Source organism: Streptomyces sp. NPDC005878, from assembly GCF_040629815.1.
In the GTDB taxonomy this organism is placed as follows: domain Bacteria; phylum Actinomycetota; class Actinomycetes; order Streptomycetales; family Streptomycetaceae; genus Streptomyces.
The window spans coordinates 1-57,671 of sequence record NZ_JBEXWK010000039.1; the positions used below are offsets into that span (position 1 = coordinate 1).

Genomic DNA, 57,671 nt, shown 5'->3' on the forward strand with positions numbered 1-57,671 from the left:
ACGCCCGGTTACATTCCGAACCCGGAAGCTAAGCCTTTCAGCGCCGATGGTACTGCAGGGGGGACCCTGTGGGAGAGTAGGACGCCGCCGAACAATTTTTCACGCGGGTTCCCGAGCTTCGGCTCGGGGACCCGCGTTTTTTTATGCCCGATCACCTGTTGTTCATATGCGGTGAGCACCATGCCCAGCTATGGGGATCATCGGAAAGCTGGAGTCCGCGCGTCTCACCGCCGGGGACGAAGTGATCGTGCCGGCTTACGACGACGGCACCGTGGCCCGGGCCGTCGTGGCGGCCGGTGCCCTGCCGGTGTTCGCCGACATAGACCCGGAGACGTACTGCCTGGGGGTCGGGGGCATCGAGGCCGTAGTGACCTCGCGGACCGTCGGGCTCGTCCTCGTGCACCGCTTCGGGCACCCCGGCGAGGCCGGGCAGTTCAGGCAACTCGCGGAGCGGCTCGGACTGTTGCTGGTGGAGACGGACGAGGACGACGGCCAGGGCGGTGACGTCGTACAACGCCGGGAGCGGGCCGCGTACTTGGACCGGCGGCTCGTGGGCGTACGGACGCCCGTGCCGGCCGTCGGGCACGGGTATCAGCGCTATGTCGTACGGGTGCTGGGGAACGGGCGGCCCGACCGGGACGCGTTCGCGCGGCTGCTGCGGCGGCGCGGGGTCGCGTGTGAGGTGCCCGTGCTCACGCCCGTACACCGGACGCGGGAGTTCAGGCGGATCGGGTGTGTGCTGCCGGAGACCGAGCGGGCCGTGGACGAGACGCTCGCGCTGCCCCGCCTCGACGGGCTTTCCGACGCGGACGTACGGAAGTTGGTGTCGGTCTGCAACGCGCTCGGGGGGTTGCTCCAGCCCGCCTGACGGGGGATGTGGGCCCGGAGCTGGAGGAACGGGCGGGCGTGGTTCGGAACACCGTCTGATTCAGGGTATGCTTTATCTCGTTGGTGAGGGGGAAACCCCGAAACAACAACCGGCCCCTATAGCTCAGTCGGTAGAGCGTCTCCATGGTAAGGAGAAGGTCTGCGGTTCGATTCCGCATGGGGGCTCAGGAGGAAGACGATGAAAGGCCCCGCCCATTGGGCGGGGCCTTTCGCGTTCTCCGGCCACCGGTGGGCGGTGGCCCCTGGTCCTGTCGGGCCCCGGGGCCCCGGCTCCGCTAATGCCGGGGCTGTTCCGGGATACGCATCGACAGAATCGCCATGTCGTCGGACGCGGGCTCGGCGGCGAAGCGTTCCACCGCGCGCAGGACGCGGGCCGCAACGGCGCCGGCGGTCAGGCCCGTACACGTGGCGAGGACGTCGGTCAGACCGTCGTCTCCCAACATGCGGGTACCCTCCCGGCGCTCGGTGATGCCATCCGTCACGCAGAGAAGGACGTCGCCCGGGTCCAGGGTGATCGTCTCCTCGTACAGCTCCAGGTCCTCCATGACGCCGAGCAGCGGCTGGGGTTCGGCCGCGGGCTCCACCGTGCCGTCCTGGCGCAGGCGCAGCGGAAGCGGGTGGCCCGCGCAGACGACCTTCAGGACGGCGCTGCCGTCCTCCTGGGGCCACAGCTCGCCGTAAAGGAGCGTCAGGAAGCGGCTGCGGGCGCCCTCGTCGAGGATCGCGGCGTTGAGACGCTCCAGGACCGCGGGGCCGCCGAAGCCCTCGCGGGCGAGCAGGCGCAGCGCGTGGCGGGCCAGGCCCGTGACGGCCGCCGCCTCGGGGCCGGTGCCGCACACGTCGCCGATGGCGAAGCCGTAGGCGCCGTCGCGGATGGGGAAGAGGTCGTAGAAGTCGCCGCCGACCTCGTTGCCCTCGCCGGCCGCGCGGTAGATGACCTCGACCTCGACGCCGGGGATCTGGGGGAGGCCCGGGGGCAGCAGGCTGCGCTGGAGGGAGCGGCTGATGGCCATGCGCTCCGAGTAGAGGCGGGCGTTGTCGAGGGCGAGCGCGGCCCGGCGGGAGAGGTCCTCGGCCAGTTCCAGGATCTCCTGGCGGAAGTGGTCGTCGGAGGGCTTGCCGAGGGTGAGCATGCCGATGACGCGGTTGCGGGCGACCAGGGGCAGCACGACGGTCTCGCCGCCGACGGCGGCGGCCGTGGACAGTGTGGTGCCGAGGCCGCTGCCCAGGTGCGGGCTGCTGCCGCGGCCGAGGTCGCGCATCGAGGTGCGCAGCGCGGCCTGGTGGGCGGCTTCGCCGGGGGCGCTCCAGACGCGGGCGCCCGGGGTGGGGACCGGCTCCGGCGGGTCGATCTTGGACAGGAGCGCCTTGAGGCCGTCGATGCGCTCCTCGTCCTCGTGCAGGACGTAGGACAGGTACGGGTCGGAGGACTGGTCCGCGATCGTGTAGACGGCGCACCAGGTGGCGAGGGTGGGGACGGTCATCTGTGCCATCAGGGCCAACGTCTGGTCCCGGTCCAGGGTTCCCGCGAGCAGGTCCGAGGCCTCCACGAGGAAGCTCAGGGATCCGCGGCGGAGGCGTTCGAGCTCACCGAGGCGGGCCGACTCGACGGCGAGCGCGATGCGGTCGGCGGCGAACTGGAGGCGCAGCGCCTCCTCGTTGGAGTAGCGCCCGGCGGATTCGGCGGCGACGCCCAGGGAGCCGGTGAGGCGGCCCTCGACCTTGAGGGGGACGGTGACGACCGAGCGCATGCCGGAGCCGCCGAGGATGGGGACGGCGCCGGGAACGGCCGCGAGGTCCTCGTGGACGGCGGGCATCCTGGCCGAGCCGTAGCGGCCGGTGCCCGCTTCGACGGGCACGCGCGCGAAGCGCTGGCGGGCGGAGGGCAGGCCGGTGGTGGCGCGGACCTCCAGCTCGGTCTCGTCGTCGGTGGCCAGCAGCAGGAAGGCGGCGTCGCCGTCGAGCATGTCGCGGGCGCGCTCCACAGTGCGCTGGAGCAGTCCGTCCAGGTCGTCGGGGGCGGGGGAGCCGATGAAGACCTCGAACGGGTCGACGTTGCGGCTCTCGCCCATGGCCGCGGGGTCGCCGGCGGGGGCGCGTACGGGGGTCTGGAGCACGGCGCGCTCGTCGTCGCGGACCAGGAGGCAGACGGTGGACGGTTCGCCGTTGGTGTCCCGTACGCGCAGGTGTGACGCGTACACGGGCAGGACGCGGCCGTCGGCGCCGCGGATGCCGTAGCTGCCCTCCCAGCGCGACAGCTGGAGGGCTTCGACGATCCCGGTGGAGGTGCCGGGGGTGTGCGGCCAGGCCGCGAAGTCGGTGAGCTGCTTGCCGGTGACCTTCTCCGCGGGGTAGCCGAAGAGCTCCTCGGCGTCCTCGTTCCAGGCGCGGACGGCGCCGGTGCTGTCGATCTGGATGACCGCGACGCGGACCCGGCCGTCGGTGACGGGCAGCAGGTCCAGGGGCAGGGCGGGACCGGCCGAGCGGGTGCCCACCCGGCGGGCGGGCAGGTCGAGTTGGAACCAGACGTGCTTGCGGGTGGGGGTGTACTCGACGCCCCAGCGGGAGGCGATGGCGGCGCACAGCAGCAGGCCGCGGCCGTTCTCGCGGTCGGGTCCCGCGACCTCGGCGGGCGAGGCGTGGAGCGGGACCTCACGTTCGGGGTAGTGGTCGGCCACCTCGACGCGGACGCCGTCCTCGGAGCGCAGGCACAGGACGTCGGCGGCGGTGCCGGCGTGGACGACCGCGTTGGTGACCAGCTCGCTGGTGAGGACGACGGCGTCGTCGACGACGTCCGCGTACCCCCAGCCCTGGAGGGTGTCGCGGACGAAGGCGCGGGCGGTCGCCACGGACCGCCCGACGGGTTCGAAGCTGGCTTCCGCCCGCGCGGTGATCACAGAACTCCTCGTACGCGTCTCGACGCCCGGTTTCCCCTGCCGGGGTCCGGGAAGGTGCCCCCCGGGAATCAACACTCCCATGTGTGGCCCGCCCCCTCCGGTGTCCCGTGGTCGTCCTTGTGGCGTCCGCGGCCCCCGGGCTCACTGGAGCAGGGGGCGCCGCCGCCCTCGGACGGACCGGGGCGGTTGGACAGCCGGAAGCCAGGTTACTTACCTTCACTGTCCTGGCGGATGCCGGTCACCAGTGTTTCCGCCCTCCGTGGGCGGGGACGGTATGCGAAGCTGCCGAACTGTTATGGCCGGGTCCGGCCATGGTGAAACACTGGGAAGGCTTCGAGCAAAGCCCGACGAGGGCGGTCGACCCCTGCGGGAGGGACACGGTGGAGTCTGGCGTGGCGGCGCGTGGCAAGAGCACGCGCGCGAAGGGCGGACGGACCCGCGGCAAGGGGACGACCGAGGTGGACACCGCTGCGCTGCAGCGGCTGCTCGCCGCACTGGCGTCGATGCGGGACGGCAATTTCCGCAAGCGGCTGACCGTCTCCGGGGACGGGATGATGGCCGAGATCGCCGCGGTCTTCAACGAGGTCGCCGACCGCAATCTGCATCTGACGGGCGAGATCGCCCGGGTGCGGCGGATGGTGGGCCGGGAGGGGAAGCTCACCGAGCGGCTGGAGACGGGGGCCTGTGAGGGCTCCTGGGCGGCCGCCATCGACGCCTCGAACGCGCTGGTGGACGATCTGGCCCGGCCGGTCTCCGAGGTCGGCAGGGTGCTGTCCGCGGTCGCGGAGGGCGATCTGGAGCAGCGCATGGACCTGCGCTCGCACGGCGTGGACAACGCCGAGCGGCCGCTGCGCGGAGAGTTCCTCAAGGTGGGGCGGACCGTCAACAACCTGGTCGACCAGCTCTCGGCGTTCACCGACGAGGTGACGAGGGTCGCACTGGAGGTCGGTACCGAGGGCAAGCTCGGCGGCCAGGCCCAGGTACGCGGAATGTCCGGTTCGTGGAAGGACCTCACGGATTCGGTGAACACGATGGCGTACCGGCTGACCGCCCAGGTGCGTGACATCGCTCTCGTGACGACGGCGGTCGCCAAGGGCGATCTGTCGCGCAAGGTGACCGTGCACGTCGCCGGTGAGATGCTCCAGCTGAAGAACACCGTGAACACGATGGTCGACCAGCTCTCCTCGTTCTCCTCCGAGGTGACGCGGGTCGCGCGCGAGGTGGGCACCGAGGGCGAGCTCGGCGGCCAGGCGCAGGTGCCCGGCGTCGCGGGTGTGTGGAAGGACCTGACGGACTCCGTCAACCTGATGGCGGGCAACCTGACCGCACAGGTGCGCGGGATCGCGCAGGTGACGACGGCGGTCGCCAACGGTGACCTGTCGCAGAAGGTGACCGTCAACGCGCGCGGGGAGGTCGCCCAGCTCGCCGAGACGATCAACCAGATGACCGAGACGCTGCGCACGTTCGCGGACGAGGTGACCCGGGTCGCCAACGAGGTCGGCGCCGAGGGCCTGCTCGGCGGGCAGGCGCAGGTGCCGGGCGCGGCGGGCACCTGGAAGGACCTGACCGACTCGGTGAACACGGTCTTCCGCAACCTGACGACGCAGGTGCGGGACATCGCGCAGGTGACCACGGCGGTCGCCAACGGTGACATGACCCAGAAGGTCACGGTCGACGTCGCGGGCGAGATGCTGGAGCTGAAGAACACCGTCAACACGATGGTCGACCAGCTCCAGTCGTTCGGTTCCGAGGTGACCCGGGTGGCCCGGGAGGTCGGCGTCGAGGGGCGCCTGGGCGGTCAGGCGGAGGTGCCGGGCGCGGCGGGTACCTGGAAGGACCTGACGGACTCCGTCAACAACGCGTTCCGCAACCTCACCGGCCAGGTGCGCAACATCGCGCAGGTGACGACGGCCGTCGCCAACGGCGACCTGTCGCAGAAGGTCACGGTGGACGTCTCCGGCGAGATGCTGGAGCTGAAGAACACCGTCAACACGATGGTGGACCAGCTGGCCTCGTTCGCCGCCCAGTTGACGCGGATGGCCCAGGACGTCGGTACGGAGGGCCGGCTCGGCGGTCAGGCCCGGGTGGACGGCGTCTCGGGCACCTGGAAGGAGCTCACCGACTCCGTCAACTTCATGGCGGGCAACCTCACGTCCCAGGTGCGCCAGATCGCCCAGGTGACCACGGCGGTGGCGCGCGGCGACCTGTCGCAGAAGATCGACGTGGACGCGCGCGGCGAGATCCTGGAGCTCAAGAACACCATCAACAACATGGTCGACCAGCTGTCCGGCTTCGCCGAGCAGGTGACCAGGGTCGCGCGCGAGGTGGGCACCGACGGACGCCTGGGCGGCCAGGCGCAGGTGCCGGGCGTGGCCGGGGTGTGGCGGGATCTGACGGACTCGGTGAACGGCATGGCCGGCAACCTCACCGCCCAGGTCCGCAATATCGCCCAGGTCGCCACGGCGGTGGCGCGCGGCGACCTGTCGCAGAAGATCGACGTGGACGCGCGTGGCGAGATCCTTGAGCTCAAGAACGTCCTGAACACGATGGTCGACCAGCTCTCGAACTTCGCGGAGCAGGTGACCCGGGTGGCCCGCGAGGTGGGCACCGAGGGCATCCTGGGCGGCCAGGCGGAGGTGCAGGGCGTCTCGGGTACCTGGAAGGACCTGACGCAGTCCGTCAACTTCATGGCGAACAACCTCACCTTCCAGGTGCGCAACATCGCCGAGGTGACGACGGCGGTCGCCAAGGGCGACCTCTCGAAGAAGATCACCGTCGACGCCAAGGGCGAGATCCTGGAGCTGGTGACCACCGTCAACACGATGGTCGACCAGCTGTCGAACTTCGCGGACGAGGTGACCCGGGTCGCGCGCGAGGTGGGCACCGAGGGCATCCTCGGCGGTCAGGCCCGGGTGCGCGGGGTCACCGGCATCTGGAAGGACCTCAGCGACAACGTCAACCTGATGGCCGCGAACCTCACCTACCAGGTGCGCAACATCGCCCGGGTCTCCACCGCCGTCGCCAACGGCGACCTCACCAAGAAGGTGACGGTCGAGGCGCGCGGCGAGGTCGCGGAGCTCGCCGACACCGTCAACACCATGGTGACGACCCTGTCGTCCTTCGCCGACCAGGTCACCCGGGTCGCGCGCGAGGTGGGCACCGACGGCATCCTGGGCGGCCAAGCCCGCGTCCCCGGCGTCTCCGGTACGTGGAAGGACCTCACCGAGTCGGTGAACTCCATGGCCGACAACCTCACCGGGCAGGTGCGCCAGATCGCCACGGTCACCACCGCCATCGCCAAGGGCGACCTCACCAAGAAGATCGACATCGACGCGCGCGGTGAGATCCAGGAGCTGAAGAACACCATCAACACGATGGTCGACCAGCTCTCCTCGTTCGCCGTGGAGGTCACCCGCGTCGCGCGCGAGGTGGGCACCGAGGGCCAGCTCGGCGGCCACGCGCGCGTACGCGACGTGGACGGCACCTGGCGCGACCTGACCGAGTCCGTGAACGAGATGGCCGGGAACCTGACCCGGCAGGTGCGCGCCATCGCGGCCGTTGCCACCGCGGTGACCCGCGGCGACCTCAACCTCAAGATCGACGTGGACGCGGCGGGCGAGATCCAGGCCCTCCAGGACAACATCAACACGATGATCGCCAACCTGCGCGACACCACGGTCGCCAACAAGGAGCAGGACTGGCTCAAGGGCAACCTCGCCCGTATCTCCGGTCTGATGCAGGGCAGGCGCGACCTCGACGACGTCGCCTCCCTGATCATGACCGAGCTGACGCCGGTGGTCTCGGCGCAGCACGGCGCGTTCTTCCTGGCGCTGCCGACCGGCGGCTCCAACGAGGTCGGCGGGGACGAGGACAGCCCGTACGAGCTGAGGATGCGCGGGAGTTACGGGTACTCGGCGGGTTCGATGCCCACGTCGTTCCGGCCCGGTGAGACGCTGATCGGCACGGCGGCGGAGGAGAAGCGCACGATCCTGGTGGAGAACGTGCCGCCGGGCTACCTCAAGATCTCCTCCGGGCTCGGGGACGCGCCGCCCGCGCATGTGATCGTGCTGCCGGTGCTCTTCGAGGGCAAGGTCCTCGGGGTGATCGAACTGGCCTCCTTCCAGCCGTTCACCCAGATCCAGAAGGACTTCCTCAACCAGATCGCGGAGATGATCGCGACCAGCGTCAACACGATCAGCGTCAACTCCAAGACCGAGGTGCTGCTCAAGCAGTCGCAGGAGTTGACCGAGCAGCTGCGCGAGCGGTCGGCGGAGCTGGAGAACCGGCAGAAGGCCCTCCAGGCCTCCAACGCGGAGCTGGAGGAGAAGGCCGAGCTGCTCGCCCAGCAGAACCGCGACATCGAGGTGAAGAACACCGAGATCGAGGAGGCCCGGCAGGTCCTGGAGGAGCGCGCCGAGCAGCTCGCGGTCTCCATGCGCTACAAGTCCGAGTTCCTGGCGAACATGTCGCACGAGCTGCGGACCCCGCTCAACTCCCTGCTGATCCTCGCCAAGTTGCTCGCCGACAACGCGGAGGGCAACCTCTCGCCGAAGCAGGTCGAATTCGCGGAAACGATCCACGGTGCGGGTTCCGACCTGCTCCAGCTGATCAACGACATCCTGGACCTGTCCAAGGTCGAGGCGGGCAAGATGGACGTCAGTCCGACCCGGATCGCCCTGGTGCAGCTCGTCGACTATGTGGAGGCGACCTTCCGGCCGCTCACCGCGGAGAAGGGGCTCGACTTCTCCGTACGGGTGTCGCCGGAGCTCCCGGCGACCCTGCACACCGACGAGCAGCGGCTCCTCCAGGTGCTGCGCAATCTGCTGTCGAACGCGGTGAAGTTCACCGACAGCGGGGCCGTCGAGCTGGTGATCAGGCCCGCCCACGCCGATGTGCCGCACGCGATCCGCGAACAGCTCCTGGAGGCGGGCTCGCTGCGCGACGCGGACGCCGATCTGATCGCGTTCTCGGTGACCGACACCGGCATCGGGATCGCGGCCAGCAAGATGCGGGTGATCTTCGAGGCGTTCAAGCAGGCCGACGGCACGACCAGCCGCAAGTACGGCGGCACGGGCCTCGGGCTGTCGATCAGCCGCGAGATCGCCCGGCTGCTCGGCGGCGAGATCCACGCGGCGAGCGAGCCCGGCCGGGGCTCCACCTTCACGCTGTATCTGCCGCTGCACCCCAGCGAGTTGCCGCCGCAGGGCTACCCGCAGCTGCCGCCCGGCGGCGAGACGGACAGCGAGGCCGGCCGGGCGGACGCGGGCCGGCAGGACCCGATGCCGCACGAGACGGCGACGCTCGCCCCGAGCGAGGCCCAGACGGGGACGGCAGGGCTCTTCCGGCGCCGCCGAAAGGCGCTCGGCGCGGAGCCCGCCGCGACGCTGCCCGGACAGCAGGGAGAGGCGCAGCCGGACGCGTGGGCGGCTCAGGAGCCGGAGCACGCGCCCGCGCGCACCTTCCACTTCGGCGGTGAGAAGGTGCTGATCGTCGACGACGACGTACGGAACGTCTTCGCGCTCACCAGCGTGCTGGAGCAGCACGGCCTTTCGGTGCTGTACGCGGAGAACGGCCGCGAGGGGATCGAGGTCCTGGAGCAGCACGAGGACACGGCCGTCGTGCTGATGGACATCATGATGCCGGAAATGGACGGGTACGCCACGACATCGGCGATTCGCCGGATGCCGCAGTTCGCCGGGCTGCCGATCATCGCGCTCACCGCGAAGGCGATGAAGGGCGACCGGGAGAAGGCCATCGAGTCCGGGGCTTCGGACTACGTGACCAAGCCGGTCGACCCCGACCACCTGCTCTCGGTGATGGAGCAGTGGATGCGGGAGAAGTGATCGCCGGCGGGCGGTCCGCCGCGCGGTGCTGACTGACTGTGGCCGAAGGCGTGTGGGAGGGCGGTATTCGGGGAACCTTCTGGTCTCCCACTACGTTTCTGCTACGTGCACAGTGACATCGCGGTGACAGGGTGTGGCGACAGGCGGGGTGCGGCTACCATGACCGGCACAAGGACGGGCGGCGCAAGGGAGTCGTCCTCAGGGGCGGCGCCCGGTGCTTCCCCAAGTCCTTCGGACAGGGGAGGCCCCAAGCCGGGGCGAGGAGGACGGGCCATGGTGCAGAAGGCCAAGATCCTCCTGGTCGATGACCGGCCGGAGAATCTGCTGGCGCTGGAGGCCATCCTCTCCGCGCTCGATCAGACACTGGTGCGGGCATCGTCAGGGGAGGAAGCGCTCAAAGCGCTGCTGACGGACGATTTCGCGGTGATCCTGCTGGACGTCCAGATGCCGGGCATGGACGGTTTCGAGACCGCCGCGCACATCAAGCGGCGGGAGCGGACCCGGGACATCCCGATCATCTTCCTCACCGCCATCAACCACGGCCCCCACCACACCTTCCGGGGGTACGCGGCGGGAGCCGTCGACTACATCTCCAAGCCCTTCGACCCCTGGGTGCTGCGCGCCAAGGTGTCGGTGTTCGTCGAGCTGTACATGAAGAACTGTCAGCTGCGCGAGCAGGCCGCGCTGCTCCGGCTCCAGTTGGAGGGCGGCGGCCAGACGGCCGGCGACCCCAAGGAGCCCGCGGGGCTGCTCGCCGAGCTGTCCGCGCGGCTCGCGGCGGTCGAGGAGCAGGCCGAGGCGCTCTCCAAACAGCTCGACGACGAGTCGGCGGACGCGGCGGCGGTGGCCACCGCCGCCCATCTGGAGCGCAAACTGACCGGCCTGCGGCGGGCGCTCGACGCCCTGGAGCCGGGCACCGGCAGCGGCACCGCGGCCGTCCCCTCGCAGAACTGACGCACAGAACTGACCCGCAGAACTGAACCCGCACCGACTCGCAGAACTGAACCCAGACCGACTCGCAGAACCGAGCGGAACCGGAGCGAGCCGTTGCGGGGGGCCAGGCGCTGAGGGTGCGTCAGCCCCTTTCGCCCGTACGCCGGTCCTGTCCCCGCGCCTGTGACTATCGTCTTTCGGTACGACACGAACGGGTGAAGCACCGGCCGCCGTGTCGACGGCCGTCCGCACCGGTAACCTCAGCACCATGGCCTCACGTACGTCCGGCAAGGGTTCCCAGGGCACGGCGGGCACCGCGAAGCGCACCGGCCGTACCGCGGCGCCCGCCAAGAAGGCGCCCGCGAAGAAGACCGTCGCGCCCGCGAAGAAGGCACCCGCCAAAAGGGCGCCCGCCAAGAAGGCGATGCCCCCCAAGGCCGCGCCCCAGCGCGCGCCTTCACCCACCGGGGGCGTGTACCGGCTCGCGCGCGCCGTGTGGCTGGGCGCCGCCCATGGCGTCGGCGCGATGTTCCGCAGCGTGGGGCGCGGCGCCAAGGGCCTCGACCCCGCCCACCGCAAGGACGGCGTCGCCCTGCTGCTGCTCGGGATCGCGCTGATAGTGGCCGCGGGCACCTGGTCCCAGCTGCGCGGCCCGGTCGGCGAGCTCGTCGAGATGCTGGTGACCGGCGCCTTCGGCCGGCTCGACCTGCTGGTGCCGCTGCTGCTCGGCGCGATCGCCGTCCGGCTGATCCTCTATCCGGAGAAGCCCGAGGCCAACGGCCGGATCGTGATCGGCCTCTCCGCGCTGGTGCTCGGCGTGCTCGGCCAGGTCCACATCGCCTGCGGCTCGCCCGGCCGCGACGACGGCACCAGCGCGATGCAGGACGCCGGCGGTCTCATCGGCTGGGGCGCGTCCAAGCCGCTGGAATTCCTGATGGGCGATGTGCTCGCGGTGCCGATGCTGGTGCTGCTGACCGTCTTCGGGCTGCTCGTGGTCACCGCGACGCCCGTCAACGCCATCCCGCAGCGCCTGCGGGCCCTGTGCGTCCGGCTCGGCGTCCTGGAGCCGCTGCCGGGGGAACTGGTCGAGGACGAGCTGTACGAGGACGACTGGCGTACCGCCGACGAACCGGAGCCCGCGCCGCGCGCCCGGCGCACGCCCGGGCGCAGGATCGCGCCGGGCGACGGTTACGCCCCGGGCGAGGCCGAGCAGGCGGCGCTCTCGCAGCGCCGCAAGCCCCGGCGCGCCTCGGTGCAACCGGCGTTCGACACCCCCATGGACCCCGTCGACGTGGCCGCCGCCGCGGCCGCGGCGCTCGACGGCGCCGTACTGAACGGCCTGCCGCCCTCCCCGGTCGTCGCGGACCTCACCCAGGGCGTCACCACCGAGCGGGAGCGGGGGAGCACCACACCGGTGCCCACGGCCCGCGGTGAGGCGGCGGGCGCGGCCGGGACACCGACCACCAAGGCCGGCGCGACCGGTCCGGCGCCCAGGGCGACCCCGGGCGCCCCCGCCGTCGTACCGGATCTGACCAAGGCGGCGCCGGAGCACTCGCAGATGCCGGCGCGCGCCGAGCAGCTCCAGCTCGCGGGCGACATCACGTACGCGCTGCCCTCGCTGGACCTGCTGGAGCGCGGCGGGCCCGGCAAGACGCGCAGCGCCGCCAACGACGCCATAGTGGCCTCGCTCCAGAACGTCTTCACGGAGTTCAAGGTCGACGCCGCCGTCACCGGCTTCACCCGGGGCCCGACGGTCACCCGGTACGAGGTGGAGCTGGGGCCGGCCGTCAAGGTCGAGCGGATCACGGCGCTGACCAAGAACATCGCGTACGCGGTGGCCAGCCCGGACGTACGGATCATCTCGCCGATCCCCGGCAAGTCGGCGGTCGGTATCGAGATCCCGAACACCGACCGCGAGATGGTCAACCTCGGTGACGTGCTGCGGCTCGCGGACGCGGCCGAGGACGACCACCCGATGCTCGTCGCGCTCGGCAAGGACGTCGAGGGCGGCTATGTGATGGCCAACCTGGCGAAGATGCCGCACGTCCTGGTGGCGGGCGCGACCGGCTCCGGCAAGTCGTCCTGCATCAACTGCCTGATCACCTCGGTCATGGTGCGCGCCACCCCCGAGGACGTACGGATGGTGCTCGTCGACCCCAAGCGGGTGGAACTCACCGCCTACGAGGGCATTCCGCATCTGATCACACCGATCATCACCAACCCCAAGCGGGCCGCCGAGGCGCTCCAGTGGGTCGTGCGCGAGATGGATCTGCGCTACGACGACCTGGCGGCGTTCGGATTCCGCCATATCGACGACTTCAACGAGGCGATCCGCAACGGCAAGGTCAAGCTGCCCGAGGGCAGCGAGCGGGAACTGACCCCGTACCCGTATCTGCTGGTGATCGTCGACGAGCTCGCGGACCTGATGATGGTGGCGCCGCGTGACGTCGAGGACGCGATCGTGCGCATCACCCAGTTGGCCCGTGCCGCCGGCATCCATCTGGTCCTCGCCACCCAGCGGCCCTCGGTCGACGTCGTGACCGGCCTGATCAAGGCGAACGTGCCCTCCCGGCTCGCCTTCGCGACCTCCTCGCTCGCCGACAGCCGTGTCATCCTCGACCAGCCCGGTGCCGAGAAGCTCATCGGAAAGGGTGACGGACTGTTCCTGCCGATGGGCGCGAACAAGCCGACCCGCCTCCAGGGCGCGTTCGTCACCGAGGAGGAGATCGGGGCGATCGTCCAGCACTGCAAGGACCAGATGGCGCCGGTCTTCCGCGAGGACGTCACGGTCGGCCAGAAGCAGAAGAAGGAGATCGACGAGGAGATCGGCGACGACCTCGACCTGCTCTGCCAGGCCGCCGAGCTGGTGGTCTCCACCCAGTTCGGGTCGACCTCGATGCTCCAGCGCAAGCTGCGGGTCGGCTTCGCCAAGGCCGGCCGGCTGATGGACCTGATGGAGTCGCGCGGGATCGTGGGACCCAGCGAGGGCTCCAAGGCGCGCGACGTCCTGGTCAAACCGGACGAACTCGACGGTGTGCTCGCGGTCATCCGGGGGGAGGCTCCCTGATGGCCCGGGGCGGGCCCGAAGGGGCGATCGGGCGGCCGAATGGAGCACGCGTACGGGAGGGTGGGGCAACCGTTCTCCCCGGTTGTACGTCCAGTTGAGGGAAGAACAGGAACATGCCCCCCTCCTGACCCGTTAGGAGGAAGGGAGGAGGCCATTCCTATGGCGTACAAACTCCACCCTCCCGGTTGCCCCACCCTTTCGTACCCCCCCTAGACTGAACCTCCAGCAGGTGGCTCACGCTCGAAAGGCGCCCCCGTGTCCATCGGCAACTCCCCCGAAGACGACCGGCCTTCCCTCGGCGACGACGACCGGCCCTCCTTTGCTGACGACAACCGGCCGACGATCGGGCACGCGCTCAAGCAGGCCCGTATCGCGGCGGGACTGACCGTCGACGAGGTCAGTTCGATCACGAGAGTGCGCATTCCGATCGTCCACGGCCTGGAGGAGGACGACTTCTCCCGCTGCGGCGGCGATGTGTACGCGCGCGGACACATCCGCACGGTCGCGCGGGCCGTGCACCTGGACCCCGAGCCCCTGGTCGCGCAGTACGACGCCGACCACGGCGGCCGTCCCGAGCCCACACCCGCCGCACCCATGTTCGAGGCCGAGCGGATCCGGCCCGAGCGGCGCCGGCCGAACTGGACCGCGGCCATGGTCGCCGCGATCGTGGTGGTCGTCGGTTTCGTCGGCTTCACGATGTTCAGCGGCGACGGCGACTCCAAGAGCAAGGGCACCCAGGTGGCGGAGGGCCCCACCCAGACGCAGCAGCGCAGCCCGAGCCCCAAGCCGGTCCCGAGCCTGCCGCCGGTGTCCAAGCCCCCCGCCCCCTCGGACAGCGCCATCGCGGCGGCCCCGCAGGACAAGGTCACCGTCAAGCTGAGCGCCATCTCCGACAAGAGCTGGATCTCCGCCAAGGCGCACAACGGCCAGGTGCTCTACGACGGCCTCCTGGAGAAGGGCGAGTCGAAGACCTTCGTGGACGGCGAGAAGATCGACCTGATCCTCGGCAACGCCGGGGCGATCGAGCTCTACGTCAACGGCAAGAAGGTCGAGGACCAGTTCGGAGACGGCCAGGTCGAGCGGCTGACCTACACCAAGGGCGACCCGGTCGTCGGCTGACGGCCGCGCCGCACCCCGGCGCCGCAGGGCCGCCCATTCCTTGATCAGCCCTCGCGGCGGGGACGCGGGCCGGGACAAAGTAGTCTTGAGTCCATGCCCGAACGCCGTACCGTCGCCCTTGTCACTCTCGGCTGCGCCCGTAACGAGGTGGACTCGGAGGAGCTTGCAGGCCGCTTGGCAGCGGACGGCTGGGAGCTCGTCGAGGACGCCGCGGACGCCGATGTCGCCGTCGTCAACACCTGTGGGTTCGTCGAAGCCGCCAAGAAGGACTCCGTCGACGCCCTCCTCGAAGCCAACGATCTCAAGGATCACGGCAGGACCCAGGCCGTCGTCGCGGTCGGCTGTATGGCCGAGCGGTACGGCAAGGAGCTCGCCGACGCGCTCCCCGAGGCCGACGGTGTGCTCGGCTTCGACGACTACGCCGACATCTCCGGCCGCCTCCAGACCATCCTCAGCGGCGGGAGCGTCGAGGCGCACACCCCGCGCGACCGGCGCAAGCTGCTGCCCCTGAGCCCCGTCGAGCGCCAGGGCGCCGCCGTGGCGCTGCCCGGCCACGCCCAGGAGGCCCAGGAGAGCGCCCCCGAGGACCTGCCCGAGGGCGTCGCCCCCGCGTCCGGTCCGCGCGCCCCGCTGCGCCGCCGGCTGGACACCAGCCCGGTCGCCTCGGTGAAGCTGGCCTCCGGCTGCGACCGCCGCTGCTCGTTCTGCGCCATCCCGTCCTTCCGCGGCTCCTTCATCTCGCGCCGCCCCTCGGACGTCCTGGGCGAGACGCGCTGGCTGGCCGAGCAGGGCGTCAAGGAGGTCATGCTGGTCTCCGAGAACAACACCTCGTACGGCAAGGACCTCGGTGACATCCGCCTCCTGGAGACGCTGCTGCCCGAGCTCGCGGCCGTCGAGGGCATCGAGCGTGTACGCGTCAGCTACCTCCAGCCCGCCGAGATGCGCCCGGGCCTGATCGACGTACTGACCTCGACCGACAAGGTCGTCCCGTACTTCGACCTCTCCTTCCAGCACTCCGCCCCCGGTGTGCTGCGGGCCATGCGGCGCTTCGGCGACACCGAGCGCTTCCTGGAGCTGCTGGAGACGATCCGCGCCAAGGCGCCGTTGGCCGGTGTCCGCTCCAACTTCATCGTCGGCTTCCCCGGTGAGACCGAGGCCGACTTCCAGGAGCTGGAACGCTTCCTCACCGCCGCCCGCCTCGACGCCATCGGCGTGTTCGGCTACTCCGACGAGGAGGGCACCGAGGCCGTCACGTACGAGAACAAGCTGGACGCCGAGGTGATCGCGGAGCGGCTCGACCACCTGTCGCGGCTGGCCGAGGAGCTCACCGCCCAGCGCGCCGAGGAGCGCGTCGGCGACACCGTCCGGGTGTTGGTCGAGTCCGTCGACGGCGAGGACGGCGTGATCGGCCGCGCCGAGCACCAGGCGCCGGAGACCGACGGTCAAGTGCGGTTCACGGAGGGCGCGGGACTGACGCCGGGCCGTATCGTCGAGGCGAAGGTCGTCGCCGCCGAGGGCGTCGACCTGGTGGTGACGAGTCTCGACGTCCCTGAGGAGGCGGCCAGATGACCGGAGTCCCGGCATCCGCGGCGGGCGGTACCGGCCGGACGCCGGCGCCCGGCGGCAAGCTGGGCGCGGCGGCCGTCAACCAGGCGAGCCTCTGGAACGTCGCGAACCTCCTCACCATGGTCCGGCTCGTGCTCGTGCCGGGCTTCGTGGTGCTGATGCTCCAGGACGGCGGGTACGACCCGGCCTGGCGGGCCTGGGCATGGGCGGCGTTCGCCGTCGCCATGATCACGGACATCTTCGACGGGCATCTGGCCCGGACGTACAACCTGGTCACCGACTTCGGGAAGATCGCGGACCCCATCGCGGACAAGGCGATCATGGGTGCCGCGCTGGTCTGCCTCTCCTCGCTGGGCGATCTGCCGTGGTGGGTGACCGGGGTGATCCTGTTCCGGGAACTCGGGATCACGCTCATGCGTTTCTGGGTCATCAGGCACGGCGTGATTCCCGCCAGCCGCGGTGGGAAACTGAAGACACTCGCCCAGGGCACGGCGACGGGTATGTATGTACTGGCGCTCACGGGTCCACTGGCGACCCTGCGCTTCTGGGTGATGGCGATCGCCGTGGTGCTGACGGTCGTCACGGGACTGGACTATGTGCGACAGGCGGTCGTACTGAGGCGCCAGGGGCTCGCCGCACAGCGCGCGGCGCGCGCCGCCGAGGCCGCCGTGGAGGGACCGGGCCGGTGAAAGAGGCTGCGCGGATCATGCAACTGCTCACGGACCGTGACCAGACGGTGGCGGCCGCGGAGTCGCTGACCGGTGGGCTGGTGGCCGCGGAGCTGACCGAGGCACCGGGCGCCTCTGCGGGTTTCCTCGGCTCGGTGACGGCCTACGCGACGGACGTCAAGCAGAAGGTCCTGGGCGTCGACGGGACCCTGCTGGCTGAGCGCGGAGCCGTGGACGGCGAGGTCGCGCGGCAGATGGCAGCGGGTGTGCGCCGGCTCATGGGGGCCGACTGGGGTGTGGCGACGACCGGCGTCGCGGGCCCCGAACCCCAGGACGGCAAGCCCGTCGGGACGGTCCACGTGGCGGTCGAGGGACCGGATGGGACCGGGAAATCCGTCGCTTTGCGGTTGAACGGCGGCAGGGAGGAAATCCGTAGGGAGAGTGTACGGAGCGTGCTCGACCTGCTCGCCGGTGAACTCCGCGAAGACGCGCGGGCACAGGATACGGAACAGAACGGGGGGAATTGATGTTTGCAGCCCTGAGTGAACACGACATCGCTCCCCGCACGGCCGCAGCGCGAGGCGGTACGGTGGGGCGTGAAGGATGCGGCTACGCGGTCCGAGGAGGGAGCCACCGATGATTCTGCTCCGTCGCCTGCTGGGTGACGTGCTGCGTCGGCAGCGCCAGCGCCAGGGCCGTACTCTGCGCGAAGTCTCCTCGTCCGCCCGAGTCTCACTCGGCTATCTCTCCGAGGTGGAGCGGGGGCAGAAGGAGGCATCCTCCGAGCTGCTCTCCGCCATCTGCGACGCGCTTGACGTACGGATGTCCGAGCTCATGCGGGAAGTGAGCGACGAGCTGGCACTTGCCGAGCTCGCTGCCTCGGCGGCGGCGAGCGACCCGGTGCCCGCACCGGTACGTCCGATGCTCAATTCGATCTCCGTGACGTCGGTGACCGGCGTCCCGACCGAGCGTGTGACGATCAAGGCGCCCGCGGAAGCGGTGGACGTCGTCGCGGCCTGACGCTGTCGGGCTCTGTCTGTGAGAAGCCCCGGCCGGTCTGTTGACCGGCCGGGGCTTCTCTTTGCCCCGAAACCTTTGACATGCCCCCTTTGGGGCTTCGTGCCAAGGTGGTGGGTGAACGCGGGGAGCCGGCGCACACCGAACGGAGTCCATGCATGTCTGTCGTGAAGAGCTCGCTGTCCGAGACCGATCTGAAGGTGGTCGGTGACGCCCTCCAGGGCGCACTCGTCGACCTCGTGGACCTGGCGCTGGTCGCCAAGCAGGTCCACTGGAACGTCGTCGGGCCGCGCTTCAGGTCCGTGCACCTCCAGCTCGACGAGGTGGTCGACACCGCAAGGCTCCACTCCGACACGGTCGCCGAGCGGGCCGCCGCGCTCGGGGTCACCCCGGACGGCAGGGCGGCGACCGTGTCCTCGACGAGCGCGATCGGCGCGACGCCCACCGGCTGGATCAAGGACGGGGACGCGGTCCGGATCCTGGTCGACGCGCTGGGCGCGGTCGTGACGAGGATGCGCGAGCGGATCGACGCCACCGGCGACCCGGACCCGGTCAGCCAGGACGTGCTCATCGGGCTGACGGCGGACCTGGAGAAGCACGCCTGGATGTTCCAGGCGGAGAGCGGCTGACGGGCCGGGAGCCCGGACCGGCTCGCGGGGCGTACGGGGCGGCATGCGCGCTGGGGTGGTACCCGGTGCGCCCTCCCGATGGACGGGGGGAGCGGTCTAGCGTCGGCCCGAGGAGGCGGCCATGGCAGTGGCGGTGCGATGGGTGCCGGCGCTCGTGGTGGGGGCGCTGTGGTGGTGGGCGGTGGTGCGCCTGCTGGCGGCGCCCGAGGAGGCCGGCGTGCTCGAAGGCACGGTGGCGGCGGGCGGCTGGGGCCTGAGCCTCCTGCCCGTCCACGTCACGGGCCCCACGGTCACCAGGGCATCGCGACGCCGCCGTTCGGACGGAGGATCTGACCCGTCATGAACGAGGACGCGTCCGAGGCGAGGTAGAGCACGGTGTGCGCGATGTCCTCGGGCTCGCCCAGCCGTCCGAGCGGGGAGAGCCGGACCATCGTCGACTCGATCTGCCGCTGGTGCTCGGCCGAGTGCCGCTCGGTCATCGGCGTACGGACCCAGCCCGGGGCTATGGCGTTGACGCGGATGGAGTGCGGGCCGAGCTCCGTGGCGAGGGTCTTGGTCAGCTGGATGACGGCCGCCTTCGAGGCGCTGTAGCAGAACAGCCCGGCCCCGGCGGAGTCGACGGCTCCGGACGCCATGGTGACGATGCTGCCGGGCGTACCGTTCTCGATCATCACGCGGGCCGCCTCCTGGCAGGAGTGCAGCACGCCCTTGAAGTTGACCGCGAGCACGCGGTCGAGGTCGGCGTCGTCGGTGTCGAGGACCGTGCTGGAGTGCATGATCCCGGCGACGGCGGCCAGGACGTCGAGCCGGCCCGCGTCCCGGACGGCCGCGCGCAGCCGGGTGTGATCGGTCACGTCGAGCGCGTGGGTGTACGCGGTGCCGCCCGCCCTGGCGATCAGCTCGCGGGTGCGACGGAGGCCCTGCTCGTCGAGGTCGGCGCAGTGCACGACCGCGCCGGCCTGCGCCAGCAGGACGGCACTGGCCCGCCCGATACCGCCGGCGGCGCCGGTCACGAAGGCGGTCCGATCGGTGAGGTCGTACGCCGAGAGGGGCATGCGGGGACGGTACGGCGGGATCTGACGGGGCGTCAACTGGGGGGTCGCAGTGCCCTTGCGGTTCTTCGCGGTCCTTTCGCGGTCCCTTCGCGGTCCTTTCGCGGCCCCTTCGCGGTCCTTTCGCGGCCCCTTCGTGGCCCCTTCGTGGCCCCTTCGCGGCCCCTTCGTGGACCCTTCGCGGTCCCTTCGCGGCCCCTACCCGTCGTGCCGGGCTTCCGGGTCAGTCGCTGTTCCGTCCGGCCTGGGCGGACACCGGCGGGCTGGGCTGGCACCGGGGGCACCAGTAGGTGGGGCGCTCGCTGCCGGAGGGGTCGCGGAGGGTGGTGACGCGCAGGGCGGTACCGCAGCGGGGGCAGGGGCGCCCGCCGCGCCCGTACACGTAGACCTGCCGGGACGTACGCTCCCGGTTCGCCTCCATGATCTTCTTGGCGGCGACGACGACCCGGACGGGGTCGGTGAGGTCGCCCACCGGCAGCCAGGGCACCGCCCGGACGGCGAAGCAGATCTCGGACTTGTAGATGTTGCCGACGCCCGCGAGGTTGCGCTGGTCGAGCAGGGCCTCGCCGAGGGGCCTTGCGGGGTCCCGAAGCAGGTTGCGCAGGGCGAGTTCGGGGTCCCAGTCCGGGCCGAGCAGATCGGGGCCGAGGTGGCCGACGACGCGGTGCTCGTCGCGGGTGCGGAGGAGTTGGAGGACGGCCAGGCGGTAGCCGACCGCCGTACGCTCCTCGGTGCCCAGGATCGCCCGGATCTGGTCGCTCCGGCCGCCCCGCCAGCGTTCCCCGGGCGAGAAGATCCGCCAGGTGCCCTCCATGCGCAGATGCGAGTGGAGGGTGAGGCCGCCCTCGATACGGGTGAGGAGGTGCTTGCCGCGCGGGGTGACGTCCAGGACGGTCCGCCCCGTCAGGTCCACGGTCGCGAGCCGGGGCACCCGCAGATCGGACCGGATCAGCTCACATCCGCCCAGCGCGGCGTCGAGCCGACGGGCGGCCTGCCAGACGGTGTCTCCTTCGGGCATGAAGCCATTGTGCAGGGTGGGTGGGGGTGAGGGCGGGGGTTGGAGTGGGGGTGGGGTGTCTGCGGGGGCGGGGGGGGGTGATGCGTCTGCGGGTCGGTGGGGGTTGGCCGCGCAGTTCCCCGCGCCCCTGGGGGGACGGTGGTGGCGGGGCATGGGTTGGCTGCGGGGCGGTGGGGCTGGTTGCGGAGTTCCTCGCGCCCCTGGGGGTCGGTGACGGTGGGGCATGTGTTCGTCTGCGGGTTCGTGGGGGCTGGTCGCGCAGTTCCCCGCGCCCCTGGGGGTTGTGGCTGAGGCAAGTGTCCGGGTGCGGGGGACCCCCTCAGGGGCGCGGGGAACTGCGCGAGCAACCCAGCACGGTCCGCAGACGACAGCGGGGGCCGCCCGGGCGCAGCCCGGCAAGAAGGGCCGCCTGGCCCGTGGTGGCCGGGGGGGCTGGGGTCGCAGCGCGATGGGTGGGTGCGGGGCTCGCGCGGCCCGCTCTGAGGGGGCGGGGCGCAGCCCGGTGGGTGGGGGGCCGGGATGCAGCCCGGTGAGTGAATGAGGGGCTTGCGTAGCCCGCTGTGAGGGGGCTTGGGCGCACCCCGGTAAGTGGGGTGCGGGGCTCGCGTGGCCCGCCTTGAGGGGGTCGGGGCGCAGCCCCGGGGGAAGCTCACGCCTCAGGCCGCTCCCGCCCCCGGAGGGTTCAGGGAAGGGGCGGGGTGGGGGGTTCAGGGCCGCAGTCGCAACCCCCTCGGCGTGGGAACGAACCCCGCAGACTCCAGCGCCCGCGCCAGCGGCGACGTGAGCGCGGCCTCGGCGTTGACCCGCTCCACCATCACCGTCCCCAGCCGCCCCGCCCGAGCCGCCCCCGCCAGCGACTCCACCGCCGCCAGCAGCGCCGGATCGTCGGGCTCGGACGGCCAGACGAGCAGGGACTTGCCGCCACGCTCCATGTAGAGCGTGAGCTCGCCGTCGACCAGGACCACCATCGACCCCGCCTTGCGGCCCGGCTTGTGCCCGGCCCCCGACGGCGGCTCGGGCCAGGGAAGCGCCGCCCCGTACGCGTTGGCCGGGTCCGCCGCCGCCAGGACCACCCCCCGGGGCGTCGGCCGCGCCTCCGCGCGGTCGCGCGCGGTGGCCGCCGCCCGCAGCCGGTCCACCGCGCCGTCCATCGCGAACTGCGCCGCGCCCAGCCCCTCGACCACATAGCCGCGCCGCGCCTGCCCGCTGTCCTCGAACGCCGCCAGGATCCGGTACGTGGCCGAGAAACCGCCCTCGACCCCCTCGGCCGCGACCGCGCCCCGCGTCACCACGCCGTGGCGGTCGAGGAGCGTGCGGGCCAGGGCGTGCGCCCGGTGCGTGGGGTCCGGCTCGCGGGCGGGCAGCAGGGACCAGCGCCCCGACACCGTCGGCGGCCCGGTGCGCGAGGCGGACCGGGCCGCCGCCGTCAGCGACCCGTACCGCCCGCGTGGCACCGCCCGCTTGGCCCGGTGCGCGGTGGACCCGGCGGTGCGGCCCGACCCCAGCAGCGCCCGCAGCGGCGCCAGGGTGTCGTTGGTGAGCCGCCCCGACCACGCCAGGTCCCATACGGCGTCGGCCAGCTGGGGGTCGCTCGCCTCCGGGTGCGTGGTGGCGCGGACCTGGTCGGCGATCTGGCGGAAGAACAGCCCGTACCCGGGAGCGAGCGCCGTCAGGACCGACTCGTGCAGGGCGGTCAGCTCCAAGGGGTGCGGCGCCGGCAGCAGCAGGGGCGCCGCGTCCGCGAGATATAGGGAGACCCAGCCGTCCTTGCCCGGCAGGGCACCCGCCCCCGCCCACAGGACCTCGCCGGTGGTGGTGAGCTCGTCCAGCATCCCCGGTCCGTAGTCGGAGACCCGGGAGGGCAGCACCAGCTTCTCCAGGGCGGACGCGGGTACGGCGGCGCCCTGCACCTGTTCGACGGCCCGGGCCAGCCCGTCGATCCCGCGCAGGCTGTTGCTCCCCAGGTGCTGCCACTGGGGCAGGAAGGTGGCCAGCGCCGCGGGCGGCACCGGTTCGAGCTCGTGGCGCAGCGCCGCCAGCGAGCGGCGCCGCAGCCTGCGCAGCACCGTCGCGTCGCACCACTCCTGGCCGAGCCCCGCCGGGTGGAACTCGCCCTGCACCACCCGCCCGCTCGCCGCCAGCCGTTGCAGCGCGCCCTCGGTGACGGCCGTGCCGAGGCCGAACCTGGCCGCGGCCGTGGCCGAGGTGAACGGGCCGTGCGTGCGCGCGTACCGCGAGAGGAGGTCGCCGAGGGGGTCCTTGACCGGCTCCATGAACGCCTCGGGCACACCCACCGGCAGCGCCGTGCCCAGCGCGTCGCGCAGCCGCCCGGCGTCCTCGATCGCCGCCCAGTGCTCGGTGCCGCCGAGCCGGACCCGGATGGCGCGGCGGGCGGACGCGAGCTCCTGCGGCCACGGCGCCTCGGCGCCGCGCGCGAGCAGCTCCTCGTCGGTCAGGGGGCCCAGGACCCGCAGCAGGTCGGCGACGCCCTCCACGTCCTTGATCCGGCGGTCCTCGGTGAGCCACTGGAGTTCCTGCTCCAGCTCGGTGAGGACCTCCGCGTCCAGCAGCTCGCGCAGCTCCGCCTGGCCCAGCAGCTCGGCCAGCAGATGGGAGTCGAGCGAGAGGGCGGCGGCCCGCCGCTCGGCCAGCGGCGAGTCGCCCTCGTACAGGAACTGGGCGACGTAGCCGAAGAGCAGGGACCGCGCGAAGGGGGACGGCTCGGGCGTGGTCACCTCGACCAGCCGGACCCGGCGCGCCTCCAGGTCGCCCATCAGCTCGGTCAGACCCGGTACGTCGAAGACGTCCTGGAGGCACTCGCGGACGGCCTCCAGGACGATCGGGAACGAGCCGAACTCGCTCGCCACCTGGAGCAGTTGGGCCGCGCGCTGGCGCTGCTGCCACAGCGGGGTGCGCTTACCGGGGTTGCGGCGCGGGAGCAGCAACGCGCGCGCGGCGCACTCGCGGAAGCGGGCGGCGAACAGTGCGGAGCCGCCGACCTGTTCGGTGACGATCTGCTCGATCTCGCTCTTGTCGAAAACGGCGTCCGCGGCGCCGACCGGCGCCTGCTCGCTGTCGAACGTCGAGTCCAGGTGGCCCGGGTCCTGGTCGAGCAGGTCCAGGCCCATCAGATCGGCGTCGGGCAGCCGCAGCACGATGCCGTCGTCGGCGTGCATCACCTGGGCGTCCATCCCGTACCGCTCGGCCAGGCGGGCGCCGAGGGCCAGCGCCCAGGGGGCGTGCACCTGGGCGCCGAAGGGGGAGTGGATGACGACCCGCCAGTCGCCCAGCTCGTCGCGGAACCGCTCCACGAGGATCGTGCGGTCGTCGGGCACATGGCCGCAGGCGCGGCGCTGCTCGTCGAGGTAGGCGATCACGTTGTCCGCCGCCCAGGCGTCCAGGCCCGCGCTCAGCAGCCGCAGCCGCGCGTCCTCGGCGCTGAGGGAGCCGACCTCGCGCAGGAACGCGCCCAGCGCGCGCCCCAGTTCGAGCGGGCGGCCCAGCTGGTCGCCCTTCCAGAAGGGCAGCCTACCCGGCACGCCGGGGGCGGGGGAGACCAGGACCCGGTCGCGGGTGATGTCCTCGATCCGCCAGGACGTGGTGCCCAGCGTGAACACATCGCCGACGCGCGACTCGTAGACCATCTCCTCGTCGAGCTCTCCTACCCGGCCGCCGCCCTTCTTGGGGTCGGAGCCCGCGAGGAAGACGCCGAAGAGGCCGCGGTCCGGGATGGTGCCGCCGGACGTCACCGCGAGGCGCTGCGCGCCGGGGCGGCCCGTGACCGTCCCCGCCACGCGGTCCCAGACCACGCGCGGGCGCAGCTCGGCGAAGGCGTCCGAGGGATAGCGGCCCGCCAGCATGTCCAGGACGGCCGTGAACGCCGACTCCGGCAGGGCCGCGAAGGACGCCGCCCGGCGGACCAGGGCCAGCAGGTCGTCCGCCTGCCAGCTGTCCAGCGCCGTCATGGCGACCAGTTGCTGCGCCAGCACGTCCAGCGGGTTGGACGGGATCCGCAGCGACTCGATGGCTCCCGAACGCATCCGCTCGGTCACCACCGCCGCCTGGACCAGATCGCCCCGGTACTTGGGGAAGACCACGCCCGTGGAGACCGCGCCCACCTGGTGGCCCGCGCGGCCCACCCGCTGGAGGCCGGAGGCGACCGAGGGCGGCGACTCGACCTGGACGACCAGGTCCACCGCGCCCATGTCGATGCCCAGTTCCAGGCTGGAGGTGGCGACCACGGCGGGCAGCCGGCCCGCTTTGAGGTCCTCCTCGACCAGGGAGCGCTGCTCCTTGGAGACCGAGCCGTGATGGGCGCGCGCGAGGACGGGCGGCGCGCCCTTGGCCGCCCCCGACTGCGCCATGACCTCGGCGGGGGCATGGGCCTCGTCGAGCGGCACGGCGGACTCGCCCGCCTCCAGCGCGGCCGCCGTGGCCCTCTCGTAAGCGATCTCGTTGAGCCGGTTGCACAGCCGCTCGGCCAGGCGCCGGGAGTTGGCGAAGACGATCGTCGAGCGGTGCGCCTGCACCAGGTCGACGATGCGCTCCTCCACATGCGGCCAGATCGACGGCTTCTCCGCGCCCTCGGCGGCGTCGGCCGCCGGTGCGCCGCCCAGCTCTCCCAGGTCCTCCACCGGCACGACCACCGACAGGTCGAACTCCTTGGTGGAGCGCGGCTGGACGATCTCCACCTTGCGCTGCGGCGACAGGAAGCGCGCCACCTCGTCCACCGGACGGACCGTCGCCGAAAGGCCGATACGGCGGGCGGGCCTGGCCAGCAGCTCGTCCAGCCGCTCCAGGGACAGGGCCAGATGGGCTCCGCGCTTGGTGCCCGCCACCGCGTGCACCTCGTCCAGGATCACCGTCTCCACGCCCGTGAGCGCCTCGCGCGCGGAGGAGGTGAGCATCAGGAACAGCGATTCGGGGGTGGTGATCAGAATGTCCGGCGGCCGGGTCGACATGGCGCGGCGCTCGGCGGGCGGGGTGTCGCCCGAACGGATCCCCACCCGCACCTCCGGCTCCGGCAGCCCCAGACGCACCGTCTCCTGGCGGATACCGGTGAGCGGAGAACGCAGATTGCGCTCGACGTCGACCGCGAGCGCCTTCAGCGGCGACACGTACAGCACCCGGCAGCGCTTCTTCGGCTCGGCGGGCGGCGGGGCGGCGGCCAGCCCGTCCAGCGCGGCCAGGAACGCGGCAAGGGTCTTGCCCGATCCCGTCGGCGCGACCACCAGCACGTCCGACCCCTCGGAGATCGCCCGCCAGGCACCTTCCTGAGCGGCGGTGGGCGCGGTGAAGGCCCCCGTGAACCAGCTCCTGGTCGCGGGAGAGAAGGAGTCCAGCGCTGTCCTTGCCATGGTCCCCATCGTGCACCCACCCACTGACAATGGCCCGGAGCTGCGAGAATACGGATATGAACGCGGCCGAGGAGTGGGCACGGCACTGGCGGTACCCGGGGCTGCCGGGCCTCGAACTGCTGCATGCCCGCTACGTCAGCCACTCCTTCTCCCGCCACAGCCACGAGGGCTTCGTCTTCGGCGCGGTGCGCGGCGGGATCGAGGACGTCGTGCTGCCCGGAGAGACCGTACGGGCGCGCCCCGGCACCGTCGTCATGATCAACCCCGAGGTGCCGCACTCGGCCCGCGCCGGCGTCCCCGAGGGCTGGACGTACGCCACGCTCTACCCGTCCTCGCAGCTGATCGCCGACCTCGCCGCCGAGGTCACCACCCTGCGCGGGAGCGTGGGCTTCGCCGAGACCATCGTCGAGGACCCGGACACCTCGCTGCTCATCCACGAGGTGCACCGGGCGGCCGAGCAGGGCAACGCGCTCGCCGCCGACACGGTGTTCCGTATCGCCGTCGCCCGGCTGCTGCGCCGCCACGGACGCTCCCTGCCCGCGCGCACCACCGGATCGGCGGGCACCCGTACGGCCGCGGCCGCCCGCGCCCTCCTGGAGGAGCGCCTCGCCGACCCGCCGTCCCTGGAGCGGCTCGCCCACGACCTCGGGACCAGCCCGTTCGCCCTGCTGCGGGCCTTCAAGGCCGCGTACGGACTGCCCCCGCACACCTGGCTCACCGGTGAGCGCGTGCGGCGCGCCAGGCTGCTCCTGGAGGCGGGGACCGCGCCCGCGGAGGCCGCCGTGACCGTGGGCTTCACCGACCAGCCGCACCTGAACCGCCACTTCACCCGCATCGTGGGCGTGACGCCGGGCGCGTACCGCAGGGAGCGCGCAAGAACGTACAAGAACGCGGGAGCCCCGCCCACGTAACGTCCGGGGCGTGGCAGCAGAACAGTCAGCACTCCCGGACATACGCCCCGAGGACGCGGGTCCCCCGAGCTCCCCCGGCGGGGGCGCACGGCCGGACCCCGCCGTCGCGGGCGAGCACAAGCCCGACTCCGCCGTGGTCAGGGACGCCCTCGGCGTCGGCATCGCCGTCGGGCTCTCCGGCTTCGCCTTCGGCGTGACCTCGGCGGGCTCCGGGCTCACCCTCCTACAGACGTGCGCGCTCAGCCTGCTCGTCTTCACCGGCGCTTCGCAGTTCGCCCTGGTGGGGGCGCTCGCGGCGGGCGGCAACCCCTTCACGGCGGCGGCCGGCGCCTTCTTCCTGGGCGTACGCAACGCCTTCTACGGGCTGCGGCTGTCGCAGCTGCTCGCACTCCCGCGCGCGGTGCGGCCCTTCGCCGCCCAGTGGGTCATCGACGAGACGACCGCCGTGACCCTCGCCCAGCCCACCCGGCGGGCCGCGCGGATCGGGTTCACCGTCACCGGCCTCACGCTCTACGTCCTGTGGAACCTGACGACCCTGGCCGGGGCGATGGGCGCCGAGGCGATCGGCGACACGGACGCGTGGGGCCTGGACGCGGCGAGCCCCGCCGTCTTCCTCGCGCTGCTCGCCCCGATGCTCACCACCGCCACGGAACGCGTCACCGCCGGGCTCGCGGTCCTGCTGGCCCTCGGCTTCCTGCCGGTGCTGCCCGCCGGGGCGCCGGTCCTGGTGGCCGCGCTCGCGGCACCCGTCGTCCTCCTCCTGAAGGGGCGCGCGGACGCCTCGAAGAGCCGCGGGACCGCCCCGGACTCCGCCTCGGCCGACGGGAACTCCACGAAGGGAGCGGGGCGTTGAACATCTGGCTCGCCATCGCCGCCACCGCCGTCAGCTGCTACCTCGTCAAGCTCCTCGGCCTCCTGGTCCCCGCCGGGGCGCTGGAGCGGCCCCTGGTGCGACGGCTCGCCGCGCTGCTCCCGGTCGCCCTGCTGGCCGCCCTCACCGCCCAGCAGACCTTCAGCAGCGGGCACGCCCTGGTCCTCGACGCCAGGGGCGCGGGTCTCGCGGCGGCAGCCGTGGCCCTGATGCTGCGCGCGCCCTTCCTGGTGATCGTCGCCGCCGCCGTCCTGGTGACGGCCGCGGTGCGCGCCCTGGGCGGCTAAGGGCGCCCCGCGGGTCCGTACGCGGGACATCCGCCCGTCCCGTACCGGGCGCGGACGGATGTCCGGACGCCCTGCCTCAGTCGATCGCGCGGCCGTGCGCGCGCAGGGTCCGCAGCGCCTCGATCGTCACGATCGGCCGCCACTCCAGAGCGGTGCCCGGCGCCCACTCGCGCCAGTGGATCGGCCAGCCGCCGTCCTCCCGCTGCTCGGCCGCGAGGTGGTCGAGCGAGCGCGCCATCTCCTCGTCCGTGAACCAGCGCCGGGCCAGGGATTCCGGTACGCGCGCGTAGTCGTGCGGGAAGTGGTGCTCGGCCGGGGCGTATCCGGGGGCGACCGGGAAGTCTTCGAGCCGGTCCGGATCGAGCACCGCGAGCCGCTGCTCGCGCACCAGACGCCCGAGCCGGTCGGCCGCCGCCTCGGCCCGCGCCCGGTCCGGCACCCCGTCCAGGAAGGCGACCGCCGCCTCGATCTCGTACGGATGCGACTTCTCCAGGGCGTCGACGGCCGCCCAGCAGTAGTCCGTGGCCCGGAAGAGCCAGGCGTGCCACACCTGGTTGCGGTGGAGCAGCCCGACCACCGGGCCGGTGGCCAGCAGCTCGCTGGGCGGGTCGTCGACGATCCGCACGAACGGCGCGACGGGGTAGCCGCGCGCCGACGGGTGCAGCGCGGGCAGGGCGCCGTCCCGCGTGGAGACCGCCGTCAGATAGCCGCAGACCCGTTCCGTCCCCCGGCCGCTCACACGGGCGACGGAGTCCAGGACGCGCAGCGCGTGCGCGGTGTGCAGCGGCTGGCTGACGGGGCCGCGCAGATCGGGCTCCAGCGCGTGCCCGTAGCCCCCGTCGTCGTTCTGGTAGGCGGCGAGTGCGGTCTCCACGGGGTCGGCGCCGCCGCCGAGGAAGTGGTGCGCGAACCGCCGCTGCTCCAGCACGCGGGCCGTCAGCCACACGAAGTGCTCGGCTCGGGCGAGCGGTGTGCGGGGCGCGCGGGACGTGCGGACAGTCGCGGGTGATGTTCCGGATCCGGCCATGGTCCGACCGTAGGGCGCCCGGCGCCGCGGTCGAGCCGGACGGCCTCGGCTGCACTCTCAGGGCGGGATACTGGTGGCATGCGGTTGACGATTTTCTGGGAGCGGATGGCCGAGCACTTCGGCGCCGCCTACGCCGACTCCTTCGCGCGCGACCACGTGATCGCCGAGCTCGGCCATCGCACCGTGCACGAGGCGCTCGACGCGGGCTGGGAGACCAGGGACGTCTGGCGGGCCGTGTGCGCCGCCATGGACGTGCCCGCACACAGGCGGTGACGATCCGGGGCTGACGGCCCGCGCTGTCCGGGCCATGGGCGAGACTGGCCGTGTGGCACCCACTGACGAGAGCGACACCCAGACAGACCACCGGGCCGACCGGCCGGCCGGGAACGACCGCGGAGCCGGGGAAGCAGCGGCCGGTTCCGCGTCCGAGCCGCGTTCCGCGGGCGACGGGCGCCCGCCCGAGGCCGGGGGCGCGGGCGACGGCCCGGCCGCCCCCGGCGCGGCGCCGGGCGGCGGGACCGCCGGGCCGCCGCCGCCCGTGCCCGGGACCGGCGGCGCCGTGCGCATGCCCCGGTGGCTGCCGCGCGCCATGGTGCTCGCGCTCGCCCTCTACGCCTGCTTCCAGCTCGGCAACTGGGCGTTCCACCAGCTCATCGGGCTGCTCATCAATGTGCTGATCTCGTTCTTCCTCGCCCTCGCGGTGGAACCGGCCGTGGGGCGGATGTCGGCGCGCGGGATGCGCCGCGGCCTCGCCACCTTCATCGTCTTCTTCGCGGTCTTCCTCGTGACGGCCGGGTTCATCGTGCTGCTCGGCTCGATGCTGGCGGGCCAGATCGTCGACATGGTCGAGCACTTCCCCAAGTACCTCGACTCCGTGATCAGCTGGGTCAACCAGAACTTCCACACCGACCTCTCCCGGGTCGAGGTCCAGGACAGCCTGCTGCACTCGGACTGGCTCCAGAAGTACGTGCAGAACAGCGCCAGCGGTGTGCTCGACGTCTCGGCCACCGTGCTGGGCGGCCTCTTCCGGCTGCTGACGATCTTCCTCTTCTCGTTCTACTTCGCGGCCGACGGGCCCCGGCTGCGGCGCACGGTCTGCTCCATGCTGCCGCCCTCCCGCCAGGCCGAGGTGCTGCGCGCCTGGGAGCTCGCCGTCGACAAGACCGGCGGCTACCTGTACTCGCGCGGTCTGATGGCGCTCATCTCCGGAGTCGCGCACTACGTCCTGCTGCAGATCCTGGGCGTGCCGTACGCCCCGGTGCTCGCGGTCTGGGTGGGTCTGGTCTCCCAGTTCATCCCCACCATCGGCACGTACCTGGCGGGCGCGCTGCCCATGCTGATCGCCTTCACCGTCGACCCCTGGTACGCGGTGTGGGTGCTCGGCTTCGTGGTGATCTACCAGCAGTTCGAGAACTACATGCTCCAGCCCAAGCTCACCGCCAAGACGGTCGACATCCACCCGGCGGTCGCCTTCGGCTCGGTCATCGCGGGTACCGCCCTGATGGGGGCGGTCGGCGCGCTGATCGCGATCCCCGCGGTGGCGACGCTCCAGGCGTTCCTCGGCGCCTATGTGAAGCGGTACGACGTGATGGACGACCCGCGCGTCCACGGCCGGCGCGAGAGGGTCGGGGACTCCGCCCTGGTGCGCGTCCGGCGGGCGCTGCGCCGGGACCGGGCGGAGTAGCCGCCCGCCCGCCCCCGCCGGGGCGTCACCGCGACGCCCGGGCGGGGCCCGCGTGGTGCGCTTGACACCAAAATCGAACATCCATTCATATGGAAGGCGCGGCCCTGGGTTCACTTGGGTTCCGCCGGGTTTCCGGTGGGGGTTATCCACAGGCGGGAGGGACTCCGGGGCCCATTGTCAGTGGCAGGGGTTAGCGTCTTTGACGTGAAGCGATCGACTCAAGCAAACCGGGTGGAACCCATGGCAGGAACCGACCGCGAGAAGGCGCTCGACGCCGCGCTCGCACAGATTGAACGGCAATTCGGCAAGGGCGCGGTGATGCGCCTGGGCGAGCGGCCGAATGAGCCCATCGAGGTCATCCCCACCGGGTCGACCGCGCTCGACGTGGCGCTCGGCGTGGGCGGCCTCCCGCGCGGCCGCGTGGTGGAGGTCTACGGCCCGGAGTCCTCCGGTAAGACGACCCTGACCCTGCACGCGGTGGCCAACGCGCAGAAGGCCGGCGGCCAGGTGGCCTTCGTGGACGCCGAGCACGCCCTGGACCCCGAGTACGCGAAGAAGCTCGGCGTCGACATCGACAACCTGATCCTGTCCCAGCCGGACAACGGCGAGCAGGCTCTGGAGATCGTCGACATGCTGGTGCGCTCGGGCGCGCTCGACCTGATCGTCATCGACTCCGTCGCGGCCCTGGTGCCGCGCGCGGAGATCGAGGGCGAGATGGGCGACTCCCACGTGGGTCTCCAGGCCCGGCTGATGAGCCAGGCGCTCCGGAAGATCACCAGCGCGCTGAACCAGTCCAAGACCACCGCGATCTTCATCAACCAGCTCCGCGAGAAGATCGGTGTGATGTTCGGCTCGCCGGAGACCACCACCGGTGGCCGCGCCCTGAAGTTCTACGCCTCGGTGCGCCTCGACATCCGCCGTATCGAGACCCTGAAGGACGGCACCGACGCGGTCGGCAACCGCACCCGGGTCAAGGTCGTCAAGAACAAGGTCGCGCCCCCCTTCAAGCAGGCCGAGTTCGACATCCTCTACGGCCAGGGCATCAGCCGTGAGGGCGGCCTGATCGACATGGGCGTCGAGCACGGCTTCGTCCGCAAGGCCGGCGCCTGGTACACGTACGAGGGCGACCAGCTCGGTCAGGGCAAGGAGAACGCCCGCAACTTCCTGAAGGACAACCCCGACCTCGCCAACGAGATCGAGAAGAAGATCAAGGAGAAGCTGGGCGTCGGCGTCCGGCCGGAGGAGCCGAAGGCCGAGTCCGGCGCGGACGCGGCCGGTGCGGCCCCGGAGGCGGAGGCGGCATCCGTGCCCGCCCCGGCCACCAAGGCCAAGACGGCCAAGGCCACCGCTGCCAAGAGCTAGACCATGACACGCAGGACCGAATGGGCCGAGCCGGACGGACCGGGCCCCGAAAGGGCCCGGTCCGCGCGGCCGGGCGCGAAGCGGGTCGGCTCCCGACGGGCCGGCCCGGAAGGATTCGGCGACGGCGACGGCGACGGCGCCGGTTCGCCGGGGGCCGAGAGGGACCCGGCGCCGCAGGACCCGGCCGAGCGGGCGCGGGCGATCTGCCTGCGCCTGCTCACCGGGATCCCCCGGACCCGTAAGCAACTGGCCGACGCCCTCAAGAAGCGCGAGATCCCCGACGAGGTCGCCGAGGAGGTCCTCTCCCGCTTCGAGGAGGTGGGGCTGATCAACGACGCGGCGTTCGCGGACGCCTGGGTCGAGTCCCGCCACCACGGGCGCGGCCTGGCCCGCCGGGCGCTCGCCCGGGAGCTGCGCACCAAGGGCGTGGACTCGGCGGTCGTCGACGAGGCCGTCGGACAGCTCGACTCCGACCAGGAGGAGGAGACCGCGCGGGAGCTGGTGGCCCGCAGGCTCCGCTCCACCCGCGGCCTGGACCGCGACCGCCGCATCCGCCGCCTCGCCGGGATGCTGGCCCGCAAGGGCTACCCCGAGGGCATGGCCCTGCGGGTCGTCCGCCAGGCCCTGGAGGCCGAGGGCGAAACGGCGGACGACCTGTACGAGACGTTCTGACAGGGCGAACGGACAGGCCGGATCGGGCGGGGCGTACGGGCGGGGGCGTGCGGACCAGATGTTCCGGCGGCCGTCCAGCGGCGCAGGGACGCCACGTCGGTCTCGGGGACGGCGCCGATCTCGATGGTGACGGCTTCCGTGTAGCCGGGGGCCCGGGGACGCACGGACGCGGCATGCGGATCAGATGTTCCGGCGGTCGTCCAGCGGCGCAGGGACGCCACGTCGGTCTCGGGGACGGCGTCGTCGAGCCCGATGGTGGCGGCCTCCGGGTAGCCGGGGCGTACGGACAGGGCGTGCGGAGCAGACGTTCCGGACGGTCGCGTCGGTGGGGCGTGCCGGCCGGGTGGAGGGTGCCGGGCTGCCGGTCGTAGGCGTTCACCCGTCGACCGGCAGCGGTCCTCACGCGGGCGCCGTCACCGGCAGCCCCTCCGCGCGCCACGCCTGGAATCCGCCCGCCAGGTCCGTCGCCCGGTGCAGCCCCAGCTCGTGCAGGGAGGCGGCCGCGAGGGACGAGGCGTAGCCCTCGTTGCAGATCACCACGATCCGCAGGTCATGGCTCGTGGCCTCCGGGGCGCGATGGCTGCCCAGCGGGTCCAGCCGCCACTCCAGCTCGTTGCGCTCGACCACCAGCGCCCCCGGGACCAGACCGTCGCGCTCCCTCAGCGCCGCGTACCGGATGTCGACCAGGAGCGCCTCGCCCGCAAGCGCGGCGTCGTGCGCCTCCCGCGGCCCCACCCGGTCCAGGCCCTCGCGGACGCGCTCCAGCAACGCGTCGATCCCCACCGGGTGTTCGCTCACTGCCAGTCCTCCGGACGCTCGACGTGCTCCAGCCGCAGCACCGCGCCCGTACGGCTGAAGCGCCGGATCAGGGGCAGCGGCGGATAGTAGGCGTGGACCGAGATCGTGTGCCGGGTCGTCGACTCGTTCCTGACCTCGTGCACATGGTGGGGGCCGAAAGCCCGCCCCTCCCCGGCCTCCACGCTGCGTGAACGGTCGAGGTCCGCGGCGAGTTCCAGCGTCTTCCACCCCTCCGCCGGAAGCCTGGCCGCCAGGGAGTCCTCCCTGAGCGTTCCGGCGGCCGTGGCGAACGCGCCGTGGGAGCCGCCGTGGTCGTGCCAGCCGGTGCCGGTGCCGGGCGGCCAGCCGATCAGCCAGGCCTCGCTCCCGCCGGGCCCCTCCAGCCGGATCCAGGTCCTGCCCTGCGGGTCGAGCGGCAGGGAGGAGACGAGCGAGGCGTCGGCGGCGGTGCGGCGGACGAAGTCGAGCAGGTCCGCCTCGTTCGGCGCGGCCGACGAGGCGGAGGCGGTGGTACCGGGCGCGGAGACACGGGGGCCGGGCGTGGAGGGGTGTGCGGAAGGTGACATGGGGTGCCGTCCTGGGGGAGTTCGCGGGTGCGCGCGTACGCCGGACAGCGGCCCGGCGGCGCGAGGTGCGGGGAGCGAATCAGCGGGACGGACGACACACGCAGCCCGCATAGCGGACGAGGTCCATATGGACCCTCCGCCACAGGCGCACATCGGTGTCGGTCACGTTCCGGAGTACACCATGTGCGCCTGGACGGGTCAATTGATGTCCGCGGTGCGGTCCTCCGCGCGCGCGTGGACGACGGCCCCGCCGCGCACCGCGTCGGCGGCCGTGTACAGCTCGCCCGGCCACACCCCGCCGAACGCCGCGACCAGATGCCCGTCGGGGCGTACGAGCAGTACCGTGTGGGCCGCGGCTCCCGGGTACGCCTCGGCCACCAGCAACTCGGCCTCGGCGGGCAGGGTGTTGACCGCGGCCGTCAGACGCGGCATCACCCCGGCGGTCAGCCAGTGCCGCCGGTCCCAGACACCGGTACCGGGCGCCACCAGCACCACCAGGAGCCGGCCCCGGCCGAGGCGGTCCCGCAGGGCCACCACCGACCCGTCCGGCGCCGTGACCGGGACGTCGTCGACGGGCGCGCCCACCTCCGTGCCGACCGGTGTGTGCGCCTCGGCGGGTGGGGGTGCGAGGGGGGAGTGCGGGTAGGAGGGGGGCGCGCCGAGCGGGCCGCGCCCCAAGTGGCCGTCGGCGAGGAGCGTGTCGTGGCCGCGCGCGGCGCCCGGGAGGTACGCGCGCAACCCTCCGCCGCCGCGCAGCACCTGCATCGCCTGGTCGGCGGCGCGCAGCCGGGCGGCGACACTCGCGCGCCGCTCCGTCTGGTAGCTGTCGAGCAGTACTTCGGAGGCACCGTGGTGCCAGGCCTGCGCCAGCTTCCAGGCCAGGTTGGAGACGTCCCGCAGCCCCTCGTCGAGGCCCTGGATGCCCACGGCGCCCAGCAGATGGGCGGCGTCCCCGGCGAGGAACGCGCGCCGCACCCGCCAGCGCCGGGCGAGACGGTGGTGCAGCGTGTACACACCGGTGTCCAGCAGCTCGTACGGGGGAGTCGTGCCGCACCACCCGGCCAGGGTGTCGCGCAGCCGGCCCATCAGCGCGTCCGGGGTGACCAGTTCGGAGCGGTCGGGCAGCAGCCAGTCGACGCGCCAGGCCCCCTCCGGCAGCGGTCGGGCGGTGACCTCCTCGCCCGCCGAGCGCCACGGGGGCAGCCGGTGCAGCACCGCCTCGCCGGGCCAGGGGAGTTCGGTGCGCAGGGCCACGACGGCCTGGCGCTCCACCGCCGTACGCCCGGCGAAGCGGACGTCGAGGAGCTTGCGCACGGTGGAGCGCGCGCCGTCGCAGCCCACCAGGTAGCTGCCGCGCCACCAGGTGGCTTCCGGGCCATTGGTGTGGGCGGCGACGCCGTCGTCGTCCTGCTCCAGGGCGTCCAGACGGCCCGCGGGCGCCAGCCGGACGAGCCGGGAGACGGCCGCCGCGTCCCGCAGGGCGCGGGTGAGGGCGTGCTGGGGCAGATGGACCGGGGAGGGGCCGCCGTCGGGGCCGTCGGGGCCCTCGGGGTCGTCGCCGAAGGAGACCTGGCGTTGCAGGGTGGCGCGCCGCATGCCCCGCCAGCCCGTCCAGCGGGCCCCCTCGTCGCGTACCGCGGCGCAGCCCAGCCGTTCCACGAAGGCGGCCGTGTCGGGCCGCAGGACGGCCGTACGGACCGGGCGGGGCTCCTCCCCGCCCGTCTGCTCGTCCAGGACGACGGAGGGGACCTTCTGGGCGGCGAGGGAGAGGGCGAGCGCGAGTCCGACCGGACCGGCGCCGACGACGATCACCGGGTCCACGGCGTGGCTCCCTGGGCCCGGCGGGACGACTGGCAGGTGGCGCTGAGGACCCGGTGCACGATCACAGAACGTATGCAACCCACTGCGGGTGCTTGCGTCAAGTGACGGAGGCAGTGACGCGAGCGCCACTGCCTCATACATCGTCAGATTGTCGTATCGTCGCGCCGGTCGGGTGCTTCGTCGCCGGTTCCCGCGACCGCGCCGACCGGATCGGCGGCGGCCAGCGGCGCGGCCGCCCCGGCCACCGGGATGCCGGTCTTGGCACGCCGGCCGCGCCGCTCGATCCAGGTGGCGAGCCCGGAGAGGGCCAGGCACATCGCCACGTAGATGACGCCGATGACGACGATCGTCGACACGTACGGGTACTGGCCGTTGACCTGCGTGTTGCTCGCGATCAGACGGGCCGTCTGGAGCAGCTCGGGGTACAGGATGATGAAGCCGAGCGAGGTGTCCTTCAGGGTCACCACCAGCTGGCTGATGATCGTCGGCAGCATCGCCCGGACCGCCTGCGGCATGAGCACGCTGGTCATGACCTGGGTCTTGCTCATACCGAGCGCGTACGCCGCCTCGCGCTGGCCCCGGGGTACGGAGTTGACGCCCGCGCGCAGCACCTCGGCCTGGACGCAGCCGTTGTAGATCGACAGGCCGAGCGCCAGCGCCCACATCGAGTAGTCGGTGAGGAAACCGACCCAGACGGCGTAGATGGTGATCAGGAGCGGGATCGACCGGAACAGCTCGACGAAGCCGGTCGCGGCCCAGCGGACCGGCTTGTGGTCGGAGAGGCGCGCGACCGCGAGCAGTACGCCGAGGACCAGCGAGCCGACCGCCGCGAGGCCGAAGGCCTTCAGGGTGGCGACGACGCCGTCGGCGATGTTCTGCCGGATGCCCGAGTAGTTGAAGATGTCCCACATCTCGGGGGCGAGATGGCCCTTGTCCGACAGCCGCACGATGCTCAGGGCGAGCAGCGCGAGGATGGCGAGCGAGCCGAGGACGGCGTAGATCCGGTTGCGTACGACGGCCTTGGGGCCCGGGGCGTCGTAGAGAACGCTGGCGCTCATCGGGCGACCTCCATACGGCTCTCCAGCAGACGGAAGACGCCGCTGATGAAGAAGGTGACGACCAGGTAGCCCAGGGCGACCCAGACGAAGACGGGGACGATGTCGTAGCCCTGGTCGCTCATCAGCTTCTGCCAGCCGAAGAGCTCGGTGACGCTGAAGGCGCCGGCGATCGCCGAGTTCTTGGTGAGGGCGATGAAGATCGAGCTCAGCGGCGGGATCACGGTCCGGGTGGCCTGCGGCAGCACGATCAGGCGGAGGGTCTGGGTGAACGACATCCCGATCGAGCGCGCGGCCTCGGCCTGGCCCAGCGGGACGGTGTTGATGCCGGACCTGACCGTCTCGCAGACGAAGGAGGCGGTGTAGAAGCCGAGGGCGAGCGAGCCCAGCAGGAAGGGGCTCATCCCGGGGAAGAAGATCTCCGGGACGACGAAGAAGAAGACGAGGAAGAGCAGGGTCAGCGGGGTGTTGCGCAGCAGCGTCACCCAGGCGGTGCCGAAGAAGCGCAGCGGCGGCACCGGCGAGACCCGGAATCCGGCCAGCAGCAGCCCGAGGACCAGGGCGATGACCGAACTGACGGCGGTGATCTCCACGGTTCCTATGAAGCCGTCACGGAATTCCGAGAAGTTGTCGAGCAGTACGTTCATGAGGTCTCCGCGTCGGCGGGCGGCTGGCGGGCAGGGCCGGGAGCGCCCTCCACGCGCGCGTGGAGGGCGGCTCGGCCGGCGGGGTCGGCGGCGGCGCGGTCAACCGCGCCGACTCGGTGTCACCCGGACGGGTGGCACCGGATCAGTAGCGCTGGACGGCCGGCGGCTCGACGTAGCCGGCGCCGGACAGGCCGAGCGTCGCCTCGTAGATCTTCTTGTAGGTGCCGTCCTTGACGTGCTTCTCGATCGCGTCGTTGACGAAGTCGCGCAGCGCCTTGTCGTCCTTGTTCATGCCGACGCCGTACGGCTCCTGCGTGAAGGGGTGGCCGGCGACCTTGAGCTTGCCGGAGTTGGCGGCGGCGTAGCCCTTGAGGATCGAGTCGTCGGTGGTCACCGCGTCGACCTGCTTGGTCAGCAGCTGCTGGACGCAGTCCGAGTACTTGGCCAGCTCGACGACCTTGGCGCCGTACTCGGGCTTCTTGATCTCCTGGAGCGGCGTGGAGCCGACGATCGAGCAGACCTTCTTGCCCTTGACCGTGCTCTTGTCGGTGATCGCCGTCTCGTCCTTGCGGACCAGCAGGTCGGCGCCGGCCTTGTAGTACGGGCCCGCGAAGCCGACGAGCTTCTTGCGCTTGTCGTTGATCGTGTAGGTGCCCACGTAGTAGTCGACCTGGCCCTTGGAGATGGCCGTCTCACGGACGCCGGAGTCGACGGTCTTCCACTCGATCTGGTCCTTGCCGAAGCCCAGGTCGGCGGCGATCATCTTGGCGAGCTCGATGTCGAAGCCGGAGCGCTCGTTGGTCGCCTGGTCCTGGAAGCCCAGGTAGGGCTGGTCTGCCTTGGCGCCGATGATCAGCTTGCCGCGGGCCTTGGCGGACTTGAACGTCGGGGAGTCGAGGGCGACGTCCTTGGCGACGGTGTACGTGGGCAGCTGCGGGGCGCCCGACTGGCCGGGCTTGGCGGCCTGCTTGTCGCCCGCGGAACCCGACTTGCCGCCACAGGCGGTCGCGGTCAGCGCGAGCACGGCGATCGCCGCGAAGGCGGCGGACTGGCGGAGCTTCATGTGAACATCCCTCGTATCGCTTGAATCGCTCAGATGGGGGCCGTCGGCCCGTCGGGGAGGAGCGGCGCGTGCGGCCGCTCCGGGTCCTCGGCAGCCTCAGTGGTGAAGGATCTTCGACAGGAAGTCCTTGGCCCGGTCGCTGCGCGGGTTGCTGAAGAACTGCTCGGGCACGGCCTCTTCGACGATCCTGCCGTCGGCCATGAAGACGACGCGGTTGGCGGCGGAGCGGGCGAAGCCCATCTCGTGGGTGACGACGACCATCGTCATGCCGTCGCGCGCCAGCTGCTGCATGACCTCCAGGACCTCGTTGATCATCTCCGGGTCGAGCGCGGAGGTGGGCTCGTCGAAGAGCATGACCTTCGGGTCCATCGCCAACGCGCGCGCGATGGCGACACGTTGCTGCTGTCCGCCGGACAGCTGCGCCGGGTACTTGTCGGCCTGGGTGCCCACGCCGACCCGGTCGAGCAGGGCGCGGCCCTTCTCCTCGGCCTGCTTCTTGTCCGTGCCGCGGACCTTGGTCTGGCCCAGCATGACGTTCTCGAGCACGGTCTTGTGCGCGAAGAGGTTGAACGACTGGAAGACCATGCCGACGTCGGCGCGGAGCCGGGCCAGTTCGCGGCCCTCCTGGGGCAGCGGCTTCCCGTCGATGGTGATCGACCCGGAGTCGATGGTCTCCAGGCGGTTGATCGTGCGGCACAGCGTGGACTTCCCGGACCCCGACGGTCCGATCACGACCACGACCTCGCCGCGCGCGATCGTCAGGTCGATGTCCTGGAGCACGTGCAGCGCGCCGAAGTGCTTGTTGACGCCGCTCAGCACGACCAGGTCGCCCGACGCGGGTGCCGCGTCCTGGACGTCCTTGGTCACTGATACTCCGCTCATCGGCTTCCAGCTCCGCTCTTCCTCGGTTGGGGAGGAACGTAGTGCGCCGCTACGACCAGCGTCATTACATCTGAGCGAGAATTGAGCATCACGATCCGGTAGCGGGGTGGCACTCTCCGTGAAGGGGGCGCGCCGCGCAATACCGGCTCCGTAACGGATACCGCGCTCCGGTGGGTGCCCCCTTGACGCACACCCGCGGCATGGGCGTGGATGCGGGAGTACATGCCTGGCGACGACTACGGAAGGGGGACGATGAGACTGCTGCTCGTCGAGGACGACGACCACGTCGCCGCGGCCCTGTCCGCCGTGCTCGCCAGGCACGGCTTCGCCGTCGTGCACGCGCGCAACGGCGAGGAGGCGCTGCGGGCGCTGCTGCCCGACGACCGCGCCCCCAAGGAGCCCTTCGCCGTCGTGCTGCTCGACCTCGGGCTGCCCGACCAGGACGGCTACGAGGTCTGCGGGAAGATCCGCAAGCGCACCGCCACGCCGGTGATCATGGTCACCGCGCGCGCGGACGTGCGCTCGCGCATCCACGGCCTCAACCTCGGCGCCGACGACTACGTGGTCAAGCCCTACGACACCGGCGAGCTGCTGGCGCGCATCCACGCCGTCAGCCGCCGCACCACCGCGGGCGAGGACAGCGGGGCCGTCCCGGCGGTCGCCCTGCGGCTGGGGCCCGTGGAGATCGAACTGCCCACCCGGCGCGTCAGCGTCGACGGCGAGAGCGTCCAGCTCACCCGCAAGGAGTTCGATCTCCTCGCGCTGCTCGCCCAGCGGCCCGGAGTGGTCTTCCGGCGCGAGCAGATCATCAGCGAGGTGTGGCGGACCAGTTGGGAGGGCACCGGGCGCACCCTGGAAGTACACGTCGCCTCGCTCCGCTCCAAGCTGCGGATGCCCGCCCTGATCGAGACCGTGCGCGGCGTCGGATACCGGCTCGTCGCCCCGGCCGCGCTGTAAGGCCCGACACCCCAGGTGCGTACGCGACTCCTGCCGCTGCTGATCTTCCTGCTCGCCCTCGTCCTGGTGGCGCTGGGCTTCCCGCTCGCGATCAGCGTGGCCTCCGCCCAGCAGCAGAAGGTCGTCGTCGACCGGATCGACGACACCGCGCGCTTCGCCGCGCTCGCCCAGTTCGTCACCGCCGTCGACGACAAGGACACCAGCAGCAGGGAGCGCCTGGCCACCCTGGAGAAGGAACTGGCCCGCTACCACGAGCTGTACGGGATCCGCGCGGGCGTCTTCTTCCGCAACGGCGCCGCCATGGCGAGCGCCCCCGAGGGCTGGGGCGTGCCGGACGAGGGCAAGGGCCAAGACGCCTTCCAGGAGGCGCTGGCGGGCCGCAGGAGCCACGATCCGCCCCAGGTGTGGCCGTGGCAGCTCGGACGGCTCGTGGTGGCCTCCCCGGTGGTGCGCGAGGGCGACGTGATCGCCGTGGTGGTCACCGACTCGCCCACGGGACACATGCGTTCGGCGGTGCTGCGCGGCTGGCTGCTGATCGCGGCCGGCGAGGTGGCGGCGATGCTGCTCGCGGTCGGCGCGGCCTTCCGGCTCACCAGCTGGGTGCTGCGGCCCGTACGCGTCCTGGACGCGGCCACCCACGACATCGCGACCGGGCGCATGAAGTCGCGGGTCGCGGTCGCCGGCGGTCCCCCGGAACTGCGGAGGCTGGCCCGTTCGTTCAACGAGATGGCCGACAACGTCGAGGACGTGCTGGACCAGCAGCGCGCCTTCGTCGCCGACGCCTCCCACCAGTTGCGCAACCCGCTCTCCGCGCTGCTGCTGCGCATCGAGCTCCTCGCCCTCGAACTGCCCGAGGGGAACGAGGAGATCGCCTCGGTGCGCGCCGAGGGCAAGCGCCTGGCCCAGGTCCTCGACGACCTGCTGGGCCTGGCCCTGGCCGAGCACGCCGAGGCGGACCTGCGGCTCACCGACATCGGCGCGCTGGCGGGCGAGCGGGTGGCGGCCTGGCGTCCGCTCGCCGAGGACAAGGGCGTGCGGCTCACCGAGCGGCGGGCCGCCGTCACCGCCTGGGCGGACCCGGTGGCGCTCTCCAGCGCCCTGGACGCCGTCATCGACAACGCGCTGAAGTTCACCCCCGCGGGTGAGGAGGTCACGGTCTCCGTCGCCGCCGACGGGGACCACTCGAAGATCACCGTGACCGACCGCGGACCCGGTCTGACCGACGACGAACTGAGCCGGGTCGGGGACCGCTTCTGGCGCGCGGGCCGGCACCAGAACGTCAAGGGCTCGGGCCTGGGCCTGTCCATCTCGCGGACCCTGCTGGCGGCGGGCGGCGGCACCATCACGTACGCCCACCACGCCCCGCACGGCCTGCGGGTGACGCTCAGGGTGCCGCGCACCTCACCGACGGGCTGAGAGCCTGTGGGGGCGGTCCGGGCCCGCGGCCCGGTTCAGGGCTTGGTCGACAGGTAGTAGCGCCGGGCGCCGTCGTGCAGCGGCAGCGGTTCGGTGTAGATCGCGGTGCGCAGGTCCACCAGCTGCGCGGCGTGCACCTCGCGCCCGATGGCGTCCCGGCTGCGGATCACCGTGTGGGTGAACTCCTCGGTCAGGCCCGGGTCCGTACGGTCCGTGGTGACCAGCAGGTTCGCCACGGCGATCGTCGGCACGGCGGCGCCCCGCTGCGCCTGCGGATAGGCGTCGGCGGGCATGGTCGCCGCCCGGTAGAAGCCGGTGAGGCCGTCCGCGGCGTGCAGCGCGGGGACCAGGTCGCCCAGCGGGACGAGACGGATCTGGTCCTGCTGGGACAGCCGCAGCACCGCGGTGGTGGGCAGGCCGCCCGACCAGAAGAACGCGTCGATCTTCCCGGCCCGCAGCAGCTCCGGCATGGTGTCGATGCCCGCCGACACCGGGGTGATGTCATGCGCCGGATCCAGCTTGGCGGCGGTCATCAGCCGCTCCGCGAGCAGCCGCACCCCCGACCCGGGCTGCCCTATGCCGACGCGCTTGGAACGCAGGTCGGCCGTGGTGCGCACCGGGGAGTCGCGGTCCACCACGAGCTGGACGTAGTCGTCGTAGAGCCGGGCGCAGCCGCGCAGCCGGCCGGCGCCCGTGGAGCCGTCGCGGAGGTACTTGGCCACCGCGTCGGCGGTCGCGATGGTGAAGTCCGCCTGGCCGGTGGCCACCCGCTTGAGGTTCTGCTGCGAGCCCTCGCTGGTCTGGAGCCGGACGTCCACCTCGGGCAGGTCGTCGGCGAGCGCCCGCTCCAGCAGCTCGCCGTACCGCTGGTAGACCCCGGTCCGCACACCGGTACTGAACGTGATCGTCCCCGAGGGCGGCGAGCCCCCCACCGAGAGCAGCCACCACAGCAGCAGCCCGAACGCGACCAGGGCCGCGACCGCCCCCTGGAGGGCACGGCGGCGGCTGACACGGGGGAGGGCCTGGAGCATGGCGCGATCCTGCCAGCTCACTCCCCGTGATGGCCAGGCCCGGGGTCGGGGAAGGCGGGACGGCCTGTCGGTGCGACCTCGTACCCTGGTGTACGAGATGAGCGAGGTAGAGGGTTTGAAAACGTACGAGGTGCGCACCTACGGGTGCCAGATGAACGTGCACGACTCCGAGCGGCTGTCCGGCCTCCTGGAGGGCGCGGGGTACGTACGCGCGCCCGAGGGCAGCGACGGAGACGCGGACGTCGTCGTCTTCAACACCTGCGCGGTGCGCGAGAACGCCGACAACAAGCTGTACGGCAATCTCGGCCGCCTCGCCCCGATGAAGACGAAGCGGCCCGGGATGCAGATCGCCGTCGGCGGCTGTCTGGCCCAGAAGGACCGCGACACCATCGTCGCGCGGGCCCCCTGGGTGGACGTCGTGTTCGGCACGCACAACATCGGCAAGCTGCCGGTGCTGCTCGAGCGCGCCCGCGTCCAGGAAGAGGCGCAGGTCGAGATCGCCGAGTCGCTGGAGGCGTTCCCCTCGACCCTGCCCACCCGGCGCGAGTCCGCCTACGCGGCGTGGGTCTCCATCTCCGTGGGCTGCAACAACACCTGCACCTTCTGCATCGTCCCCGCGCTGCGCGGCAAGGAGAAGGACCGCCGGCCCGGTGACATCCTCGCCGAGGTCGAGGCGCTGGTCGCCGAGGGCGTCTCCGAGATCACCCTGCTCGGCCAGAACGTCAACGCGTACGGCTCGGACATCGGCGACCGCGAGGCCTTCTCCAAGCTGCTGCGCGCCTGCGGGAGGATCGAGGGCCTGGAGCGGGTCCGCTTCACCTCGCCCCACCCGCGCGACTTCACCGACGACGTCATCGCCGCGATGGCCGAGACGCCGAACGTGATGCCGCAGCTGCACATGCCGCTCCAGTCCGGCTCGGACACCATCCTGAAGGCGATGCGCCGCTCGTACCGCCAGGAGCGCTTCCTCGGGATCATCGAGAAGGTCCGCGCCGCCATCCCGCACGCGGCCATCTCCACCGACATCATCGTGGGCTTCCCCGGCGAGACCGAGGAGGACTTCGAGCAGACCATGCACGCGGTCCGCGAGGCCCGCTTCGCGAACGCCTTCACCTTCCAGTACTCCAAGCGCCCCGGCACCCCCGCGGCGACCATGGAGGGGCAGATCCCCAAGGAGGTCGTGCAGGCGCGCTACGAGCGCCTGGTCGCCCTCCAGGAGGAGATCTCCTGGGAGGAGAACAAGAAGCAGGTCGGCCGCACCCTGGAGGTCATGGTCGCCGAGGGCGAGGGCCGCAAGGACGGCAGCACCCACCGCCTGTCCGGGCGCGCCCCCGACAACCGCCTGGTGCACTTCACCAAGCCGGAGCAGGACGTGCGGCCCGGCGACGTGGTGACCGTGGAGATCACCTACGCGGCCCCGCACCACCTGCTGGCGGAGGGCCCCACCACCGCGGTGCGCCGCACCCGCGCGGGCGACGCCTGGGAGAAGCGCAACGCGGCCCCGGCCCAGCCCGCCGGGGTGCTGCTCGGCCTGCCGAAGATCGGCGTCCCCGAGCCGCTGCCGGCCGCGACGGGCGGGTGCAGCGTCGTCTGACGCGTCTCCACGCGCGTGTGGGGCGGCGTTCGTCTCCGGCCGGGGCCGGAGGCGGGCGGTCCCTCCACGCACGCGGGAGGTCCCCGCAGGCGCGCGTGGAAGGACTGCGGGCGGCCTAGGCGGCGAGGTCGCGGGCCTCGGTCCGCCCACGCGCGCGTGGACGGGCTTTCGGGGACGGGCGGTCCGCCGCGCTCGGGGCCGGTTCATCGTCGCCCAGTCGCTCCGGCGGGCGCGGCGGGCCATCCCTCGGTCCGTCCGCGCGTGTGGCCGGTTCGCGGCGCCCGTGCGGGGCCGCGGCCGGACGCACCCACTACGCTGCGGATCATGCTCGTAGCCGCCGCCGTCTGCCCCTGTCCGCCGCTGCTGGTGCCCGCGGTCGCCTCCGGCGCCGCGCCCGAACTCGACGCCGCGCGGGACGCCTGCGCGGACGCCGTGGGCCTGCTGGCCGCCTCCCGGCCCGACCTCCTCGTCGTGGTCGGCCCCGCCGAGCAGGCGGCCCGCGGCCCGCACCCCCAGGGCGCGCCCGGGTCCTTCGCGCCCTTCGGCGTGGACCTGCGCGTGACCCTCGGCCCGGCGCCGGGCGAGCCGGACGGCACCGCCCGCGAGCTGCCGCCCTCCCTCGCCGTCGGCGCGTGGCTGCTGGAACGCGCCGGCTGGTCGGACGCCCCGGTCGAGGGACTCGGGGTCGGTGAGCCCTTGGAGGCCGCGCGCTGCGCCGACGTGGGCCGGGGCCTGCCCGCCCGGGCCGACCGCGTCGCCCTGTTGGTGATGGGCGACGGCAGCGCCTGCCGCACCCTGAAGGCCCCCGGCTACCTCGACGAGCGTGCCGCGGCCTTCGACGAGGGGGTGGCGAACGCGCTGGGCGCCGCCGACACGCGCGCGCTGCTGGAGCTGGACGCGGAGCTGGCGTACGAGCTGAAGGCGGCGGGCCGGGCGCCCTGGCAGGTGCTCGCGGGCGCCGCCGAGGGAGCGGGCCTGGAGGGCCGCCTGCTGTACGAGGACGCGCCGTACGGCGTGGGGTACTTCGTGGCCGTCTGGTCCTGAGGGCGCGTCGGGGACACCGGGACGGCGGCGGCACGAGGCGGGCGCGCGCGTCAGGGCGGCGCGCGGCCTTGTGCAGGGGGCCACACGGGGACGGCCGTGACCAGAGCGGCGAGCGGCACGACGCGGGCCCCGGCCAGGGCGCGGCCCCGGCGGCGCACACGGGGACGGCCGCGGAGCGCGAGTGCTCCACGGCCGTCCCCGAGGTGATCAGGCCGACGGGGGCGGGGTGCCGCCGCCGTCCTCGTACACCGCGCTACTTCCGGGCGCTCTCGCCCGCCTCGTTGTCCGCAGCCTCCTCCGCCGACTGCTGCTTGGGGATCTCCATGCCCTCGGCGGCGGCCGGTTCGGCGGCCTCCGTGGGCGCGGCCTCCGCGGCGGGCTCGGGCTCCTCCGTGGAAGCGGCGGCCTCGGGCCCGGCCTCGACGGCCTCGGCCTCGGCCGTCAGGGTGGCGGACCCGGCCTCCTCGGTCGACGCCTCTGCCGCCTTACGGCGAAACCTCGAAAAAACGCCCATATCAACTCCATAGCGTACTCGTGTGGGCGAAATCCCACCCCATCCGGAGCGCCTCATTGCGGCGGCCGGGGGCACCGGTTCGGCAGACCGGCGGTCGGAACCTCGCAACAGGCAACGAACCCGGATGCGCCCCGTCACGTAGCTCGTTCGGGGACGGCCGCCGAGGTTTGCGAGACTGTGACCGTGAGAACTGCAGCTCCCGCACCGCGGGTCATCGCCGTCGTCGGTCCGACAGCGGCCGGAAAGTCCGATCTGGGTGTCTTCCTGGCCCAGCAGCTCGGCGGCGAAGTCGTCAACGCCGACTCGATGCAGCTCTACCGGGGGATGGACATCGGCACCGCCAAGCTGACGCCGCCGGAGCGCGGCGGCGTGCCCCACCACCTCCTGGACATCTGGGACGTGACCGAGCCCGCCAGTGTCGCCGAGTACCAGCGGCTCGCCCGCGCCGAGATCGACCGGCTGCTCGCCGAGGGCCGCACCCCCGTCCTCGTGGGCGGCTCCGGCCTCTATGTGCGCGGCGCGATCGACGTGCTCGACTTCCCCGGCACCGACCCCGAGGTGCGGGCGCGGTTGGAGCGCGAGCTGGAGCAGGACGGGCCGGGGGCGCTGCACCGGCTCCTGGCCGAGGCCGACCCCGAGGCGGCGCGCGCGATCCTGCCCAGCAACGGCCGCAGGATCGTGCGGGCCCTGGAGGTCATCGAGATCACCGGCAAACCGTTCACGGCCAACCTGCCGGGCCACGACTCGGTGTACGACACCGTGCAGATCGGGGTCGACGTGGGCCGCCCCGAGCTCGACGAGCGGATCACCCTCCGGGTCGACCGGATGTGGGAGGCGGGCCTGGTGGACGAGGTGCGCACGCTGGAGGCCCAGGGGCTGCGGGAGGGACGCACCGCCTCGCGCGCGCTGGGCTACCAGCAGGTGCTCACGGCGCTCGCGGGGGAGTGCACCGAGGAGGAGGCGCGCGCCGAGACGGTCCGCGCCACCAAGCGCTTCGCGCGCCGCCAGGACTCCTGGTTCCGCAGGGACCCGCGCGTGCACTGGCTCAGCGGCGCCGCCGAGCACCGCGGGGAACTCCCGGGGCAGGCGCTGACGTTGGTCGAACGAGCGGTCACAGCCTGATCACGTGATGGCATCGGGACGCACCGCCGGTCATCGAGGCACCCGCGCGCGTGCCATCATCGACCTCGATCGACCAGTGGAGTCCGAGTGGGGAGGGCGCGTGGCGATGGAGGCCGGCCCTCGCGACAGAGAGCACGGGACGCGGGACGAGTCCGCGCGACCGGGTCCTTCGGAAGTGACGGCAGTGTCGGAAGGGCCGGACGTGAGCGACGCCGGACGGGAGCCCGCCCACGGCGACGCCCCGGAGCCGAGCCCCGCGGAGCTGAGCGTCGGCGCCCTGGGCCCGACCGTCCCGGGAGCCGTCGGGCTCACCCCCGACGGGCCGCAGGACGAGGGCGTGCTCGCCGAGGGCGGCGAGGTCGAGGTCGAGATCCGTCCGCAGCGCAGGCTGCGGATCTGGCAGCTCGCCCCGATCGTGACGCTCGCCGCCATGGGCTCGCTGATGTTCGCCTTCCCGCTCGCCTTCGAGTTCGGCGACGGCGGCCCGGTCGTGGCCATGCTCGGCCTCCTGATCAGCTGCTGCGCCGCCGGCTGGGGCCTGATGGCCGCCCGCAGGGTCGGCTACACCTGGCCGGGACTGCCCGCGCGCGGCTCCGGCGGGCGCCCCGACTGGCGCGTCATCGGGCTGTACGTGGCGGGTCTGGCCGTGGCGGTGGCGCTGGCGGTCTGGCGCGTCGCCCGGCTGCGCTGAAGCGCCACGGCTTCTGAGGTCTGCCGCTCGGGGGCTGCCGCTCCCGGGGTCTGCCGCTCCGGAGGCCGCCGCCCCCCGACCCGCCGGCCGGGCCTCACTGCCCCCGAGGCCGCCGCCGCGCCCCCCGCCCGGGCCCGGTCCCGTCTCCCCCGGCGCCCGGCCCGTTGTCGGAGGGCCCCCGTACGATGGGCGGCGTGAACACCACCTCGCCTCTCACCTTCCTCAAGGGCCACGGGACCGAGAACGACTTCGTGATCCTCCCGGACCCGGACAACGCGGTCGAGCTGCCCGCCGCCACCGTCGCGCGCCTGTGCGACCGCCGGGCCGGCATCGGCGGCGACGGGCTGCTCCACGTCGTGCGCAGCGCCGCCCACCCCGAGGCGAGGGCCATGGCGGACGAGGCCGAGTGGTTCATGGACTACCGCAACGCGGACGGCTCGATCGCGGAGATGTGCGGCAACGGCGTGCGGGTCTTCGCCGGGTACCTCCAGCGCGCCGGGCTCGTCGAGGAGGGTGACCTCTCCGTCGCCACCCGGGGCGGGGTCAAGAAGGTCCATCTCGCCAAGGGCGGTGACATCACGGTCTCCATGGGCCGCGCGCGGCTGCCCGGGGAGGGCGTCACCGTGGAGGTGGACGGCCGCAGCTGGCCCGCCCGCAACGTGAACATGGGCAACCCGCACGCGGTCGCCTTCGTCGAGGACCTCTCCCACGCGGGCGAGCTGCGCTCGGTGCCGGCGTACAGCCCGGCCGCCGTCTACCCCGAGGGCGTGAACATCGAGTTCGTCGTCGACCGGGGGCCCGGCCACGTGGCGATGCGGGTGTACGAGCGCGGCTCCGGCGAGACCCGCTCGTGCGGCACGGGCGCGTGCGCGGTGGCCGTGGCGACTGCGCGCAGGGACGGCGCCGACCCCGCCGTCACCGGCGCCCCCGTGACGTACCGGGTGGACCTGCCCGGCGGGACCTTGATCATCACGGAGCTGCCCGACGGCGAGGTCGAGATGACCGGGCCGGCCGTGATCGTCGCGGAAGGTGTGATCGACCCGGCGCTCCTCACGCCGGTTGAAACGGCTGTGGCCTGAACCTTCGCTCGAATGGGTGATCCGGTTCACGCTGAGCGAGAGCCGGACTGCGCCACGTGGTGGGGTCGGTAGCATCAAGCACCGGCCCGGAGGGCACGCCTGCCTTTCCACCGCCGGTCGATGCTGCCGGAGGTGCCCCCATGAGTGCAGAGGCCACGAATCCTGACGCGCAGAGTCGCCGACGCGGCCTCCCCAGGATCGACCTCCGCAGGCTGGGCCGGGCCGCCCTGCTGGGCCCCGCCTCCCGCGACCGGCTGCCCGACGCCATCGGGCACGTCGCCGAGGCGCACCGCGCCCACCATCCCGACGCCGACCTCGCGGTGCTGCGCCGCGCGTACGTCCTGGCGGAAACGTCCCACCGCGGCCAGTTCCGCAAGAGCGGCGAGCCGTACATCACGCATCCGCTGGCCGTCACCCTGATCCTCGCCGAACTCGGCGCCGAGACCACCACGTTGACCGCGTCCCTGCTCCACGACACCGTCGAGGACACCGAGGTGACCCTCGATCAGGTGCGGGCGGAGTTCGGCGAGGAGGTCACCTATCTGGTCGACGGCGTCACCAAGCTGGAGAAGGTCGACTACGGAGCTGCGGCCGAGCCCGAGACGTTCCGCAAGATGCTCGTCGCCACCGGCAACGACGTCCGTGTGATGTCGATCAAACTCGCGGACCGGCTGCACAACATGCGCACCCTGGGCGTGATGCGCCCGGAGAAGCAGGCGAGGATCGCGAAGGTCACCCGCGACGTGCTGATCCCGCTGGCCGAACGGCTCGGGGTGCAGGCCCTCAAGACCGAACTGGAGGATCTGGTTTTCGCCATCCTCCACCCCGAGGAGTACGAGCACACCCGCGCGCTGATCGCGGCCAACTCGGGCACCGAGGACCCGCTGACCACCATCGCGGACGGCGTCCGGGCCGTCCTGCGCGAGGCGGGCATCAGCGCCGAAGTCATGATCAGGCCACGGCACTTCGTCTCCGTCCACCGCGTCCACCTCAAACGCGGGGAGCTGCGCGGCACCGACCTGGGACGACTGCTCGTCCTGGTCGCCGAGGACGCCGACTGCTACGCGGTCCTCGGCGAGCTGCACACCTGCTTCACCCCGGTGATCTCCGAGTTCAAGGACTTCATCGCCGCGCCCAAGTTCAACCTGTACCAGTCGCTGCACACGGCGGTCGCGAGCACCGACGGCGCGGTCGCCGAGGTCCTCATCCGCACCCACCAGATGCACAAGGTGGCCGAGGCCGGCGTCATCGCGCTGGGCAACCCGTACGCGGGCGGCGGGCCCGGCGACGGCGCCGACCCGGCGGCCGACGAGCGCGAGGACCCCACCCGCCCCGGCTGGCTCTCCCGCCTCCTGGACTGGCAGCAGAACGCGCCGGACCCCGACACCTTCTGGTCCTCCCTGCGCGAGGAGCTCGCACAGGACCGCGAGATCACCGTCTTCGGCTCCGACGGCCGCACCCTCCCCCTGCCGGCCGGAGCGAGCTGTGTGGACGCCGCCTACGCCCAGTACGGCGAGGACGCCCACGGCTGCATCGGCGCGCGCGTCAACGGCCGTCTGGCGACGCTGAGCACGGTCCTGAGCGACGGTGACACCGTGCAGCTGCTCCTCGCCCAGGACGCCGCCTCCGGGCCCTCCCCGGACTGGCTCGACCACGCCAGGACCCCGGCCGCGCGGATCGCCATCACCGGCTGGCTCGCCGCCCACCCCGAAGGAGTCAAGATCCCCGCCGCGGCGCCCCGCCCGCAGATGTCCGTCACCACCGACCGGCGCAGCGCCGCCAACGCCGTCACCGACCTGCCGGGCGCGACGGTACGGCTCGCGGGGTGCTGTACGCCGGTGCCGCCGGACGCGGTCACCGGCTTCGCGGTGCGCGGCGGCGCCGTGACCGTCCACCGCGAGGAGTGCCCGGCGGTGGCCCGGATGACGACGCTGGGCCGAGCCAGGGTCGGGGTGCGCTGGGGCGACACCGCCGCCTGCCGGGTCACGCTGGTCGCCGAGGCGTTCGGCCGGCCGCGGCTGCTCGCCGACCTCACCGAGGCGATCGCCACCGCGGGCGCCGCGATCGTCTCCGCGACCGTCGAGCCGCCCAGCGAGCAGCGGGTGCGGCACACCTACACGCTCCAGCTGGCCGACGCCGCCGAACTGCCCGGTCTCATGCGCGTGATGCGCGACGTGCCCGGCGTCTACGACGTGAGCCGCGCGCAGCACCCGGCCGCGGCGGGCTGAGGCGACGGGCCGACGCTCGTTCGGGTGGAGGCGGTGCGCGTCGGCCCCGGCATCGCGCGGCGGACTGGTAGCGGTAGGGCATGCTGCTCTCCTCACGCCGTGTGCGTGCCGCTGTGCTGGCCGCCGCGGCCGCCTGTGTCCTGGCCGCCGCCCCGCCCCCGCCCACCCCGGCCGGGATCGGCGACCGGCTCTTCCCCCTTCTGGGCAATCCGGGGTACGACGTCCTCGCGTACGACATCGGATTCACTTATCAGGGCGACAACAGCAAGCCGCTGGAGGCCGTGACCACCATCGACGCGCGCGTCACCGGATGGCTGGAGCACATCAACCTGGACTTCGCGCGCGGCACCGTCCGCGGCGTCGACGTCAACGGGGAGCAGGCCGAGTTCGCCAGTGCCGACGAGGACCTGGTGATCACCCCGCCCCGCCCGGTGTACCCGGGGGAGGAGCTGCGGATCACCGTCCGGCACACCAGCGACCCGCGCGCGGGCGACGACGGCGGCTGGGTGCGCACCACCGACGGCCTGGTCATGGCCAACCAGGCCGACGCCGCGCACCGCGTGTTCCCCTGCAACGACCACCCCTCCGACAAGGCGATGTTCACCATCCGGGTGGACGCGCCCCAGGAGTACACGGTCGTCGCCAACGGCCTGGAGGCCGGCCGGACGCGGACGGGCGCCCGCGCCGTCTCGACGTACCGCACCGAACACCCCATGGCGACCGAGCTCGCCCAGGTCTCCATCGGCCGCTCGGCGGTGGTGCGCCACGAGGGGCCGCACGGGCTGCCCCTGCGCGACGTCGTCCCGGCCGCCGACCGCGAGCGCCTGGCACGCTGGCTGCGCAGGACGCCCGCCGAGATCAGCTGGATGGAGAAGCAGGTCGGGCCGTACCCCTTCGAGACGTACGGCGTCCTCATCGCCGGCGCCGACACCGGGTTCGAGCTGGAGACCCAGACGCTGTCGCTCTTCGAACGCTCGCTGTTCGTCCGCCCGGGCTTCCCCGAGTGGTACGTGGACTCGGTGATGGTCCACGAGCTGGCACACCACTGGTTCGGCGACAGCGTCTCCCCGCGCGCGTGGTCCGACCTCTGGCTCAACGAGGGGCACGCCACCTGGTACGAGGCGCTGTACGCGCAGGAGCACGGCAACCGGTCGATGGAGACGCGGATGCGCGAGGCCTACCGCCAGTCCGACGGCTGGCGCGCCGCCGGCGGGCCGCCCGCGGCTCCCAAGCCCCCGGCCGCAGGACAGAAGATCAGCATCTTCCGGCCGGTCGTCTACGACGGGGGCGCGCTGGTGCTGTACGCGCTGCGGCAGGAGATCGGGGTGCGGAGCTTCGGCGAGGTGGAGCGGCGCTGGGTGGGCGAGCACCGGGACGGCACGGCGACGACCGCCGACTTCGTCAGCCTGGCGTCCGAGGTCACCGGACGCGATCTGGGGCCGTTCCTGAGGGAGTGGCTGTACGGGACGAAGACGCCGCCGATGCCCGGGCACCCGGACTGGCACGCCGCCGCGCCGGTCACGGGACGCGTGCCCGCGCCCAGGCCCTAGGCCGCGGCCCCCGGAAACCCGGATGACGGCCCGGGCGGCACCGTGCGACCATCGTCGGGTCGGCGGCGCCGCCAGGACCGGATTCCGTCCGGGAATCTTTCGGGTCCACTACGCGTTGTGACCGGCATAACCGCAATTCCAACGACGTAAGGATCCAATGACCTCCTCTTCATCCCCTTCCCAGGACGAGCAGAGCTTCGCGGAGAAGAACCGCACCGAGAGCCTTCGGGCCGATGCCCTGATGGAAGAGGACGTCGCCTGGAGCCACGAGATCGACGGCGAGCGGGACGGCGAGCAGTTCGACCGCTCCGAGCGCGCCGCCCTGCGGCGCGTGGCAGGCCTCTCCACCGAGCTGGAAGACGTCACCGAGGTCGAGTACCGCCAGCTGCGCCTGGAGCGCGTCGTGCTGGTCGGCGTCTGGACCACGGGGACACTCAAGGACGCGGAGAACTCGCTGGCCGAGCTCGCGGCCCTCGCCGAGACGGCGGGCGCCATGGTGCTCGACGGCGTCTACCAGCGTCGTGACAAGCCCGACCCGGCCACGTACATCGGCTCCGGCAAGGCGCAGGAGCTGCGGGACATCGTCCTGGAGACCGGCGCCGACACCGTCGTCTGCGACGGTGAGCTCAGCCCCGGCCAGCTGATCCATCTGGAAGACGTCGTCAAGGTCAAGGTGGTCGACCGGACCGCCCTGATCCTCGACATCTTCGCCCAGCACGCCAAGTCCCGTGAGGGCAAGGCACAGGTCTCGCTGGCCCAGATGCAGTACATGCTGCCCAGGCTGCGCGGCTGGGGCCAGTCGCTGTCCCGGCAGATGGGTGGTGGCGGCTCCGGTTCGTCCGGCGGCGGCATGGCCACCCGTGGTCCCGGTGAGACCAAGATCGAGACGGACCGGCGCCGTATCCGCGAGAAGATGGCGAAGATGCGCCGGGAGATCGCGGAGATGAAGACCGGCCGCGAGATCAAGCGCCAGGAGCGCCGTCGCAACAAGGTCCCCTCGGTCGCCATCGCGGGGTACACCAACGCCGGCAAGTCCTCGCTGCTCAACCGCCTCACGGGCGCGGGCGTGCTGGTGGAGAACGCGCTGTTCGCCACCCTCGACCCGACCGTGCGCCGGGCCGAGACCCCCAGCGGGCGGCTCTACACCCTGGCCGACACCGTCGGGTTCGTCCGGCACCTGCCGCACCACCTGGTCGAGGCGTTCCGCTCCACCATGGAGGAGGTCGGCGACTCCGACCTGATCCTGCACGTGGTGGACGGCTCGCACCCGGCCCCGGAGGAGCAGCTGGCCGCCGTGCGCGAGGTGATCCGCGACGTGGGCGCGCTCGACGTGCCCGAGATCGTGGTGATCAACAAGGCGGACGCGGCCGACCCGCTGGTCCTCCAGCGCCTGCTGCGGATCGAGAAGCACTCCATCGCGGTCTCCGCCCGTACGGGCATGGGCATCGAGCAGCTCCTCGGCATCATCGACGCCGAACTGCCGCGCCCCGAGGTCGAGATCGAGGCCCTCGTGCCGTACACGCAGGGACAGCTCGTCTCGCGGGCACACGCCGAGGGCGAGGTGATCTCCGAGGAGCACACCCCGGAGGGCACGCTGCTCAAGGCGCGGGTGCACGAGGTGCTGGCGGCGGAGCTCGCTCCGTACGTCCCGGCCAAGCACTGACCGCGCGCGGGCCGGGCGCCGTCCCGGCCCCGCGCACCGACGGACCGAGGCCCGTCCCCTCCGTACGAGGGGGCGGGCCTCGGCGTCGTCAGCCGTCGGGCGTCAGCGTCCTACCGGCCGCCGTACTTCTGGCTCATCTGCGTGAAGATCTGCCGGGCGCCGTCGCCCAGCTGCGGTCCGGCCAGCCAGCCCGAGGTGACCGGGCCGATCGAGGTGTTGGAGACCAGCTCCGCCTTGCCGCCGCTCCCCTTGACGAACCAGCCGCCGCCCGAGGAGCCGCCGGTCATGGTGCAGCCGATGCGGTACATCGCGGGCGTGGCGGGCGCGATCGAGAGCCGGCCGGGGCGGTCGACGCACTTGAACATCTTGAGGCCGTCGTACGGCGGCGCCGCCGGGTAGCCCCAGGCGCCCATCGCGGAGACGGAGTGCGCGGCGGGCGTGGAGAAGTTGACGGTCAGCGCGTTGCCGACGGTCTCCTCCAGCGACTTGGTGCCGCGCTCCGGCTTCACGTGCAGCACCGCGTAGTCGTACGGGGCGCCGCTGCCGCCGGTGGGACCGCCGCCGTTGATCCACTCGCCGGAGGTGGAGGCCCAGTCGGCCCAGTACGCGCCGTAGGGGGCGATCTCCTGCGACTGGGCGGTGCGCAGCTGCGCGGCCGACCTGCCCTGGTCGTTGTAGGCCGGGACGAAGGCGATGTTGCGGTACCAGCCGCCCTGGGCGCCCGCGTGGACGCAGTGGCCGGCGGTCCACACGAGGTTCGACCTGCCCGGGTGGGCGGGGTCCTTCACGACCGTGCCCGAGCACACCATGGAGCCCTTGGGGGAGTCGAAGAAGACCTTGCCGACCGGGGCGGCGTAGTCGTGGTAGGGCAGGCTCTCGGCCTTGGCCCTGACCGGCCGGGGTTCCGGGTCGCTGATGCCGGAGTCGCCGTTGACGTCACCGGCGGCCATGGTCTTCTGCGGGTCCTTGGCGGACTTCATCCGCTCGGGCTTCCACAGTCCGGCGATGACCGGGTTGGCGAAGTCCTTGGCCTCGCGCAGCCAGGTGGACCTGTCCCAGTTCTTCCACTCGCCGTTCTTCCACTTGTCGAGGTCGACGCCGTGCTTCTTGAGGGCGCCGGCGACGTCGTCGGGAAGGCCCTGGCCGTCCTTGCCCGGGGCGGTGCTGGACGCGGACGGCTTGCTGTCCGCGCCGTCGTCGCCGGGGCCGCACGCGGTGGCCGTCAGCGCGAGTGCCGCCGCGAGGCCGGTGGAGGCCAGCAGCGGACGTATGGATCGCATGGAAACGATTCCCCCTGAGATTGCTCGTACCGTGTTCTGCCGCTCGTGCCGGGCGGCACGCCGGGAGGGCGTACCGCCATGGGCATGTCATGCGGGCGACGGGGTCTTCCGGGACCGCCGTCGCGCGACCCCCCACTATGCCGTCGGCACGTGGGGGACTCGTACGCAGGTCCGGGAGCTCTCGTGGAGAGCTCCCGGACCCCGCGAGCCTAGCGGCCCGCGTACTTGGCGCTGACCGAGTCGTACACGCCCTTGGCCTCCGGGCCCAGGCGCGGACCCGCCAGCCAGCCGGCCGTCACCGGGCCGATGGAGGTGTTGGAGACCAGCGCGGGCTTGCCGTCGGCGCCCGCCGCGATCCAGCCGCCGCCGGAGGAGCCGCCGGTCATGGTGCAGCCCAGGCGGTACATCGTCGGGGCACCGGCGTCGAGCGAGAGCCGGCCCGGCTTGTCCTTGCACTGGTACAGCTTCTGGCCGTCGTACGGCGGCGCGGCCGGGTAGCCGTTCGCCGTCATGCTCGCGATCTTCGGCACGGCCGGGGCGTTGAAGTCCACCGGCAGGGCCGCGCCCACGGTCTCCTCCAGGGACTTGCCGCCCTTGTTCTTCTCGGGGGTGACGTGGAGCACCGCGAAGTCGTAAGGCGCGCCCTGGCCGCCGGTCGGGCCGCCGCCCTGGATCCACTGCTGGGAGGTCTGCGCCCAGTCCGCCCAGAACACGCCGTACGGCGCTATCTGCTGACGGGTCGCCTTGCGCAACTGCGCGAGCGACATGTCGGCGTTGTTGTACGAGGGGACGAACGCGATGTTGCGGTACCAGCCGCCCTTCGCGCCCGCGTGGACGCAGTGGCCCGCCGTCCACACCATGTTGGATTTGCCCGGGTGCGCCGGATCCTTCACGACGGTCGCGGAGCAGACCATCGAGCCCTGGGGGCCGTCGAAGAAGAGCTTGCCGAGCTCCGGCAGGCTCTCGTGGTACGGAGCCTTCTGGGCCCGCGCCCTGACGGGCTTCGGGGTCGGGTCCGTCACGCCCTTGTCGCCCGAGATGTCATTGGGGACGGGCTTCTGCGGGGGCTTCTCGGCCTTGCGCATCCGGTCCGGGTCCCACAGGTCCTGGATGATCGGGTTGACGAAGTCCCTGGCCTCACGCAGCCACTTGGACTTCTCCCAGTTCTTCCACTCGCCGTTCTTCCACTTGTCCGGGTCGATGCCGTGCTTCTTGAGCCGGTCCTTGATGTCGTCCGGGATCTGGAGGCCGTCGTCGCCGCTCGTCGCCGAGGCGGTCGGCTTGGCGTCGGCCTTGTCGTCGCCCGGACCGCACGCGGTGGCGGTCAGGGCGAGGGCGGCCGTGAGGCCGAGAGCGGCCAGCACCGGGGAGCTGCGCCGACGCGCGCCCCTCCCCCCACGTGCCGCGGAATTCGGACGTGTCGGTCGCATGTTCTTGATCCCCCTGGGACTTCGGTACTGAAAGTGCTGATGCGCGGTGCAGCCACCGTTGCTCCACCGCCTGCCGTTACTGAAGCGAACCGCCGGCCCTCTCGAAGCCGTCGGCCCACCCGCCCCGGCCGGAAACCGCCGGCCGAAGCGCGGCCCCCACTATGCCGGTGCCGGTGGGGACGGTGTGCGGCAGGGCCGTGGTTCCGCTCCGCAAGGATCTTCACGGTCACCCGTGCTCCTGCGGCCCCGCCGTCGTTGGTACGTACGGGGGACAACGCGCCAGCCTTCAGCCCCGCCGTTCGCACCGGGCAACGGACGTGCCACGGAACCGTCACAGGCTCCCGGCACGGGGCTGGCACGCACAGCGCAGCG

The 57,671-nt window shown here is 72.4% G+C and carries 45 protein-coding genes, 1 tRNA gene and 1 rRNA gene; 30 read left to right on the top strand and 17 right to left on the bottom strand.

Going from position 1 to position 57,671, the window contains the following annotated elements; translation table 11 throughout:
• From rrf to ABZ404_RS35460, 3 genes are all read left to right on the top strand, one after another.
• Window positions 1-93: ribosomal RNA gene (rrf, locus tag ABZ404_RS35450) — 5S ribosomal RNA — on the top strand; the annotation flags it as partial.
• Window positions 94-190: 97 nt separating this feature from the next.
• Window positions 191-868 (top strand): DegT/DnrJ/EryC1/StrS family aminotransferase, encoded by a 678-nt coding sequence (locus ABZ404_RS35455; RefSeq protein WP_358836061.1) that lies wholly within the window; start codon window positions 191-193, stop codon window positions 866-868.
• A 112-nt stretch (window positions 869-980) separates the two neighbouring features.
• Window positions 981-1,053: transfer RNA gene (locus ABZ404_RS35460), tRNA-Thr, on the top strand.
• A 110-nt stretch (window positions 1,054-1,163) separates the two neighbouring features.
• Here the strand turns inward: ABZ404_RS35460 and ABZ404_RS35465 are convergent.
• Entirely contained in the window at window positions 1,164-3,866 is a 2,703-nt protein-coding gene (locus ABZ404_RS35465; protein ID WP_358836062.1) for a SpoIIE family protein phosphatase, read from the bottom strand.
• A gap of 299 nt (window positions 3,867-4,165) precedes the next feature.
• Here ABZ404_RS35465 and ABZ404_RS35470 point away from each other — a divergent pair, with 299 nt between their 5' ends.
• The 10 genes from ABZ404_RS35470 (at window position 4,166) to ABZ404_RS35515 (ending at window position 18,970) form a co-directional block, all read left to right on the top strand.
• Entirely contained in the window at window positions 4,166-9,628 is a 5,463-nt protein-coding gene (locus ABZ404_RS35470) for a HAMP domain-containing protein (RefSeq protein WP_358836063.1), read from the top strand.
• A gap of 273 nt (window positions 9,629-9,901) precedes the next feature.
• On the top strand, window positions 9,902-10,582 hold the full coding sequence (locus ABZ404_RS35475; RefSeq protein ID WP_358836064.1) for a response regulator: 681 nt from the start codon (window positions 9,902-9,904) through the stop codon (window positions 10,580-10,582).
• Window positions 10,583-10,829: 247 nt separating this feature from the next.
• Window positions 10,830-13,628 (top strand): DNA translocase FtsK, encoded by a 2,799-nt coding sequence (locus tag ABZ404_RS35480; protein WP_358991313.1) that lies wholly within the window; start codon window positions 10,830-10,832, stop codon window positions 13,626-13,628.
• A 255-nt stretch (window positions 13,629-13,883) separates the two neighbouring features.
• Window positions 13,884-14,747 (top strand): RodZ domain-containing protein, encoded by an 864-nt coding sequence (locus ABZ404_RS35485; protein ID WP_358837646.1) that lies wholly within the window; start codon window positions 13,884-13,886, stop codon window positions 14,745-14,747.
• A gap of 93 nt (window positions 14,748-14,840) precedes the next feature.
• Window positions 14,841-16,316 (top strand): 30S ribosomal protein S12 methylthiotransferase RimO, encoded by a 1,476-nt coding sequence (rimO, locus tag ABZ404_RS35490; protein ID WP_358991315.1) that lies wholly within the window; start codon window positions 14,841-14,843, stop codon window positions 16,314-16,316.
• Window positions 16,313-17,002 (top strand): CDP-diacylglycerol--glycerol-3-phosphate 3-phosphatidyltransferase, encoded by a 690-nt coding sequence (gene pgsA / locus ABZ404_RS35495; protein ID WP_358837085.1) that lies wholly within the window; start codon window positions 16,313-16,315, stop codon window positions 17,000-17,002. Before rimO ends, pgsA begins: the two co-directional genes overlap by 4 nt.
• Complete coding sequence (locus ABZ404_RS35500) at window positions 16,999-17,508, top strand: CinA family protein (RefSeq protein ID WP_358837084.1); 510 nt, start codon at window positions 16,999-17,001, stop codon at window positions 17,506-17,508. The genes pgsA and ABZ404_RS35500 overlap by 4 nt, the downstream gene beginning before the upstream one ends.
• Before the next feature lie 109 nt (window positions 17,509-17,617).
• Window positions 17,618-18,001, top strand: coding sequence for a helix-turn-helix transcriptional regulator (locus ABZ404_RS35505; RefSeq protein WP_067165033.1), 384 nt, complete (start codon window positions 17,618-17,620; stop codon window positions 17,999-18,001).
• A gap of 155 nt (window positions 18,002-18,156) precedes the next feature.
• Complete coding sequence (locus tag ABZ404_RS35510) at window positions 18,157-18,627, top strand: DNA starvation/stationary phase protection protein (RefSeq protein WP_358837083.1); 471 nt, start codon at window positions 18,157-18,159, stop codon at window positions 18,625-18,627.
• Window positions 18,628-18,754: 127 nt separating this feature from the next.
• Complete coding sequence (locus ABZ404_RS35515) at window positions 18,755-18,970, top strand: hypothetical protein (protein WP_358837087.1); 216 nt, start codon at window positions 18,755-18,757, stop codon at window positions 18,968-18,970.
• On the opposite strand, the gene ABZ404_RS35520 is transcribed toward ABZ404_RS35515, so the two are convergent.
• The 3 genes from ABZ404_RS35520 to ABZ404_RS35530 all read right to left on the bottom strand — a co-directional run bounded on the left by ABZ404_RS35520 (window position 18,918) and on the right by ABZ404_RS35530 (window position 26,054).
• A complete protein-coding gene (locus ABZ404_RS35520) occupies window positions 18,918-19,682 on the bottom strand; it encodes an SDR family NAD(P)-dependent oxidoreductase (protein ID WP_358837082.1) in 765 nt (254 codons plus the stop codon). The two genes, ABZ404_RS35515 and ABZ404_RS35520, sit on opposite strands and share 53 nt — an antisense overlap.
• Window positions 19,683-19,902: 220 nt before the next feature.
• Window positions 19,903-20,697 carry a DNA-formamidopyrimidine glycosylase family protein gene (locus ABZ404_RS35525; protein WP_358837081.1) on the bottom strand — a complete coding sequence of 265 codons (795 nt, stop codon included), beginning with the start codon at window positions 20,695-20,697 and terminating at the stop codon, window positions 19,903-19,905.
• A 707-nt stretch (window positions 20,698-21,404) separates the two neighbouring features.
• Window positions 21,405-26,054, bottom strand: a complete 4,650-nt coding sequence (locus tag ABZ404_RS35530; protein WP_358991318.1) for an ATP-dependent helicase — start codon at window positions 26,052-26,054, stop codon at window positions 21,405-21,407.
• Between the two features lie 56 nt (window positions 26,055-26,110).
• On the opposite strand from ABZ404_RS35530, the gene ABZ404_RS35535 reads away from it, so the two are divergent.
• The 3 genes from ABZ404_RS35535 to ABZ404_RS35545 are packed head-to-tail and all read left to right on the top strand — an operon-like array spanning window position 26,111 to window position 28,123.
• Window positions 26,111-26,965, top strand: a complete 855-nt coding sequence (locus ABZ404_RS35535; RefSeq protein ID WP_358834143.1) for an AraC family transcriptional regulator — start codon at window positions 26,111-26,113, stop codon at window positions 26,963-26,965.
• A gap of 10 nt (window positions 26,966-26,975) precedes the next feature.
• Window positions 26,976-27,818, top strand: coding sequence for an AzlC family ABC transporter permease (locus tag ABZ404_RS35540; RefSeq protein WP_358834142.1), 843 nt, complete (start codon window positions 26,976-26,978; stop codon window positions 27,816-27,818).
• The gene (locus ABZ404_RS35545; protein ID WP_358834141.1) at window positions 27,815-28,123 is read left to right on the top strand and encodes an AzlD domain-containing protein; all 309 of its coding nucleotides are present in this window, start codon (window positions 27,815-27,817) and stop codon (window positions 28,121-28,123) included. The genes ABZ404_RS35540 and ABZ404_RS35545 overlap by 4 nt, the downstream gene beginning before the upstream one ends.
• 76 nt (window positions 28,124-28,199) lie before the next feature.
• Here ABZ404_RS35545 and ABZ404_RS35550 read toward each other — a convergent pair whose 3' ends face one another.
• On the bottom strand, window positions 28,200-29,150 hold the full coding sequence (locus tag ABZ404_RS35550) for a hypothetical protein (RefSeq protein ID WP_358834140.1): 951 nt from the start codon (window positions 29,148-29,150) through the stop codon (window positions 28,200-28,202).
• A gap of 78 nt (window positions 29,151-29,228) precedes the next feature.
• On the opposite strand from ABZ404_RS35550, the gene ABZ404_RS35555 reads away from it, so the two are divergent.
• The 4 genes from ABZ404_RS35555 (at window position 29,229) to recX (ending at window position 32,868) form a co-directional block, all read left to right on the top strand.
• A complete protein-coding gene (locus ABZ404_RS35555; protein WP_358834139.1) occupies window positions 29,229-29,423 on the top strand; it encodes a DUF3046 domain-containing protein in 195 nt (64 codons plus the stop codon).
• Window positions 29,424-29,715: 292 nt separating this feature from the next.
• Window positions 29,716-30,834 carry an AI-2E family transporter gene (locus ABZ404_RS35560; protein WP_358834146.1) on the top strand — a complete coding sequence of 373 codons (1,119 nt, stop codon included), beginning with the start codon at window positions 29,716-29,718 and terminating at the stop codon, window positions 30,832-30,834.
• 240 nt (window positions 30,835-31,074) lie between these two features.
• Window positions 31,075-32,196, top strand: coding sequence for a recombinase RecA (recA, locus tag ABZ404_RS35565; RefSeq protein WP_358834138.1), 1,122 nt, complete (start codon window positions 31,075-31,077; stop codon window positions 32,194-32,196).
• A gap of 3 nt (window positions 32,197-32,199) precedes the next feature.
• On the top strand, window positions 32,200-32,868 hold the full coding sequence (recX, locus tag ABZ404_RS35570) for a recombination regulator RecX (protein ID WP_358834137.1): 669 nt from the start codon (window positions 32,200-32,202) through the stop codon (window positions 32,866-32,868).
• A gap of 399 nt (window positions 32,869-33,267) precedes the next feature.
• Here the strand turns inward: recX and ABZ404_RS35575 are convergent, their stop codons facing one another.
• The 8 genes from ABZ404_RS35575 to ABZ404_RS35610 form a co-directional block, all read right to left on the bottom strand.
• Window positions 33,268-33,672: a rhodanese-like domain-containing protein gene (locus ABZ404_RS35575; RefSeq protein ID WP_358834145.1), complete on the bottom strand. Its 405-nt coding sequence runs from the start codon at window positions 33,670-33,672 to the stop codon at window positions 33,268-33,270.
• On the bottom strand, window positions 33,663-34,232 hold the full coding sequence (locus ABZ404_RS35580; RefSeq protein ID WP_358834136.1) for a cysteine dioxygenase: 570 nt from the start codon (window positions 34,230-34,232) through the stop codon (window positions 33,663-33,665). Before ABZ404_RS35580 ends, ABZ404_RS35575 begins: the two co-directional genes overlap by 10 nt.
• 79 nt (window positions 34,233-34,311) lie before the next feature.
• Window positions 34,312-34,524 (bottom strand): putative leader peptide, encoded by a 213-nt coding sequence (locus tag ABZ404_RS35585; RefSeq protein WP_358991321.1) that lies wholly within the window; start codon window positions 34,522-34,524, stop codon window positions 34,312-34,314.
• Window positions 34,431-36,053, bottom strand: a complete 1,623-nt coding sequence (locus ABZ404_RS35590; protein WP_358834135.1) for an FAD-dependent monooxygenase — start codon at window positions 36,051-36,053, stop codon at window positions 34,431-34,433. Before ABZ404_RS35590 ends, ABZ404_RS35585 begins: the two co-directional genes overlap by 94 nt.
• A gap of 143 nt (window positions 36,054-36,196) precedes the next feature.
• The gene (locus tag ABZ404_RS35595) at window positions 36,197-37,111 is read right to left on the bottom strand and encodes an amino acid ABC transporter permease (RefSeq protein ID WP_358834134.1); all 915 of its coding nucleotides are present in this window, start codon (window positions 37,109-37,111) and stop codon (window positions 36,197-36,199) included.
• The gene (locus ABZ404_RS35600; RefSeq protein WP_358834133.1) at window positions 37,108-37,755 is read right to left on the bottom strand and encodes an amino acid ABC transporter permease; all 648 of its coding nucleotides are present in this window, start codon (window positions 37,753-37,755) and stop codon (window positions 37,108-37,110) included. Before ABZ404_RS35600 ends, ABZ404_RS35595 begins: the two co-directional genes overlap by 4 nt.
• Before the next feature lie 142 nt (window positions 37,756-37,897).
• A complete protein-coding gene (locus ABZ404_RS35605; protein WP_358834132.1) occupies window positions 37,898-38,818 on the bottom strand; it encodes a glutamate ABC transporter substrate-binding protein in 921 nt (306 codons plus the stop codon).
• Window positions 38,819-38,914: 96 nt separating this feature from the next.
• Window positions 38,915-39,700, bottom strand: coding sequence for an amino acid ABC transporter ATP-binding protein (locus ABZ404_RS35610; RefSeq protein ID WP_358834131.1), 786 nt, complete (start codon window positions 39,698-39,700; stop codon window positions 38,915-38,917).
• 252 nt (window positions 39,701-39,952) lie between these two features.
• On the opposite strand from ABZ404_RS35610, the gene ABZ404_RS35615 reads away from it, so the two are divergent.
• Together ABZ404_RS35615 and ABZ404_RS35620 are read left to right on the top strand one after the other, a co-directional pair.
• The gene (locus tag ABZ404_RS35615) at window positions 39,953-40,657 is read left to right on the top strand and encodes a response regulator transcription factor (RefSeq protein WP_358834130.1); all 705 of its coding nucleotides are present in this window, start codon (window positions 39,953-39,955) and stop codon (window positions 40,655-40,657) included.
• Window positions 40,658-40,672: 15 nt separating this feature from the next.
• Window positions 40,673-42,073 carry a HAMP domain-containing sensor histidine kinase gene (locus ABZ404_RS35620; RefSeq protein ID WP_358834129.1) on the top strand — a complete coding sequence of 467 codons (1,401 nt, stop codon included), beginning with the start codon at window positions 40,673-40,675 and terminating at the stop codon, window positions 42,071-42,073.
• 35 nt (window positions 42,074-42,108) lie between these two features.
• Here ABZ404_RS35620 and ABZ404_RS35625 read toward each other — a convergent pair whose 3' ends face one another.
• Window positions 42,109-43,104: a TAXI family TRAP transporter solute-binding subunit gene (locus ABZ404_RS35625; RefSeq protein ID WP_358834128.1), complete on the bottom strand. Its 996-nt coding sequence runs from the start codon at window positions 43,102-43,104 to the stop codon at window positions 42,109-42,111.
• 97 nt (window positions 43,105-43,201) lie between these two features.
• On the opposite strand from ABZ404_RS35625, the gene miaB reads away from it, so the two are divergent.
• Both miaB and ABZ404_RS35635 read left to right on the top strand, forming a co-directional pair.
• Window positions 43,202-44,698 (top strand): tRNA (N6-isopentenyl adenosine(37)-C2)-methylthiotransferase MiaB, encoded by a 1,497-nt coding sequence (gene miaB / locus ABZ404_RS35630; protein ID WP_358834127.1) that lies wholly within the window; start codon window positions 43,202-43,204, stop codon window positions 44,696-44,698.
• A gap of 324 nt (window positions 44,699-45,022) precedes the next feature.
• Window positions 45,023-45,742: a class III extradiol dioxygenase subunit B-like domain-containing protein gene (locus tag ABZ404_RS35635; RefSeq protein WP_358991324.1), complete on the top strand. Its 720-nt coding sequence runs from the start codon at window positions 45,023-45,025 to the stop codon at window positions 45,740-45,742.
• Window positions 45,743-45,995: 253 nt separating this feature from the next.
• Here ABZ404_RS35635 and ABZ404_RS35640 read toward each other — a convergent pair whose 3' ends face one another.
• A complete protein-coding gene (locus ABZ404_RS35640; RefSeq protein ID WP_358833843.1) occupies window positions 45,996-46,256 on the bottom strand; it encodes a hypothetical protein in 261 nt (86 codons plus the stop codon).
• A gap of 183 nt (window positions 46,257-46,439) precedes the next feature.
• Here ABZ404_RS35640 and miaA point away from each other — a divergent pair, with 183 nt between their 5' ends.
• The 6 genes from miaA to hflX all read left to right on the top strand — a co-directional run bounded on the left by miaA (window position 46,440) and on the right by hflX (window position 54,589).
• The gene (gene miaA / locus ABZ404_RS35645; RefSeq protein ID WP_358833844.1) at window positions 46,440-47,378 is read left to right on the top strand and encodes a tRNA (adenosine(37)-N6)-dimethylallyltransferase MiaA; all 939 of its coding nucleotides are present in this window, start codon (window positions 46,440-46,442) and stop codon (window positions 47,376-47,378) included.
• Window positions 47,379-47,454: 76 nt separating this feature from the next.
• Window positions 47,455-48,069: a hypothetical protein gene (locus ABZ404_RS35650; RefSeq protein WP_358833845.1), complete on the top strand. Its 615-nt coding sequence runs from the start codon at window positions 47,455-47,457 to the stop codon at window positions 48,067-48,069.
• Window positions 48,070-48,254: 185 nt separating this feature from the next.
• Window positions 48,255-49,148, top strand: coding sequence for a diaminopimelate epimerase (gene dapF / locus ABZ404_RS35655; RefSeq protein ID WP_358833846.1), 894 nt, complete (start codon window positions 48,255-48,257; stop codon window positions 49,146-49,148).
• 140 nt (window positions 49,149-49,288) lie between these two features.
• The gene (locus ABZ404_RS35660) at window positions 49,289-51,376 is read left to right on the top strand and encodes an HD domain-containing protein (protein WP_358833847.1); all 2,088 of its coding nucleotides are present in this window, start codon (window positions 49,289-49,291) and stop codon (window positions 51,374-51,376) included.
• A gap of 80 nt (window positions 51,377-51,456) precedes the next feature.
• Window positions 51,457-52,926, top strand: coding sequence for a M1 family metallopeptidase (locus ABZ404_RS35665; RefSeq protein WP_358833848.1), 1,470 nt, complete (start codon window positions 51,457-51,459; stop codon window positions 52,924-52,926).
• A 157-nt stretch (window positions 52,927-53,083) separates the two neighbouring features.
• Window positions 53,084-54,589 (top strand): GTPase HflX, encoded by a 1,506-nt coding sequence (gene hflX / locus ABZ404_RS35670; RefSeq protein WP_358833849.1) that lies wholly within the window; start codon window positions 53,084-53,086, stop codon window positions 54,587-54,589.
• Between the two features lie 110 nt (window positions 54,590-54,699).
• Here hflX and ABZ404_RS35675 read toward each other — a convergent pair whose 3' ends face one another.
• Both ABZ404_RS35675 and ABZ404_RS35680 read right to left on the bottom strand, forming a co-directional pair.
• Entirely contained in the window at window positions 54,700-55,869 is a 1,170-nt protein-coding gene (locus ABZ404_RS35675; RefSeq protein WP_358833850.1) for a hypothetical protein, read from the bottom strand.
• A gap of 209 nt (window positions 55,870-56,078) precedes the next feature.
• Window positions 56,079-57,299: a hypothetical protein gene (locus ABZ404_RS35680; RefSeq protein ID WP_358833851.1), complete on the bottom strand. Its 1,221-nt coding sequence runs from the start codon at window positions 57,297-57,299 to the stop codon at window positions 56,079-56,081.
• Window positions 57,300-57,671 lie beyond the last annotated feature (372 nt).

Coding starts and splice junctions, on each gene's coding strand:
- ABZ404_RS35455 (WP_358836061.1), top strand. CDS start 191: ATGGGGATCATCGGAAAGCTGGAGTCCGCGCGTCTCACCGCCGGGGAC.
- ABZ404_RS35465 (WP_358836062.1), bottom strand. CDS start 3,866: ATGGGAGTGTTGATTCCCGGGGGGCACCTTCCCGGACCCCGGCAGGGG.
- ABZ404_RS35475 (WP_358836064.1), top strand. CDS start 9,902: ATGGTGCAGAAGGCCAAGATCCTCCTGGTCGATGACCGGCCGGAGAAT.
- ABZ404_RS35480 (WP_358991313.1), top strand. CDS start 10,830: ATGGCCTCACGTACGTCCGGCAAGGGTTCCCAGGGCACGGCGGGCACC.
- rimO (WP_358991315.1), top strand. CDS start 14,841: ATGCCCGAACGCCGTACCGTCGCCCTTGTCACTCTCGGCTGCGCCCGT.
- pgsA (WP_358837085.1), top strand. CDS start 16,313: ATGACCGGAGTCCCGGCATCCGCGGCGGGCGGTACCGGCCGGACGCCG.
- ABZ404_RS35505 (WP_067165033.1), top strand. CDS start 17,618: ATGATTCTGCTCCGTCGCCTGCTGGGTGACGTGCTGCGTCGGCAGCGC.
- ABZ404_RS35510 (WP_358837083.1), top strand. CDS start 18,157: ATGTCTGTCGTGAAGAGCTCGCTGTCCGAGACCGATCTGAAGGTGGTC.
- ABZ404_RS35520 (WP_358837082.1), bottom strand. CDS start 19,682: ATGCCCCTCTCGGCGTACGACCTCACCGATCGGACCGCCTTCGTGACC.
- ABZ404_RS35525 (WP_358837081.1), bottom strand. CDS start 20,697: ATGCCCGAAGGAGACACCGTCTGGCAGGCCGCCCGTCGGCTCGACGCC.
- ABZ404_RS35530 (WP_358991318.1), bottom strand. CDS start 26,054: ATGGCAAGGACAGCGCTGGACTCCTTCTCTCCCGCGACCAGGAGCTGG.
- ABZ404_RS35535 (WP_358834143.1), top strand. CDS start 26,111: ATGAACGCGGCCGAGGAGTGGGCACGGCACTGGCGGTACCCGGGGCTG.
- ABZ404_RS35550 (WP_358834140.1), bottom strand. CDS start 29,150: ATGGCCGGATCCGGAACATCACCCGCGACTGTCCGCACGTCCCGCGCG.
- ABZ404_RS35555 (WP_358834139.1), top strand. CDS start 29,229: ATGCGGTTGACGATTTTCTGGGAGCGGATGGCCGAGCACTTCGGCGCC.
- ABZ404_RS35560 (WP_358834146.1), top strand. CDS start 29,716: ATGCCCCGGTGGCTGCCGCGCGCCATGGTGCTCGCGCTCGCCCTCTAC.
- recA (WP_358834138.1), top strand. CDS start 31,075: ATGGCAGGAACCGACCGCGAGAAGGCGCTCGACGCCGCGCTCGCACAG.
- recX (WP_358834137.1), top strand. CDS start 32,200: ATGACACGCAGGACCGAATGGGCCGAGCCGGACGGACCGGGCCCCGAA.
- ABZ404_RS35580 (WP_358834136.1), bottom strand. CDS start 34,232: ATGTCACCTTCCGCACACCCCTCCACGCCCGGCCCCCGTGTCTCCGCG.
- ABZ404_RS35595 (WP_358834134.1), bottom strand. CDS start 37,111: ATGAGCGCCAGCGTTCTCTACGACGCCCCGGGCCCCAAGGCCGTCGTA.
- ABZ404_RS35600 (WP_358834133.1), bottom strand. CDS start 37,755: ATGAACGTACTGCTCGACAACTTCTCGGAATTCCGTGACGGCTTCATA.
- ABZ404_RS35605 (WP_358834132.1), bottom strand. CDS start 38,818: ATGAAGCTCCGCCAGTCCGCCGCCTTCGCGGCGATCGCCGTGCTCGCG.
- ABZ404_RS35610 (WP_358834131.1), bottom strand. CDS start 39,700: ATGAGCGGAGTATCAGTGACCAAGGACGTCCAGGACGCGGCACCCGCG.
- ABZ404_RS35615 (WP_358834130.1), top strand. CDS start 39,953: ATGAGACTGCTGCTCGTCGAGGACGACGACCACGTCGCCGCGGCCCTG.
- ABZ404_RS35625 (WP_358834128.1), bottom strand. CDS start 43,104: ATGCTCCAGGCCCTCCCCCGTGTCAGCCGCCGCCGTGCCCTCCAGGGG.
- miaB (WP_358834127.1), top strand. CDS start 43,202: ATGAGCGAGGTAGAGGGTTTGAAAACGTACGAGGTGCGCACCTACGGG.
- ABZ404_RS35635 (WP_358991324.1), top strand. CDS start 45,023: ATGCTCGTAGCCGCCGCCGTCTGCCCCTGTCCGCCGCTGCTGGTGCCC.
- ABZ404_RS35640 (WP_358833843.1), bottom strand. CDS start 46,256: ATGGGCGTTTTTTCGAGGTTTCGCCGTAAGGCGGCAGAGGCGTCGACC.
- dapF (WP_358833846.1), top strand. CDS start 48,255: ATGGGCGGCGTGAACACCACCTCGCCTCTCACCTTCCTCAAGGGCCAC.
- ABZ404_RS35660 (WP_358833847.1), top strand. CDS start 49,289: ATGAGTGCAGAGGCCACGAATCCTGACGCGCAGAGTCGCCGACGCGGC.
- ABZ404_RS35665 (WP_358833848.1), top strand. CDS start 51,457: ATGCTGCTCTCCTCACGCCGTGTGCGTGCCGCTGTGCTGGCCGCCGCG.
- hflX (WP_358833849.1), top strand. CDS start 53,084: ATGACCTCCTCTTCATCCCCTTCCCAGGACGAGCAGAGCTTCGCGGAG.
- ABZ404_RS35675 (WP_358833850.1), bottom strand. CDS start 55,869: ATGCGATCCATACGTCCGCTGCTGGCCTCCACCGGCCTCGCGGCGGCA.
- ABZ404_RS35680 (WP_358833851.1), bottom strand. CDS start 57,299: ATGCGACCGACACGTCCGAATTCCGCGGCACGTGGGGGGAGGGGCGCG.